Raw genomic sequence first — 41900 nt, 5'->3', positions numbered from 1 at the left:
TCATGCGGCCGACCCTAGCCCGCGCGCGGGCCGTGCCGCCGTCGACAGTGTGTGGGGCATCGGGCCTGGTGAGGGGACGCCCCGGCCCGGGGCCGGGGCCGGGGCCGGGGCCGGGCGGAGGAGGTGACGGAGTATCCGCTCACCACGGTCGCGGGACGGTGGCGGGCGTCGCCCCCGCCGGGATCACCACCGGTCCGGGCCGCGCGCTGCGGTTGGCGGAGCACGGCGCCGGGCGGATCGGGCGGATGGCGGCCGACGGCAGGGTCACCGACTTCCCGGACTCCGGCCCGGAGTCCGGTCCGGACACCGGTCCGGCGGAGATCACCCCGGGGTCGGACGAGGCCCTGTGGTTCACCGGGCCGGGCGGCGGCAAGGCGGGCCGGATCACCCCTTCCGGCCGGATCACCGAGTTCCCGCCGCCCGGCGGTGCCGCCTTCCCCGCCGGCAGCACCGCCGGGCCGCGGGCGGCATGTGGTGCACCGCGCCCGGCACCCGCTCCGTGGACCGGATTCACTGCGCGGCGCAGGTCACCCGGTTCCCGCTGCCGGAACCGGACAGTGCGCCGAGCGGCATCACGGGCGGGCCCGACGGCCTGGTCCGCTACGGCGACCAGGCGGGCCGGACCGGCAGCATCGGCGCCACCGGCACGGTCACCGTCCTCCCGGTGCCGGACGGTACCGGGAAGGTGCCCCTGCGGCTGACTGCCTGCCCCGACCGTGCGGTGTGGTTCACGGAAATGCTCGGCAACGCCGGCGGCCGGGTCCGCGTGCCGGTCCGGTGCCCCCCCGCCCCTTGTTATGACAGCCGTCATAACGCAGGCTGGTGCCCGACAGCACGGCAGGCCGACGCGGTGGGAGGAAGCAGTGGCGGATGGAATGGCGCGGGCACTGTGGGAACGGTACGAACCGGTGCACGACCTCGTGTACTTCGCCCCGGAGGCGCACCGGGCGGCGGACGGGCTCGGCCTGCGCGGCTACTGGATGGGCTACTTCGCCCTGCGCGCCGCCCCCCTGGGCGCGGCGCCCCCGTCCGTGGTGACGAGCAGTTTCTACGTCTTCCATCCCTCCCGGGTGGCCCGGGCGCTGCCGGACGCCTGGGGGTACGCGGCCCCGGCGGACGTGCTGGCGGCCCGGGAAGAGGCGATGAACGCGGCGATGCCCCGCCTGTTCGGGGCGGACACCGTCGGCTCGGCGGACTTCGCCGAGGCCGCGGACCTGGCATGGGAGGCCGCGGCGGCGGCGGACACCACGGGCCGGGTGCTGGCCGCCGCCAACCAGGCGCTGGAGCGCCCGGAACGGCCCGCCGCCCGCCTGTGGCAGGCCCTGACGACCTTGCGCGAGCACCGGGGCGACTCGCATGTCGCGGTGCTGGTGAGCCTGGGGCTCGGACCGGTCGAGGCCATGGTGCTCAAGGCGGCGGCCGGCGAGTCCGACGGGTCGTTCCTGCGTACGACACGCAAGTGGGAGGAGTCCGAATGGGACGCGGCCGTGGCACGGCTGCGCGCGTCCGGCCGGCTCGCGGCGGACGGCACGCTCACGCCGGCGGGAGCCGCGGTACGCGCGGAGACGGAGGCGCGCACCGACGCGGCGGCGGAGGGGCCGTGGTCCGCGCTGGGCGCCGAGCGCGCCGGGCACCTGGCCCGCCTGCTGGAACCGCTGACGGCAGCCGTCCTCGGCTCGGGCCTGCTGCCCCCCGGCAATCCGGTGGGGCTGCCCCCCACGTCACACCCCGTCGCCGGCTGAGCCCGCGCGGACACGTCCGGTGCCGTAAGGGGGCGAACCGAGCGTCCGGTGCTTACAAGGGGCGGCGAGTTGCCGGCAAACGCACGGGGCCCGCCGCACGGAAGTGAGCCCCGGTGGGGCCGGCACCGCCGAGCGGACCCCCCGGGGGCGCACGGAGCGGAGCCCGCCAGGCCAGGGCCCACGGCGCCACCAACCGACAGCGCCACCCCCGCCTCACGCCCCCGTCCACCGGGCGGGAACCGGAACCCGCCAACAACTGCCCGCGCCCCGGTGCGGCCGACGCTACCGAGCGGACACCCCCCGGGGCGCACGGAGCGGAGCCCGCCAGGCCAGGGCCCACGGCGCCACCAACCGACAGCACCACCCCCGCCTCACGCCCCCGTCCACCGGGCGGGAACCGGCGCCCGCCAAGCCGGTGCCTACGACGGCACCAACCGGCAGCCCCGCCCCCGTCACCCCGCCTCGCGTTCCCGCCGGAGCGGGAACCGGGCCGGGCGGGGGCGAGGCTGAAGTGGTCTGCGCGTGTGCCCCGTTGGGGTCGTACGCTGGGGTCGTGGTCGACCGAGACGAGGGGCCGGGGCAGGTGGCGGCCCGGCTCACCGGGCGCCCGGCCGGCCGGGTGCGCACGACGCCGGGGTCACCGGCCGAGGTGCTGCTGGACGGCGGGACACCGGTGATGGTCAAACGCGGCGACGGCCCGGGGGCCGTGCGCGCCGAGGTGGCGGGACTGCGCTGGCTGGCCGCGGCGGACGCGGTCCGGGTGCCGGCCGTGCTCGGGCACGACGAGCACTGGATGGTGACCGAGCGGGTGGCGACCGGCAGCCCCAGCCCGGAGGCGGCGCTCCGTTTCGGCCGGGCCCTCGCCGCCCTGCACGCGGCCGGCGCGCCCCACCTCGGGGCGCCTCCGCCCGGCGGCCCCGACGACGCCTACATCGGGGCCGCGCCCCTGCGCAACGCGCCGGGCACCGACTGGCCCCGCTGGTACGCGGAACACCGCGTGCTGCCGTATGTGCGCGGCGCGGTCGACCGGGGCACGCTCAGCCCCGCCGAGGCGGCCCTGTTCGAGCGGGTCTGTGAGCGGCTGCCGGAACTGGCGGGTCCCCCGGAGCCGCCGGCCCGGCTGCACGGCGACCTGTGGAACGGCAACGTGCTGTGGGGCGCGGACGGCGAGGTCCGGCTCATCGACCCGGCCGCGCACGGCGGACACCGGGAGACCGACCTGGCGATGCTCCGGCTGTTCGGCTGCCCCCAGCTCGACCGCATCCTCGCCGGCTACCAGGAGGCGGCCCCGCCGGCGGACGGCTGGCGGCAGCGGGTGGGCCTGCACCAGCTCTTCCCGCTCCTGGTGCACGTCCTGCTGTTCGGCCGGTCGTACGCGGAGCGGGCCCTGGAGGTCGCACGGGAGGCGCTCACGCGCTGACCCGGGCCCCCGTCCGCCCGGTCACGGCCGGCCTCCCCCGCCCGGATGCCGGGTACCCGTACGCCAAGGGGTCACGGGCGCGGCGGGCCGCGGGCGGGCCGCGGCCACCCGGTCGCGTCGACGGAACGGCGCGGTGTCGTCTTCTTGCTCAGGCACGGTCCCGGGCCGCTTCCGGCGCGTGATCACGGACCGTAAGGAAACCAATCACCCGTTCGACTCGTATAAGGACGTGACAGCCTAATCAGGGAGAGACCATGCAACCGTTCACGCTCAACTACGCGCGGCCCGCAGTGCAGTTGGACGTCACCACACCGTACGCGTACGACTCCGGACTGCAATTGAACGTCCTCCCGGACGGGCGCGCGGCTGCCACCGATCACGCCACGTTGAGAGCGCTCGGCACCACGACCTCGACCGCCGGTTCCAAGACGCACTTCGACGACTGAACCGCGGGCGTCGAGAGATGACCGTGCTCATCCTGACCAGTGAAGAGGACGTGACAGCGGACATGGTGGTCCTCCGGCTGGGCGAGGCGGGCGTGCCCGTCGTCCGGCTCGACCCCGCCGATCTGACCAACGGGGTGGCGCTGTCGGGCGAGTTCGTCCACGGCGCCTGCCGGGGGCATCTGTCCGTCGGCGGGCGGCTGGTCGGCATCGGCGGTCTGCGCTCCGTGTGGGTGCGCAGACCGGGGATTCCCGCGGCCCGCGCCGCCCAGCCGTCGGCCTGGCTGACGGAGGAGTCGTCGCAGGCGCTGTACGGCATGCTGCGCGCCAGTGACGCCCGCTGGATGAACCACCCGGACGCGGCCCGCCGGGCCCGCCACAAGCCCTGGCAGTTGCGCCTCGCCCAGGGCAGCGGCCTGCCGGTGCCGGCCACGCTGATCACGACGTTCCCGCAGGCGGCGCGGGCGTTCGCGGAACGCTTCCCGGACCTGGTGGTCAAACCGGTCTCGGGCGCGCATCCGCAGGAGCCGCCGCGGGCGGTGCCGACCAGCCGGGTCGCACCGGACGCCGACTTCACCGCGGTCGCCTTCGGACCGACGCTGCTGCAACGGCGGATCGCCAAGCGGGCCGACATCAGGCTCACCGCCGTCGGCGGCACGCTGCTGGCCGCGCGCAAGCCCACCGACCCGGACGCCGGTCCCGACGACGTGGACGTCCGCTTCGCCCCGTCGGTCTCCCCCTGGCTGCCCGCGGATGTGCCGCCGCGCGTCGCCGAGGGCGTGCTGCGCTACCTGCGGGACGCGGAACTGGCCTACGGCGCCTTCGACTTCGCGGAGGACGCGGACGGCATCTGGTGGTTCCTGGAGTGCAACCAGTCCGGCCAGTTCGGGTTCGTGGAGATGGACACCGGGCAGCCGATCGCCGCCACCATCGCCGCATGGCTCGCTCAGGAGACGGATCCGGACCGCGGGTGTGCGGAGGGCGACCGGAGTACGGCATCTTGAGTCCGCGGGGGACGGCTCGGAGAGAGGAACGCGACATGCGCATCGGACTGCTGGGAACGGGCCCGTGGGCACGGGCGGCCCACGCCCCCGCCCTGGCCGGGCACACCGGCCTGGAGTTCGCCGGGGTGTGGGGGCGCCGGCCGGAGGCGGCCACGGAGCTGGCGGAGCAGTACGACGTGCCCGCCTACGCCGACGTGGACGCGCTGCTGGCCGACGTGGACGCGGTGGCGGTGGCCCTGCCGCCGTCCGTGCAGGCCGGATTCGCGGTGCGGGCGGCAGCGGCGGGCCGGCATCTGCTGCTCGACAAGCCGCTGGCGCTGTCGGTCGCCGAGGCACGGGCCGTCGCGGACGCGGTGGAGCGGGCCGGGGTGGCGTCGGTGGTGTTCTTCACCGCGCGCTTCCAGAAGGAGCCGGAGGCCTGGATCGAGGAACAGGCGTCCGTGACAGGCTGGTTCACGGCGCGGGCGCAGTGGCTCGGGGCGGTGTTCACGTCCGACAGCCCGTTCGCGGCGTCGCCGTGGCGGCGGGAGAAGGGCGCGCTGTGGGACGTCGGCCCGCACGCCCTGTCGGTGCTGCTGCCGGTCCTGGGCGACGTACGGCAGGTCGTGGCGGCGGCACACGGTCCGGCGGACACCGTCCATCTGGTCCTCGACCACGCCACGGGCGCGTCGAGCACGCTCACCCTGAGCCTGACGGCCCCGCCGGCGGCGGCCGGGGCCGACGTGGAACTGCGGGGTGAGGCGGGGGTCACCGCCCTGCCGGGGAGTTCGGAGGGGGCGGTTCCCGCGCTGGCCCGGGCCGCCGACGCCCTGGTGCGGGCGGCCCGCACCGGCCGCCCGCACCCCTGCGACGCCGGTTTCGGCCTCCGCGTCACCGAGATCCTGGCGGCGGCGGAGACCCGCCTGTCGGAGACCCGCCCGTGGGAGGGCACCGACTAGGCGGTTCCCGGCCGTGCGGGAGGGAGACCGGCCGGCGCGCGGGGCACCGCCTCGTGGACGGGCCAGGGCGCGGCCACCGGGCGGCCGGCGGGGTCACCCGGCGCCGGTGGCGCCGGCGGCCCAGTAGTTGACGCGTTCCCGTACGACGGGGTAGCCGGCCGTGGTGAAGTGCGCGGCCATCGGGAGGTTGCCCTGGTCGGTGGCGGCGGCGATGAACTCGGCGCCCCGCGCGGCGAGGAAGTGGGTGCACTCGGCGAGCAGGTCGTAGGCGTAGCCGTGGCCGCGGTGTTCCGGCACCACTCCGATGAAGCCGACGCACGGCCCGGCGGAGTTGCCCGCCGGGATGTGGATGCCGACCGGATCGCCGCCGGAGGTACGGGCGACCTGCCACCAGGCGCGCGGGGACGGGAGCAGGCGCAGGCCGTCCAGTTCCTCCTGGGCGGCGCGGTCCGTGCCGCCCTTCCCGATGGCCCGGCGGGCGTGCGCGTCGAGGGTGGCGGAGTGGATGCGGCGCAGCAGGCCGTGGAAGACGGCGTCGTCGGGTTCGGGGGTGAACCGGAGCCGGCCGGGCCGCTCGGGCAGGCCCAGGTCCCGGGTCCAGCGGTAGAGGAAGCGGTCCACCAGCGGGGTGTATCCGGCCTGGCGCGCGGCGGTGGCACGGGTGCCGGCGGCGGCCCGCAGGCGCGGGTCGTCGCGCCAGCCGGCGGGCAGGTCGAGTTCCAGTTCGGGGGTCTGCCAGGGCGCGGTCCGCAGCAGTTCGGCGCCCGCCGCCTCCTCGCCCTCGGCGACGTCGAACCAGTTGATGACCAGCGGCTCGGGGTCCTCGGGGCGGCCCCACCAGGCGGCGCGGGCCACGGTGCGGCCGTCACGCAGCGCGACGCGCTGCCAGTCGGGGCGGTAGCGGGTGCTCCGGTGCTTCTCGGCCAGGGCGAGCGGGTCGGGCATGGCACGGAACAGGGCGGCACTGCTCGCGTCGAGCGTGCGGATGACCAGGTCGGTCAAGGGTTCCTCCGGGATGCGTGCGGGGTGCGGCGCTCCCGGTCGGATCAGGCGTGGCACGCCGGCGGCACGGGGAAGGGGGAGCGCTCGGTGGTGGTGACCTGCATCGTGCCCGCCTCCTTCGTCCGTCCGCCTCGGTCGTGGTGCCCCACAGGCTAGGCGGCCCGCGGGGCGGGCGTCCACGGGTTTTCGGCGCGGTCCGGTGCGCCCGGCGGTGGGCTGCGCCGGCGGTGGCGGCGTAGCGTGGGGATGTGGGAACGGTGCGCGGCTGGTCGTCGCACGGGGACCGGGAGGATCGCGGCTGGCTGCGTGGCGCGCCACCGCCGTGGTGGGTACGGGTGCTGCCCGTGCTCCTGCTCGCGGCGGTCACCGCCGCCACGCTGGTGACGCCCGCCGCGCGTGATGTCGGCTTCCTGCTGGGCGCCATCCCGCCGCTGGCCGTCCTGTCGTACGGCCCGGTGATGACCGGTGTGCTGGGCGTGGGCGTGATCGTCGTGCTGAACGTGCCGGCCACGCATCTGAACCGGCCCGGCAGCACCGACCTGCTCACCATCGTGTTCGTGGCCGCGCTGAGCGTGTTCGTGTCCTTCGTGCGCAGCCACCGCGACGCCCAGCTGGACACGGAACGGGCCATCGGGGAGGCGGTGCAGCGGGCCGTGCTGCCGCCGCTGCCGGAGCGGGTCGGGCGGGTCTGCTGCGCGGCCTTCTACCGGGCCGCGCAGAACGGCACGCTGGTGGGCGGGGACTTCTTCGACGTCCGGGAGGGGCCGTACGGGGTGCGCGCGGTGATGGGGGACGTGCGGGGGCACGGGCTGTCGGCGGTCGCGACGGTGGTGTCACTGCTGGGGGCGTTCCGGGAGGCGGCCCTGGACCAGCCGGACCTGGAGTCGGTGGCGGCCCGCATGGACCGCCGGCTGGCGGTGGACTCGGCGGACGTACGGCACGGGGAGCTGTTCGCGACGGCGCTGCTGCTGGAGTTCGCCGGGGGTACGGCCGCGGTGCGGCTGGTGGCGTGCGGTCATCCGGCGCCCGTCCTGCTGTGCGCGGGGCAGGCCCGGGAGGTGGCCGTCGCGCCCGGTCCGCCGCTGGGGATCCAACTGGTGGGCGTCGGCCCGCCGAAGGAGGTCACGGTGGCGCTCGGTCCGGGTGACCGGCTGTTCGTGGCCTCGGACGGGGTGTGGGAGGCGCGGGACGCCACCGGCACCTTCTATCCGCTGCCCGAGCGGCTGGCCGCGCTGGCCGGTACCCCGTCGGCCGAGCTGCCGGGAGCGGTGTGGGCGGATCTGGCCCGGCGGCGCTACGAGGTCCGCGACGACGTCACCATGCTGGTGCTGTCACCTGAACTACCCGCGGCGACCTGACCCGCTCGCGGGCGTTCCGGCCGCTCTCCTTCGGTGGTCAGCCGACGTCCCACAGGAAGCGGTGGGTGTGGATGCCGAAGTACGGGAAGGACCGGATCTCGCGGACGCCCTCGACGGGGCGCACCACGTCGTTGACGAAGTCCAGCAGTTCCTTCGGGCCGGGGGCGACCACCTCGGCGAAGAGGTCGAAGCCGCCCGAGGTGAGGACGGAGTAGACGACCTCGGGGCGTTCGGCCAGGGCGTCGGCGACGGTGCGGGGGTCGCCGTCGACGCCGATGCCGAGCAGGGCCATGGCCTGTCCGCCCATGGCCATCGGGTCGGTGACGCCGACCACCTGGACGGCCCTGGAGTCCAGCAGGCGTTGCAGGCGCTGCCGGGCCGCCGAGGCGGACAGCCCGACCCTGGGGCCGAGGTCGGCGTAGGCGATGCGGCCGTCGGTCTGGAGTTCCCGCAGGATGGCGCGGTCGATGTCATCCATGTCCTTCATCTCCCTCATGTCCCGGCTCTCTCTCCCGGCCTCGCTCAGCCGGCCAGTTCGGCGAGCGCGGCGGCGAAGACCTCGGTGTGGGTGTCGACGTCCCGCTCGGTGGTGTCGGGGCACATCAGGGCCATGTTGTGGAACGGGGTGAGCAGGATGCCCCGGTTGGCGAGGTAGAGGTGCAGGAAGTCCTCCAGTTCCGGGTCGGCGGCAGCCGCGGACCGGGTGCCGGTGCGCGGGGCCGGGGAGGTGAAGCGGTACTCGGTACGGGCTCCGAGGCGGCTGACCGACCAGGGCAGTCCGTGTGCCTGGACGGCGGCCCGGACACCCGTCTCGAAGCGCTCGGCGAGGGTGGCCATCCGGGCGAACGCCTCGTCCGTGAGCACGTGTTCCAGGGTGGCCCTGGTCGCCGCGACCGACAGGGCGTTACCGGCGAGGGTGCCGCCGACGCCGCCCATGTCGACGAGGTCCAGGTCGGCGCGGCCCAGCAGCCGGTCGGCGAGTTCGGCGGACAGGCCGTAGGCGCCGGCCGGGATGCCGCCGCCGATCGCCTTTCCGATCGTGAGCAGGTCGGGCTCCAGGTCCCAGGCGGCCGTGCAGCCGCCGGGTCCGGCGGAGAAGGTGTGCGTCTCGTCGTTGATGAGCAGGGTGTCGTACCGCCGGGTCAGTTCGCGGACGCCGGCGAGGTAGCCGGGTTCGGGCAGCACGATGCCGATGTTGGTGAGGGCGGGCTCCATGAGGACGGCGGCGACGTCGCCGTGGGCCAGCTCCCGTTCCAGCCCGGCGAGGTCGTTGAACTCGGTGACCCTGCTGGTCAGCGTCACGTCACAGGGCGCGCCGACGTTGCCGGGGCGGGCGGTGCCGGTGCCGTCCGGCCCGGTGACGATCAGCGACTCGTCCACGCTGCCGTGGTAGCAGTAACTGTTGACGAGGATCTTCGGGCGTCCGGTGACGGCACGGGCGAGCCGGATCGCCCAGCGGTTGGCGTCGGTCGCGGTGAGGGAGAAACTCCAGCGCGCCAGGCCGAACCGGCGGGTCAGTTCGGCGCCGGTCCACTCGGCGTCCTCGGTGGGCAGCATGGCGGTGGCTCCGCCGAGGTCGGCGTACCGCCGCTGGACCGCCTCGGTGACCGGGGCGGGTGAGTGGCCGGCCATCGCACCGGTGTCGCCGAGGCAGAAGTCGACGTACTCGTGCCCGTCGATGTCGGTGACCCGCGCGCCGCGCGCCCCGGCGAGATAGCGCGGGAAGGCGCCGGCGGTCTTGTTCATCCACGTCATCGGCACCCGGCCGAAGAGGTGGTCGGCGCGCGCGTAGGCCGCTCGCGAGCGGGGGTTGCGGCGTTCGGCCTCGGCGCTCTCGCGGGACAGGAGGGCGGGCAGACGCGTGCGGTCCATGGAGTACCTCACGAAGACGGCGACGGAATGCCGTGACCATACGACCGAAGTGGCGGCTCGTTCAACAGATCGCGATCGATCCGAGCGTGTTGACGAGTGAAACGTGCGTCCAGTCTCGGTCGGTCACCGCGCGGGTGACGCGTCCCCCCTCGTCCGGCTGACGAACCGGCAAGCGGAGTTCGAACGTCCCGGCTCAAACGCCACGGTTCGCCACCCCTTCCGCGCCGTAGAAGTATCTACAACCATGCATATGCCGGGTGGCCGTACGGACACACGCGGGGCCCGGTCACGGTTGCTCCCTGCGCTCAGGCAGGCGGGCGAGGAGACCCGGAGCAGCGCATGACGAACACGATGTGGACGCGGGGCGTGGAGTGGCTGGCCGCGGCGGCGGCCGATCCGCGCGGCTGCAAATGGGAGTGGGATCACGGCGAGGGCATCGCCCTGCTGGAGGCGGGCCGCTTCTGGGACATGCTGAGCGTCCCCGACCGGCTGGGACTGCTCACCCTGGACCTGCTGTGGCGGCCCGCGCTGCCGGTGCCGGGGCCGACCCTGGTGGACACCGCGGCCGGGCGGGTCGGCTTCCTCCTGCCGCCGGACCCGGCCGGGGGCTGGGTGGGCGCCGGACTGCGGTACGCGAGCAAGGGGACGTGGGTGGCCGTGCCGCCGCCGTACCGGCCCGCCCGCTATCTGGAGTGGCTGGTACCGCCCGACGGCACCGGCACCCTCCACGCGCCCGGTGCCCTGGAGGACGCGCTGCGACAGGCCAACGGCGCCCTGGCCGTCCTGTCGCCGCTGTGCGGACGGTAGCGGATCACCCCGGGCCGGGCCGGCGCCGGGAGGGGACGGCGGGGCCGGAGAGGGCCGTCCACAGCGCCTCGGGCTCGGCGGGGACGGTCCGCCCCTGCGCCCGCCACTCCGCGACGAGCCCGGCGTAGACGGGCTCCCGGCCGCTGTCCACCCGGCCCAGCAGGCGCATCCGGTCCACGCGGTCCCTCCGGTCCATCCAGTCCAAGCGGTTCATGCCGGGGCAACGCCCCCGGCCCGCCGCCGGTACGCTCGGCGCCGGCCGCTCACCGGGTCGGGTGAGGCCATCGCCCGAACGGCCCTGCCACCCCCCGGACAAGCGTTCCAGCCCGGCCCGGGCTCGTCGCGTGCGTGCGGGACGAGGGCCGGCCGACCGGCGTTCCCGCCCGTCCGCTCCGGTCCCGCGGCGTGCGCAGGGGGGCGGCGGGGTGCGCAGGGCGCGGGGGCCGGCCGACGCGCAGGGTGGGCCGGGCGCTCCTATGCTGGGGAGATCCGGGCTCGGACGTCTCGCTCAGGTCGCCTCTCACGCGTCTGTCACGTGGTTGGAGTCAGCCCATGTCGCCTTCGTCCGCACGCCTGCGCAGGGGGGCCACCGCCGCCGCGCTCGCGGGAACGCTGTTCGTACCGCTCGCCGCGGGGACGGCACCGGCCGCCGTACCGGCCGCACCCGCCTCGGACACGCCGAGTCCCTCGAGTTCGGATGTCCGCGCCCTCACCCCCGACGTGGCACGCCAGGTCGACGCGGCCGTACGGCGGGTGCGGCGCGAGACCGGCACCCCAGGCGTGAGCGTGGGCATCTGGACGCCGGGACAGCCCGGTTACGTCCGCTCGTTCGGCGTCGCCGACAAGTCGACCGGTCGCCGGATGACCCCGGACATGTACACGCGCATCGGCAGCGAGACGAAGACGTTCACCGTGACCGCCCTGCTCCAGCTCGTGGACCGGGGCGAGCTCGGCCTGGACGACCCCATCGGCAAGTACGTCGACGGGGTACCCAACGGTGACAAGATCACGTTGCGTCAGCTGGCCGGCATGCGCAGCGGGCTGTTCAACTACTCGGAGGACGACGCCTTCTTCAAGGCGCTCACCGGCGACCCCCGGCGCCCCTTCACACCCCAGCAGTTGCTGGCCTACTCCTTCAAGCACCCGGTGCTCTTCCAGCCCGGCGAGAAGTTCTACTACAGCAACACCAACCTGATCCTGCTCGGCCTGGTCGTGGAGCAGAAGAGCGGGCAGCGCCTCGGGGACTACATCCAGCGGCACATCCTCGATCCGGCCGGCATGAAGCACACGCTCTTCCCTGCCGGCAACGAGTTCCCCGCGCCGCACCCGCAGGGCTACACCGACCAGACGGCGGACGGGAAGACCGCGGACACCACCGACTGGAACCCGTCCTGGGGCTGGGCGGCCGGGGCGATGATCTCGACCCTGGACGATCTGCGCGTCTGGGCGCGCACCGTGGCCACCGGCCGACTGCCCGACGGGAAGCGGATGGTCAGCGCCGCCACGCAGAAACAACGCCTCGTCACCCCGGCGACCGCGATTCCGGGCGCCGGGTACGGGCTGGGCATCTTCGACGTGCAGGGGTGGATCGGCCACAACGGGTCCCTGCCCGGCTACGAATCGCTGACCATCTACCTCCCGTCGACGCGCACGACGCTGGTGATCGTCCTCAACACCGACATCAACCACGGCAAGGACGAACCCAGCACGCTGTTCGGTCAGGCGGTCACACAGATCGTCTCCCCCCGGCACGTGTTCAACCTGCCGGCCGAGCCGGCGGCCAGGTGAGACGCGCAGCCGCGCAGTGGCCAGGAGCGGGGCGGCACACCGGACATGGCTCCGCCGGCGGCCTGGGGGGGATCGGCCGCCGGCGGAGACGCCACGCCCGGGGCGGGGGGACGTCCCCGGGCGGTCCTCCCTCGTTTGCCCCGGCTCCCGGAAAGTACGCACACCAATTCCGGCCGATCGCGACAGTGTCGGGCGCGCCCCTTGCGCATGCCGGCTGCCGCGAGGGCCGCGCCGAGCACACACAGCAGACCCGTGACCACCGCGGCGGCGTGCGGGCCGTCCACGAACGCGCGGGTGCTGCCCTCGGTGACGGCCGAGCCGAGGCTCCCGGGCATGCCGTGGGAGAGGGGGGTGACGCCCGTCGCCGCCGCATCCTTCGCCCCGGCCGGCTTCCCGGCCAGCGCACGGGGCACGCCTGCGCCGGCCGGCTCGGTCTCCAGGGTGTCGCCGACGCGGGCGCTGATCACGGAGACCAGCACGGAGATGCCGGGGCGCCGCGGTCTGGAGGGTGGTGGCCTGGAGTCCGCCGGCCACACCGCCGTCCCGCAGGGGCGCGTCGGCGACGATCGCGTCGGAGGAGGCGGCACGGCTCCCGGCGGATGCCGACGGGGCACCGCCCCTGCGCGCCGGGCGTCCACCGACGGAATAAGCTCGTCGAATGGCGAAGTACTTCGACGTGCACCCCGACAATCCGCAGGCGCGCAGCATCGGCCAGGTCGCCGACGCGGTCCGCTCGGGGGCCCTCATCGCATATCCGACCGACTCCTGCTATGCGCTCGGCTGCCAACTCGGCAGCCGGGACGGCATGGACCGGATCCGCTCCATCCGCCGGCTGGACGACCGGCACCACTTCACGCTGATGTGCCGGGACTTCGCGCAGCTCGGCCAGTTCGTCCGGGTGGACAACGACGTGTTCCGGGCCGTGAAGGCGTCGACGCCCGGCAGCTACACGTTCATCCTGCCGGCCACCCGCGAGGTGCCGCGCAAGCTGCTGCACCCGAAGAAGAAGACCGTGGGTGTGCGCATCCCCGACCACGTGGTCACGCAGGCGCTGCTGGCGGAGCTGGACGAGCCGATGCTGTCCAGCACCTTGCTGCTGCCGGACGAGGAGGAGCCGCTGACCCAGGGCTGGGAGATCAAGGACCGGCTCGACCACGTGGTGGACGCGGTGGTCGACTCCGGAGAGTGCGGTACCGAGCCCACGACGGTGGTCGACTTCTCGGGCGGGGAGGCGGAGATCGTCCGCCGGGGAGCCGGCGACCCGAGCCGCTTCGAGTGAACGCGCGGGAGGCCGCGTACCGCGGCCGTTGCCCCGCCTGCCACCACCGAAGCGATAGGCGACGGAGGAGCCGCGCCCGCCCAGGTAGCGACCGCCGAGCCGCACCCGCCCCGGTAGCCGACCACTGGGCCGCGCCCGCCCGGTAGCCGGGCCGCGGCCCGGGCCGCGGCCGGGCGCCGCTCTCGCGGCACGGCTCGGCGATCTTGCGTGGCAGCATGGGATCCGTCGCGGCGCCGGGCAGGGAACCGCCCGCGTCCGTCCCCGAGGGAAGGGCTTCTCACCATGACCGATGTCCGGGCGACCAGCGTCGACATCACCACCGAGGACGGTGTCGCCGATGCCTGCCTCGTCCAGCCGGCCGACGGGCGCCCCCGCCCGGCCGTGCTCCTCTACCAGGACGCCTACGGGCTGCGCCCGCACCTGCGGTCGATGGCCGAACGGCTCGCCGCCGCCGGCTACACGGTGCTGGTGCCGAACGTGTTCTACCGCCTCGGCCGGGCCCCGGTGCTGGACCTGCCCGCGTTCATCGACCCGGCCGCCGACCCCACCCTCTGGGAGCGGCTCGGCCCGATGCTGGCCGGCCTGACGCCCGACCTGGTCAAGCGGGACGCGGACGCCTATCTGCGGTGGCTGGCCGGCAGTCCGGCGGCGGCCGACGGCCCCGTCGCGCTGACCGGCTACTGCATGGGCGCCCGGCTCGCCCTGTGGACCGCGGGCGCCCACCCGGACCGGGTCGCGGCGGTCGCCGGCTTCCACGGTGGCCGCCTGGCCACCGACGACCCGGGCAGCCCGCACCTGGAGGCGCCGGGCATCACCGCGGAGCTGTACTTCGGGCACGCCGACGACGACCCGTCGCTGCCCCCGGAGCAGGTGACGCGCTTCGAGGAGGCCCTGACGGCCGCCGGGGTACGGCACACCTGCGAGGTCTACGCCGGCGCGCACCACGGCTTCACCCAGGCCGACACCCCCGCCTACGACCGGGAGGCCGACGAACGGCACTGGGCGGCCCTGCTCGGCCTGCTGGCGCGCACCTTCTGACGCCGGGTCCGGCGCCCGCGGACCGGCGGGCGCCGCACCGATTCGGTCCGGAACATTGACATGAACGTGTCGTGGCATGAACCTGAGAGCGCTCTCAGAACAGGTACGGACCAGACCGTACGACCCCGACCCCACACGGAGGTGGAGAGTGCCTCACAGGCTCACCCGTCCCGCCCTGCCGCTGGCCGCCGCCGCGGCGCTGATCGGCGGAGCGCTCACGCTCGGCGCACCGGTCCGCGCCGACGCCGCCGTCCCGGACACCATCCCGCTGAAGATCACCAACAACTCGGGCCGTTCCGACCAGGTCTACGTCTACGACCTCGGCACCCAGCTGTCCTCCGGGCGGCAGGGCTGGGCCGACGCGAACGGCACGTTCCACGCCTGGCCGGCGGGCGGCAATCCGCCGACCCCCGCACCGGACGCGGCCATACCCGGCCCGGCCGCCGGGCAGTCCACGACGATCCGGGTCCCGAAGTTCTCCGGCCGGATCTACTTCTCGTACGGCCAGAAGCTCGACTTCCGCCTCACCACCGGCGGGTTGGTGCAGCCGGCCGTGCAGAACCCCACCGACCCCAACAGGAACATCCTGTTCAACTGGTCGGAGTACACGCTCAACGACTCCGGACTGTGGCTCAACAGCACCCAGGTGGACATGTTCTCGGCGCCGTACGCGGTCGGGGTGCAGCGGGCCGACGGCAGCGTGAGCACCACCGGGCACCTGAAGTCCGGTGGCTGGGCCGGCTTCTTCAACGCGCTGCGCGGACAGCCGGGCGGCTGGGCCAACCTGATCCAGACGCGCTCCGACGGCACCGTGCTGCGCGCGCTGTCCCCCCTGTACGGCGTGGAGACCGGCGCCCTGCCGGCGAACGTGATGGACGACTACGTCAACCGGGTCTGGCAGAAGTACACGACGTCGACCCTGACGGTGACACCGTTCGCGAACGACCCGAACACCAAGTACTACGGCCGGGTCTCGGGCGGCGTCATGAACTTCACCAACTCCGCCGGCGCGGTGGTCACCAGCTTCCAGAAGCCGGACGCCTCCAGCATCTTCGGCTGCCACAAGCTGCTGGACGCACCGAACGACAACGTGCGCGGCCCCATCTCCCGTACGCTGTGCGCCGGTTTCAACCGGTCGACCCTGCTGGTGAACCCCGACCAGCCGGACACGACGACGGCGAACTTCTACCAGGACACGGTGACCAACCACTACGCGCGCAAGATCCACGCGCAGATGGCCGACGGCAAGGCCTATGCCTTCGCCTTCGACGACGTCGGCAACCAGGAGTCACTGGTGCACGACGGCAGCCCGCAGCAGGCGTATCTCACGCTGGACCCGCTGAGCTGACATGACGGCGGTCCCACACCCGGGGAGCGGGTGCGGGACCGCGGTCAGGTGCGGGATCAGCCGGTCGTCAGGGCCGTGTCGTCCACGACGAAGCTGGTCTGGAGGGAGGCGTCCTCCACGCCGTTGAACTTCAGCGTGACGGTCGAGCCCGCCAGCGAGGACAGGTCGAAGGACTTCTGGCTGTAGCCGGAGGCCGCGTTGGCGTTCGAGTAGGTCGCGAGGGTCTTCGAACCGGCGGTCACCGTCAGCTTGTCGTACGCGGTGGTGCCGGTCTCCGCGGTGTCGATGTGCAGGTAGAAGGTCAGGGTCGCCTTGCAGCCCGCGGGGATCGTGACCGACTGGGACAGCGAGTCGGTGTGCGTGGAGCCGTAGCCGTTCAGCCAGGCCTTGTAGGAGCCGCCGTGGGCCGCCTCACCGCTGTCGGTGGTGATGACGCCGCTGGTCGAGGTCCAGCCGGTGCTGCCGGACTCGAAACCGGGGTTGCTCAGCAGCTGGGCCGAGCCGCAGCCGCCGCCGGTCGAGCTGACCGTCCAGCCGAAGGTGGTGGTGCCGGTCGCGCCGGTGGAGTCGGTCACCGTGACGGTGGTGCTGTACGTCCCCGCCGTGGTGGGAGTGCCGGAGATCAGACCGGTCGAGCTGTTGACCGACAGGCCGGCCGGCAGGCCGGAGGCGCTGTAGGACAGCGCGCCGCTGTTGGTGCTGCTCGCCTGGATCTGGAGGCTGACGGCCGTGCCGACGGTGGTCGACTGGCTGCCCGGGTTGGTGACCGTCACCCCGCTGCTCGGCGGGTTGATGTGGCTGCCGACGTTGATGCCGGCGAAGGCGTTGCCCACCCCCGCGTACTGCGTGGAGTTGGTGCCGTACAGCGCGGCGGCGGCGTTCAGGGCGGCGGTGCGGGCGGCGGCGTAGTCGGTGCTGGACGTCATGTACGTCGTCAGCGCCTTGTACCAGATCTTCAGGGCGGCGTCGCGGCCGATGCCGGTGACGGCGACCCCGTCGGAGGTCGGGCTGTTGTAGGTCACGCCGTTGATGACCTTGGTGCCGCTGCCCTCGGACAGCAGGTAGAACATGTGGTTCGCCGGGCCCGAGGAGTAGTGCACGTCCAGGTTGCCGACGCCGGAGTACCAGCTGTCGGCCGAGCCGCCGTCCTTGCTGGGCTTGTCCATGTAGCGCAGCGGCGAGCCGTTGCCGTTGATGTCGATCTTCTCGCCGATGAGGTAGTCACCGGGGTCGGACGTGTTGTTCGCGTAGAACTCCACACCCGTGCCGAAGATGTCCGAGGTGGCCTCGTTCAGGCCGCCCGACTCACCGCTGTACTCCAGGCCGGCGGTGTTCGAGGTGACGCCGTGGCTCATCTCGTGGCCGGCGACGTCCAGCGAGGTCAGCGGGTCGTTGTTGCCCGTGCCGTCGCCGTAGGTCATGCAGAAGCAGCTGTCGTCCCAGAACGCGTTGACGTACGCGTTGCCGTAGTGGACGCGGGAGTACGCGCCGACGCCGTCGTTGCGGATGCCGCTGCGGCCGAACGTGTTCTTGTAGAAGTCCCAGGTCTCCTGCGCGCCGTAGTGCGCGTCGGCGCCCGCGGTGGCGGCGTTGGAGTTGGTCCCGTCACCCCAGGTGTCGCTGGTCTGCGAGAACAGCGTTCCGGTGCCCGAGGTGCCGTGGTTCAGGTTGTACGTCTTGTGACCCCCGCGGGTCCCGTCGGTCAACGTGTAGTTCGAGCCCGACTGGGTCGTCGTCAGCGTCACCTGACCGCTGTACCGGGTCTTGCCGACGCCGGTGTCGACGGCCTGGAACCGGTGCAGCTCCTTGCCGGTGTTGGCGTCGGTGATGACGTGCAGCCGGCTGGGTGTGCCGTCGTCCTGGAAGCCGCCGATCACCGTCTCCCAGGCGAGCTTCGGGGTGCCGGTGCCCGCCCAGATCACCTTGCGGGCGCTGTCGGCGGCGGGCTTCTTGGCGTCCAGGGCCTTCGCGGCCTTCAGCGCCTTGGTCTCCGCGGCGGCCTTGGTGTAGGTCGCGGTGGTGGAGCGCACCCGTATCGTGCGCTTGTTGTTGAAGGTGGTGCTCACGGTTCCCGCGGCCTTCGAGGCGGGCGGGGTGTGCACGACGAGGTCGCCGCCGAGGACGGGGAGTCCGGCGTACGTGCGCTCGTACCGCGTGTGCACGGTGCCGTCGTTGTCCTTGACGACGTCCCGGACGACCAGCTTCTCCTGGGCGCCGAGCCCGAGGGTGCGGGCGACGGTGCCGGTGCTCTGCCGGGCGCTCTTGATCAGCGCCTGGTGCTGGGCCGGGCTGAGGCCGGCTGCCAGGCCGCCGCCGCGCACGGGGCTGGGGTGGGGAGCGGCCGGTGCGGCGGTGGCCGGTACGGCCTGGAGACCGACGGCGAGGAAGGCGGCGGTGGAGACCAGGGCGGCTCCGACCGTGGCCCGCTTGTGGGGAAGGGCTCTGTGGGGTCTCACTCGTACTCCTACTGCTGCGGCCGCCGGTGAGCGGCCGATGACAGACCGGGCGGACGGGTCTGCCGCCCGGGCGAGCTGAGCTGTGCGGGACCGTGATCCGTGTACGGGTGGGGTGGATCAGCGTTCGGAGGGAGAATGACAGCCCTGACCGGACCATGTCACCCAACGGCGGGTCAATCGAGGGTTTTCCCCCTGTCCGCCCGCCACCGCCTCGCAGCCGGAGCCCGGACACCCCGCACCGGCCGGCGCCCCCTCCCGGCGGAGGAGAGGGCGCCGGCCGGTGCGTGCGCGGCAGTTACGGCTTGCGGGCCAGTCCGCCGTGTTCGGCGACGACCTCCGGCGTGGGCGCGCCGGGCTCCGGGCGCCACTGCGTCACCGGCACGACGCCGGGCTCGATCAGTTCCAGGCCGTCGAAGTACGCGGTGATCTCGTCGACGGTGCGCAGGTTGTACGGGACGGCACCGCTGTCGTTGTAGGCGTCCTGCGCCTCCTCGAAGACCGGGTCGATGCCGCGTGAGCCGTCGTTGACGGCGAGGTAACTGCCCGGCGGCAGGGCGTCCATGAGCCGGGTCACGATGGAGCGGGCCCGGTCGTGGTCGGCGACGTGTCCCAGGATGTTGCTGAGGATGAGCGCGGTGGGCCGGCCGAGGTCCAGCGTCCGGGCGGCGGCCTCGAGGATGCGGTCCGGGTCCGTCACGTCGGCGTCGATGTAGGCCGTCGCGCCCTCGCGGGAGGAGTACAGCAGCGCGCGGGCGTGGGCGAGGACCATCGGATCGTTGTCGACGTAGACGATCCGCGCCTCGGGGGCGAGGCCCTGCGCGACCTCGTGGGTGTTCTGGGCGGTCGGCAGACCGGTGCCGACGTCCAGGAACTGCCGGATGCCCGCCTCGGACACCAGATACGTGATGGTACGGCGCAGGAAGGCACGGCTGCTGCGGGCGATGGTGACGATGCCCGGGAAGACGGCCGTGTACGCGTCGCCGGCCTCCTCGTCGACGGGATAGTTGTCCTTGCCGCCGAGCCAGTAGTTCCAGATGCGGGCCGAGTGCGGCACCGACGTGTCGATCTTCTGGCGCATCGATTCTTCGGGCGTCGTCACAGGGTCGGTCATGGGTCGAGTCCGTCTTTCAGCCGAGGCGTGGATCATTCACGGCACAACTTACGTGCTCCTGCTGGTTCCTGACCCGCCGGTCCGGGTTTCCGGGGACGCTGGTTGTTACCGTGCACCGCGTGTCCGACTCCTCACGCGATACCGCACAGGGCGCCGGCTGGGGCGCCGCCGAACGCGGCGCGTACCGGCGGCTGATGCCGGCCCGTACCGAGAAGCTGTCGTGGCTGGACCCCCGGATCCTGTGGGCCGCCCGCAACGGCGTGCTGGCGTCCTGGTTCGGTGACCCCACGGGCCGTACCCGCAGCCGCTGGGTGGCCCGGCGGGCGGCGGCGGGCGCGCCCGCCGACAAACTCATCCGGCGGGACGTACCGGACCGGTTCTCGTTCATGGTGATCGGGGACACCGGGGAGGGCGGCGACTCGCAGTACGCGGTGGTGCCGGGCTTCCTGAAGGTGGCGCGGGACACGGAGTTCGCCGTCATCGCCAGCGACATCGTCTATCCCGTCGGCAGCGCCGACGACTACGGCCGCAAGTTCTTCCGGCCGTACCAGGACTATCCCGCGCCGGTCTACGCGATACCGGGGAACCACGACTGGTACGAGGACCTCGGCGCCTTCATGCGCGTCTTCTGCGCCGAGCCCCGGCCGCTCCCCCCGGAGCCCCGGCCCGGCCCGCTGACCCGCGCCTGGTGGCGTTCGCTGCTGTGGCACCGGGCACGCCCCGCCGACGAGCAGCGGCTCGCCGAGGCGCGGCGGTTGCGGTCGGCGCCGGAGCAACAGGCCGTACAGCCGGGGCCGTACTGGGCGATCGACGCGGGGCCGGTGCGGATCGTCGGCATCGACACCGGGCTGCTGGGCACCATCGACGCCGAACAGGGCGCCTGGCTGCGGGAGATGTCCCTCGGGCCCCGGCCGAAGATTCTCCTGACCGGGTCGCCGCTGTACGTCGACGGTGAGCACCACCCGTGCCCCATCGACGGCGGTGGCACGGTGGACGGCATCGTCCGGGACCCGGAGCACCACTACGTGGCGGCGATCGGCGGTGACATCCACAACTACCAGCGGTACCCGGTCGAGGTGGACGGCCGCACCGTCCAGTACGTGGTCGCGGGCGGCGGCGGGGCGTTCATGCACGCCACGCACACCATCCCGCGGGTGTCGGTCGGCGGTGTCACCGAGCGCGACTTCCGCTGCTATCCGCTGCGCGGCGACTCGCTGGCCTTCTACAGCCGGCTGTACGGCCGCCGGCTGCGGCTGCCCCGCCTCTTCGGGCTGACGGCGGCCGAGGCGACGGCCGTGATCGCCGAACGGCTGGGCATCGAGCCGGGCCGTACGCCGGAACCCGGCGTACGGATCACCCGCCGCACCCGGCTGGTCGCCAGCCTGCTCGGCGCCGGCCGCCGGCCGGAGCGGACCGCCCGGTTCCGGCTGCCGGTGCGGAAGATCTACACCCAGCTGTTCTCGCCGTCCTCCACCACCCACAGCCCCCCGTTCTTCAAGTGCTTCCTGCGGCTGGACGTCGGTCCCGGGGCGGTCCGGCTGCGCTGTTTCGCCGCGACCGGCAACCGCCGCCAGGAACTCGACCCGCCCGTCGAGGACGAGGTCGTGATCCCGCTCCCCGGCCCGCCGAACTGATCACACGGTTGTCACACTCGCCTGCCAGAATCGGTGCCGTACCGACGTACGACCGCTGGAGGAGCCCGTGCCGTCCACCCCTCGCCCCCTGCGCAGGCTGGGCTTCCTCACCATCGGCCTGTTCGACGCGGCGGACCCCGGCCGCGGCCACGAGTCCACCCTGGAGATCATCGAACTGGGCGAGCGGCTCGGCTTCGACAGCGCCTGGGTCCGCCACCGGCATCTCCAGTACGGCATCTCGTCCCCGGTCGCCGTCCTCGCCGCCGCTTCCCAGCGCACCCGCCGCATCGAACTCGGCACGGCGGTGACACCGCTCGGCTGGGAGAACCCGCTGCGGCTCGCCGAGGACCTGGCGACCGTCGACGTGCTGTCCGGCGGCCGGCTCAACCCGGGGGTCAGCGTGGGCCCGCCCCAGCACTTCGACGAGGTCAGGGACGCCCTCTATCCGGACACCGCCGACGCGGAGGACTTCGGGCACGAGCGCGTACGCCGGCTGTTGGACCTGGTGCGCGGCGAGCCCGCCACCGGTTTCCGCGGGGAGGAGGGCTTCGAGGTGTTCTCCCGCGTGGTCCAGCCGCACTCCCCCGGCCTCGGGCGGCGGCTGTGGTACGGCGCCAGCAGCCTCGGGTCGGCCCGCTGGGCGGGCGAGCACGCCATGAACCTGCTGACGAGCAGCGTCGTCAAGGCCGAGGACGGCGCGGGCGGGACACCGGACTTCGCCGCGACACAGCTGTCCCACATCCGGGAGTTCCGGGCCCATCACCCCGACGGGGACGCGGCCCGCGTCTCCCAGGGGCTGGTGGTGATCCCGACCGACTCCGCGAGCCCCGGGCAGCGCGCCCGGTACGCCGAGTACGCGGCCCGGCGGCTGCCCCGTACGGCCTCCCCGCAGGGCCCGGCACGGCTGCTGTTCGCGCCGGACCTGGTCGGCACCTCGGCGGAGCTGGCCGAACGGCTGCACGCCCACGCCGCGTTCCGCGAGGTCGACGAGGTGGCGTTCGCGCTGCCGTTCACCTTCGGGCACGAGGACTATGTGCAGATCCTGACGGACATGGCGACGAAGCTGGGTCCGGCGCTGGGGTGGCGGCCCGCCCGCTGACTCACCACTGCCCCACCGCCGGGCCGGTGACCGGCTCCGACGGCCGGCCGTCCACGCCCACCGGCACCTCTCCGGCGAGCATCACCCGGTGCATGATCCGGGGGGCGCCGAGGTGGGCGTTGTCACTCGGGGCAAGGTGGATCGTGGCCCGGTTGTCCCAGAAGGCGACGCTGCCGGGCTCCCAGCGGAAGCGGACGGTGTACTCGGGGCGCACCGCCTGCTCCAGCAGCATCTCCAGCAGCGCGGCGCTCTCCGGCCGGGAGACGCCGGCGATCTGCTCCACGTAGTAGCCGTTGACGAACAGCACCCGCTCCCCCGTCTCCGGATGCATCCGCACGAGCGGGTGCACGGAGGCGACCTGGTGGTCCAGGAGGTGCCGGACGTACGCGTCGTCGCCCGGCCGGGGCTGGTAGCCGACGCCGAGCCGGTGCTCGGCGCGCAGCCCGTCCACGAAGGCGCGGACCGGCGCGGACAGCCCGGCGTAGGCGGCGGCCAGATTGGCCCAGGTGGTGTCGCCGCCGTAGGGCGGTACGGTCTCGGCGCGCAGGACGGTCGCGGCCGGCGGGTCGATCCGGGCGCCGTGGTCGCAGTGCCAGCCGCGCAGCAGGGTGTGCCGGCGGCGCCGCAGCCACTCCTCGTGCTCCATGCCGAAGCGTCCGCCCAGTTCCAGCCGGTCCGCCGTGGTCTCCACCTCGGGGAAGCCGGCCGGTGAGGCACCGCCCCGCCGGGCGGGGACGACGGGTTCGCCGAAGCGGCGGGCGAAGGCGACATGGCCGGCGTGGTCCAGGTGCTGGTCCCGGAAGAACACCACCTTCCAGCGCAGCAGGGCCTGCCGGACCAGGGTCACCACGGCGTCGTCGAGCGGCCCGGTGAGGTCGGCACCGGTGATCTCGGCACCGATGTGCCCGGCCACCGGCCGGACCTCCACCCCGGAAACCGTGAGGTCCGAACCGGGGGCCGTCACCCCGGCACGGGCACCCGCCGCGGTCCCGTGTGCGGGCGGCTGTCCCTGCGCGTCCGCGTCCCGCTCCGGCTGCCCCGCTGTGACCCTGTGCGTCGTCATGCGCGCTCCGATGCTCGTCCGGTACCGGCTCCGCTCAGATCCTGACACCGAGGCCCCCGCACCGCGAACTCCCCCCGCGTCACGCTCCCGCCGGACGGCACCGCCGGCTGAACCGGCCGGGGTACCCCGGCGCGTGAGGCGGACACGCGGAAGGAGCCGCAGGTGGCAGCGGAGGACCGGCTGCGGACGTACCGCGGCGGACGTGACTTCGAGCGGACCCGCGAGCCGTCGGACCGGCCGGCCCCCGCCGGCGACGCCGGGCCCCGGTCCGTGATGCGGATCCACGACGCCCGCCGGATGCACTTGGACCGCAGGCTCCGGGTCGGCGGCGTCCTGAAGTCCTGGTCCGGTCCCGAGGGCCCGTCGGACGACCCCGGGGACGAGCGGCTCGCGGTGCCCACGGAGGACCAGCCGCTGGCGTACAAGGACTTCGAGGGCGTCATCCCGAAGGGTGAGTACGGCGGCGGGACGGTGATCGTATGGGACCGGGGGACGTACGAGCCGCTGACCCACGACCGCCGGGGCCACCCGGTCGACTCGGCGGGGTCCCTGGAGCGCGGGCGCGCCACCTTCCGGCCGCGCGGCGCCGAGCTGCACGGCGAGTACGCCCTGACCCGCTTCCGCAGCGGCACGGACGGTCAGGAGGCGTGGCTGCTGGTCCGCGAGGGGCCGGCCCGCCCGGACGCGCACGGCATGCCGGATCCCCGGCGGGCCCGCGCGGCGCGCACGGGACGGACGCCGGCCCAGGTCGCGGCGGCCGACGGCGAGCGGTGACGGCCGGGCTGCCGGCAGGCCCGGTCAGCCGGTGACGGTGGGTCCGTCGTGCCCGGTGCGCCGGTCCACGCGGTGGACGTCGGGGACGCAGAGGTTGAGGACGGCCGCCGCGGCGATCATGCCGGCGCAGGCAAGGAGCACGCCCCTGGTGTCCCAGGCGTGCGCGGCGAGGGCGGTGACGAGGTAGCCCAGGGGGACGGCGAGGCGCTCGCCGACCCCGTTGAAGGCGCTCATGCGCCCCTGCTCGCCCGGTGGCACATGGCGCTGGAAGGCGGTGGTCCAGGCGACGATCGCGATGTCGAGCCCGGTTCCGGCGAGCGCGGCGGCCGGCAGGACGAGGGCCAGTGGTGCGCCCGCGCCCATGGCGGCGAGCGGGAGGGCGAGGGCGCCGCTCGCCGCGACCGCCACAGTGAGCTGCCGGGCCGGTGTCCAGCGCAGGCAGACCAGGGTGCCGGCCAGCAGCCCGCAGGCGAAGGCCGCCTGGACGAGACCCCAGTCGCGGGCTCCGCCGTAGTCCCGGGCGGCGACGAGGGGACCGAGGAGCTGGAAACCGGCGAGCCAGGCCGCGACGAGGACGGTGCCGGCGGCCGTGTAGGTCCACAGCCAGGTGCGCGACCGGAAACCGGACCAGCCCGCGCGCAGGTCGGCCAGGACGCCGCCGCGGGGGGTCGCGGGAGCGCCCAGGCGCAGACCGAGGAGCAGGCAGGCCGCGACGGCGTACGTGACCGCGTCCCAGGCCAGGGCCCAGGCCGCGCCCGTGGCCGCCACGACGAGACCGCCGGCGACCGGGCCCAGCACCCTGACCGCGTTGCCCGGCAGCCGGAGCAGCGCGTTGGCGCGCTGGAGGTGTTCCGGGGCCACGATCTGGGCGACGGCGCCCTGGGCGGCGGGGACGGTGAAGGACGCCGCGGTGCCGGAGAGGAAGCCGCACGCGGCGATCGACGTCGTCGTCGCCTGTCCGGTGGCCACGGTGACGGCCAGCGCGGCCTGGGCGCCCGCCGCGAGCAGATTGCCGAGGAAGAGGATGCGGCTGCGGGACAGGCGGTCCGCGAAGAGGCCGCCCGCGAGGAGGAAGACGATGGTCGGGACGGTGTTCATGGCGAGCACCAGCCCGAGGGAGCCCGCTCCGCCGCCCTGCTCGATGACGGAGTAGGCCAGGGCGAGCGGGGCCATCGCGGTCCCGGTGGCGGAGACGAGCTGGGCCGTGGCGAACCGCCGAAAGGGCGCGGTCCGCCACGGCGTGCCGGGCATCGTCGGTGCGTCGGCGGCGGTCTTCATGGTCTCCCTCGGGCGGAGGGGTGGCCGGGGCGGCGGACCGGTGCCCGAGCGACGGCTGCGGCCCCAACCGGCTTACCGGGAGCTTACGTTCGCGGCCGCAACGGCCTCCCGCCCCGCGCACCAAGAGGCTTCCCGTGCGTACCGCGCGGCGCGGTGTCCGACGGCACCGCGCACGCCCTGTCGCCGGACCGGGTGTCGCCGCCCGGCCGACCAGTCCACCGGAGCGGCGCGCTACCGCCCGGCCCGGGGCCGTACGTCCCGAAGGAGGCGCGGGGAACCGCGCGACCGGCCCCCGCGCACCCGCGCCCGGACGGCGGCCGTCGGGTCACCGTGCCCGGCGCCCCTGCGTGGGAGCCGTCTCAGCCCTTGCGGGCGCGCAGGGCCGCGAGGGCCCGGTCGGCGTGGGTGTTCATGCGCAGTTCGCTGCGGACGACGTCCAGGACGGTACGGTCCGTGTCGATGACGAAGGTGACGCGCTTGGTCGGGGCCGGCGAGAAGCCGCGCCGGACGCCGAACCGCTCACGGACCGTGCCGTCGGTGTCGGAGAGCAGCGGCATGCCGAGGCGGTGCCGGCCGGTGAACTCCCGCTGCTTGTCCACGCCGTCCCCGCTGATGCCGACGGGACGGGCGCCGGCCGCGGCGAACTCGGCGGCGAGGTCGCGGAAGTGGCAGGCCTCGGCGGTGCAGCCGGCGGTGAGGGCGGCGGGATAGAAGAAGAGGACGACCGGTCCGCCGGCCAGCAGCTCGCTGAGCCGGCGGACGGTCCCGGTCTCGTCGGGCAGGGCGAAGTCCTCGGCCCTGTCCCCGGCCGCCAGGGGACGCTGGCTCACCGCTGCCCCTGCCCGGTGTGTCCGTTCCCGTCCGCCGCGCCGCGGGCCACCTTGCGGGCCCACAGCACCAGGGGCGCCTGGAGCGGAAGCCGGGCGAGGGCGGCGGTCCGCTGGGGGGCGGGCCGGTCGCGCGAGTCGACGGCCAGCTGGACGTTGGCCGGGAACACGCCGACGAAGAAGGCCGCTGCCGCCCTGGCCGCCGCGGCGCGCGTCCTGGGTGCCGCGATGCCGGCCGCCAGGGCCAGCTCGACGGCGCCGCTGCCGTACGTCCACATCCGGGGCGAGCCCGGCAGCCGGCGGGGGATCGTGGCGTCGAACCGCCGTGGGGCGGCGAAGTGGGCGACCCCGGACACCGCCAGGAGGCCGGCGAGCAGCAGGGGTGAGCGTTCGGACCGGGACACGGTTTCTCCTCTGGTGGCCTGCCGCCGGATATTACTGGACGGTAGGCGTGGACGCTCAGGACGGCCCCGCCCTCGTCACGTCCGTGCAGCGAGCCCTCCGCCTGCTGCAAGCGCGGTCGGGGCATCGATCGGGAGGTCGTCGACTGCGGCCACGTGCCCCCGCTGCTATATCCGCGCCCGGCGAGGTCCGCGCGGTGGAGCCGGCCCCGCCCGCTCCGTCCCTCGGACTGCGCGCCCTCTCGGACCGGGCGCCCAGGTCTCCAGCGGCCGCCCCTGGCGGTGGGGGACCAGTTGCTGCTCCACACCTACGGGGTCACCGAGGCGCGCGATCGCGCCCGCGCGTTCCATCCACCGGCCGAAGGCGTGGCCCGGCACATGTCCGAGGAGCCGGCACGCACGCTCAGCGCGCTCCACGACGAACTGCTCGCGCGTGTGGGCGGGCGGCTGTACGACGCCGCGGCCGTGCTCCTGCTCCGCGGACGAACCGCGGACGAACCGCGGACCAACCGGCCGCCGTACGGCCGGGACAGCGGCGGCGGCATCTCGGGCCGCGACCGGCTCTGTACCGCCCGGATCGCGGCGGAACCCAGGGCGGCGACCGTCTCCGTACCGTCCGGGTGGCAGTGGCATCTTCGGGCCGCGACGGTCTCCGTACTGCGGGATCGCGGCGGAACCTAGGGCGGCGACGGTCTCCGTACTGTCCGGATGGCAGGGGCATCTCGGGCCGTGACGGTTTCCGTACCGCCCAGGCAGTGGCGGCGTCCCGGACCGCGACCGGCTCCGTACCGCCCAGGCAGTGGCGGCATCTCGGACCGCGACCGGCTCCGTACCGCCCGACTCGTGGCGGCGTCTCGGACCGCGACCGGCTGTAAACCGCCCGGATCGTGGCGGCGTCCCGGACCGCGACCGGCTCCGTACCGCCCGGATCGTGGCGGCGTCCCGGACCGCGGCGCTCTCCGTACCGGCGCGTTCACGGGCGGCGGCGGTCTCAGGCCACGACGAGTTCGGCCCAGCGGGTGATCCCGGCGCGGTGGACCCGTATGCCGTGCCGGGTCGCCAGGGCGTGGACGATGGCCTCGCCCCGGCCGTGCTCGTCCGGGTCGGTCCCGGGGAGGGAGCAGCCCGCCGGCAGCGCGGGCCCCGCGTCGGTGACCTCGACCCGCACGGTGCGGCCGGCGTCGCCCCAGAGCCAGGACAGCCGCAGTTCGGCCGGCGGCCGGGCGTGGATGACCGCGTTGGTGGCGAGCTCGGACACCACGAGCAGCGTGTCCTCGACGATGTCCGGGCAGACGCTCCACTCGGCGAGGATCGCCGCCACCCGCCGGCGTACGGCCGAGACCGCGCCGGCGACGGGCGGCAGCGGACACACGTGTTCGCATGCCGCCCGAAGCAGCGTGTTGAGCTGTGCCGCCATGTTTCCTCCGGTGGTGTGCTGCCGGTCCGGCGCCGTCCGGCGCGTTCCGTGCTCCAAAGCACGCTATGGAGACAAATCGGGCCCGTCAATGAACGGCGGTCGGCATTACCGAACGTCCCCGCTGCCCGGCGTCCCGGCGCCCGCGCGGCGAAGCGCCCGTGGCGGTAATAGGCTCGCCTCATGGCCGGCCCAGTCCAGTCGATCGAACGGGCGGCGGCGATCCTGCGCCTGCTCGCCGGTGGGCCCCGCCGACTCGGACTCGGCGAGGTGGCGGCCTCGCTCGGCCTGGCGAAGGGCACCGCGCACGGCATCCTGCGCACACTCCAGCACGTGGACTTCGTGGAGCAGGACGCGGCGACCGGGAAGTACCAGCTGGGAGCCGCCCTGCTGCACCTGGGCACCAGCTACCTGGACGTCAACGAGCTGCGCTCGCGCTCCCTCAACTGGGCCGACGCCCTGGCCGCCCGCAGCGGCGAGGCGGTGCGCCTGGGGACGCCCCTGGAGGGCAGGGTCCTCGTCGTCCACCACGTGTTCCGGCCGGACGACACCTTCCAGACCCTCGACGTGGGCTCGCTGCTGCCCCTGCACGCCTCCTCACTCGGCAAGGTGCTGCTGGCCTACGGGGCCGCCGCCGTCGAGCCGTGCCGGGAACCGGGACTGGAGGCCTACACCCGGCACACCCTCGTGGACCCCGAACAGCTGGCCCGGGCGCTGGCCGCGGTCAGGGAGGCGGGCTGGGCCGCCGAGATCCAGGAGATGAGCATGGGCGAGGCCGGGCTCGCCGCGCCGATCCGGGGGCACGGCGGGCTCGTCGTCGGCGCCGTCGGGCTCTCCGGGCCGGTCGAGCGGATCTGCGACGGCCAGGGCCACCCCCGCCCGGGCCTGGTCACCCTGATCCGCGAAGCCGCGCGGGCGATCTCCAGGGACCTGGGAGCCGCCCGCTGGTAGCCCAGGACAGCCGCCCCTCGATCCGTCGGAAGGCAGACCCGATCATGGCTGAACGGTACGTGATGTCCATCGATCAGGGCACGAACTCGACCCGGTGCATCCTGTTCGACCACCGCGGGCGGCTGGTCTCGGTCGCGCAGCGGGAGCACCAGCAGCACTTCCCCCGGCCGGGCTGGGTGGAGCACGACGCCGTGGAGATATGGCAGAACCTGCGCCGCGTCGTGCCCGAGGCTCTGTCCGACGCCGGTGTCGAGGCGGGCCAGGTCGCGGCGCTCGGCGTGGCCAACCAGCGCGAGACGACGGTGCTCTGGGACCGGCGGACCGGTGCCCCGCTGTGCCGGGCGATCGTCTGGCAGGACACCCGCACGGGGCCGCTCGTCGAGGACCTCAGGAAGCATCCCGGGGAGGCGTTCTTCCTGGACCGCTGCGGCGTGCCGCCCTCGACGTACTTCTCGGCGCTGCGGATCCGCTGGCTGTTCGACCACGTCAAGGGCGTCGAGCAGCGCGCCCGGGACGGCGAGGTGCTGTTCGGGACGATGGAGAGCTGGCTGATCTGGAACCTCACCGGAGGCGCGGGCAGCGGGCTGCACCTCACGGACGTGACCAATGCCAGCCGCACGATGCTGATGAACATCCGCACCCTCGCCTGGGACGAGGAACTGCTGGACTTCTTCGGGGTGCCCCGCCCGATGCTGCCCGAGATCAGGTCGTCGGTGGAGGCGTACGGCGAGGCCCGCTCGGTGCTGCCGGGCATCCGCATCACGGCCGCCCTCGGCGACCAGCAGGCCGCCCTGTTCGGCCAGACGTGCTTCTCCCCGGGCGAGGCCAAGTGCACCTACGGAACGGGCGGCTTCCTGCTGCTCAACACCGGCGGCGACCCCGTGCGCTCCCGGCACGGACTGCTCACCACCGTCGCCTACCGGATCGGGGCCCAGCCGCCGGCGTACGCCCTGGAGGGGTCGATAGCCGTCACCGGCGCACTCGTGCAGTGGTTCCGTGACCGACTGGGCCTGATCAGCAGCGCCGCGGAGATCGAGACCCTCGCGCGCACGGTCGATGACAACGGCGGCTGCTACATCGTCCCCGCCTTCTCAGGCCTCTTCGCGCCCCGCTGGCGCAGCGACGCGCGCGGGGTCGTCGTCGGGCTCACCTCGTACATCACCAAGGGGCATCTGGCGCGCGCCGTCCTGGAGGCCACCGGATGGCAGACACGGGAGGTCGTCGACGCCATGAACGCCGACTCCGCTCTCCCCCTGCGGGAGCTGAAGGTGGACGGGGGCATGACCGCGGACAACCTGCTGATGCAGTTCGTCGCCGACGTGCTCGACGTGCCCGTGGTACGGCCCATGGTCGCCGAGACGGTGTCCCTCGGAGCCGCCTACGCGGCCGGGCTCGCCGCCGGCTACTGGTCCGACCTGGAGGTGCTGCGCCGCAACTGGCACCGCGCCGCCCAGTGGCTGCCCGGCATGGACCCCGGGCGCCGCGAGCGGGAGTACGACAACTGGCGGCGGGCCGTCGAACGGTCCCTGGACTGGGTCAGACCGCCGCACTCCTCCTGACCCCGGGGGCGGATCCGGGTTTCGGCCCCGGCCGGCACGCGGGGCCGGGCCCCCTCCCGGCCCCCCCACCGACGAGCGCCGCACCGTTGTTTGCGCGGGCTGCCGGACGGACCCCGAAGTACGTGCACCGGGTGGTCGGGCCGGAGAGGGTGCGCCGTCGTGCCTGCCACACCCACACGCACGCCCACGCCCGCACCGAACGAGAGGCCGTCGACCAGGTGACACACCGCGTCGCCCGCCGGCGACACGATCTCCACCCAGTGGGCGCTCAGCCGAATCGGCCGTTCGGCACGGTGTACTGACTGATGTGCGCATTCGCAGGAGAGCACCCGGTGAAGGCCGCCGCACGGGCCTGTACCGCACTCGGCTGGACGACACGTGGCAGGCGGCGGGCAGGCGCCTGGGCGCAAGCGCGGTGGGACGTTTGTGGGGACGCCTCAGCGCGGCGGACTTCTTCGGCCATTCGTTCCAGCTGGCGTCGCTCGCGTTCCTTTGCTTCTTCCCCTTCCTGATCCTTGTCACCGGTGCGTTCGGCCAGGACGCGGCGAAGGTCATGGCGGGATGGCTCGGACTGGACGAGCAGGCGGCCCAGGCCGTGGCCGGCCTGTTCACATCCGATTCCGGTTCGGTCACCCTCACGTTGGTGAGCGCTTCGCTGATGGTCGCCGGGGCGGTCGCCGTGGCCGGCACCTTGCAGGGCTGGTACCAGTTCCTCTTCGGCGTGCCACCACGCTGGTGGCGGGACCTCGCGGCGCAGCTCGCGTGGCTGGCGGCGCTGGTCGCCTACAGCGCGGCCCGGGCCGGGATCGGCGCGGTGCCCGGATCGCGGCTGAGCATCCTGTCCGGATTCGTCCTGGCGGTGTTCTTCTGGTGGGGGACCATGCGACTGCTGCTCACCGGAGCCGTCGCATGGCGCTTCCTCCTGCCCGCGGCTTTGGCCACTGGTACCGCCTGGACCGGCCTCGGGTGGTTCTCCTCCCGCTACTTCTCCGCAACCATCGTGGCCAACAATCAGAAGTACGGCCCTGTGGGTGTCGCCATGGTCATCCTTTCCTGGCTGGTGGCCGTGGGCGTGGTCATCCACCTCGGTGCCGTCGTCGGACATGAGCTCGCCAGGCGTCGCGCCACTCGCTCACAGCGCTGACATAGGGAACACCTCGACCGGGCCGGCGTGCCGCACCCACCGGCTCAGACGTGACCTGGCACCGGCCTCCGGCTCCGCCTCCACCCCGACATCGAACGGTCCACGGACTCCGAGCTCATGTTCTGCCTCGTCCGGGCACCACGCCGGCCAAGGAGACAGAACCCGGCCGGTCGGCCCGGGGCACCCGCCCCGGGCGGGTCCCCGCGGTGGGGCCCGTTCAGGGGAACCGGGGGTGAAAGGCGCGTGGGGGCGCCGGGGCCGGTCGAGACCTTCTGCCGTGACCGCCGTGACCCTGCCGCTCATCCCGCCGATGCTCGCCACCCCCGGCGGCCTGCCCTCCGCCGCCCAGGACGAGCGGTGGGCGTACGAGACCAAACAGGACGGCCAGCGGGTGATGGTCTACCTGCCCGGCGACGGCAGCGTGCTGCTGCGTGCCCGCTCCGGGGAGGACATCACCGCGGCCTACCCCGAACTCCGGCCGCTCGGCGCCGCCCTGGGTGCCGCGCCCGCCGTGCTGGACGGTGAGGTACTGGCCCTGGACGAGCGGGGGCGGGCCGACTTCCAGCTGCTGCAGAGCCGGATGGGCCTCGCGCACGCCCCCGCGCGGGCGGCGCGCCGGGCCGCCCAGGTGCCGGTGCACCTGGTGCTGTTCGACCTGCCGTACCTGGCGGAGCCCCTGGTGCGGCTGCCGTACGTCCGGCGGCGGGCCCGGCTGGAGGAGCTGGGCCTGGCCGGGCCCCACTGGTCGACGCCGGGTGCGGTGACCGGGCACGGCGCCGAGGCACTGCGGGCCACCCGGGAGCACGGTCTGGAGGGGCTGGTGTGCAAGCGGCTCGACTCGGTGTACGAACCCGGGGTCCGCTCCCGTGCCTGGATCAAGATCCGGAACATGCGCGCCGAGGACGTGATCGTCGGCGGCTGGCTGCCGGGCAGGGGGCGGCTGGCCGGGCTGCCCGGAGCGGTGCTGGCCGGCCAGCGCGCGGGCGGCCGGCTGCGGTACGTCGGCGGGGTCGGCACCGGCTGGAGCGAGGCGGAACGGGCGGAACTCGCGGAGCTGCTGCGGGACGCGGCCAGCGAGCGGTGTCCCTTCGACCCGGTGCCGCGCGTCCCCCACGCCCGCTGGGTGCTGCCCCGGCTGGTGGGCGAGGTCAGCTACAGCACACGGACCCGCGACGGGATGCTGCGTCAGCCGTCCTGGCTGCGGCTGCGCCCGGACCTCACCCCGCGGGAGTCGGCGGCGGACCTGCCGGACGGCTTCGGCCGGTGACGGACGTCCGACGGGACGTCATCTCCGCTGCACCGGCGACCTCTTGGCAGCGCGGCGTGCGGCCGGGATGCTGAACTCCCGTGTGCCCGACAGATGTTGGAGGAAGTCCGTGTCCTCGATCACCTCGCGCGTCCGGCGCGGCAGATGGTTCGCCGTCCTGGCCGGCGCCGCCGCCCTGGTCGTCGCCTCCCCCGCCGCCGCCTTCGCCGCCCCGCCCCTGGCGCTGCCGCAGAACGCCGGGGCCGCCGAACTGACGTACCAGCCCGCCTTCGACTACGACACGGACGGCTGCTACCCGACGCCCGCGATAGGCCCCGACGGCACGGTCAACCCGGGGCTGAAGCCGACCGGCGCCCTCAACGGCAGCTGCCACGACGCCTCCGACCTCGGCAACACCAACAGCTACTCCCGCTCCACGTGCAACAACGGCTGGTGCGCGTACCTCTACGGCCTGTACTTCGAGAAGGACCAGGCGCTGCCCGGCAGCGGCATCGGCGGGCACCGCAACGACTGGGAGCACGTCGTGGTGTGGGTGCGGGACGGGCGGGTCCAGTACGTGTCGACGTCCAACCACGGCTCGTTCACCGTGCACCCGGCCTCCGAGGTCCGCTTCGAGGGCACGCACCCGAAGGTCGTCTACCACAAGGACGGCATCGGCACCCACTGCTTCCGGCTCGCCAACACCAACGACGAACCGCCGGAGAACCACCGGCACACGTGGCAGTACCCGCCCCTGGTCGGCTGGGACGGCTATCCGGCGGGCCTGCGCGACGAGTTGAGCGCCTACGACTTCGGCAGCGCCCACTTCGGCCTGAAGGACGGGGCCTTCGCCTCCCACCTCGCGTCGGCGGAGCCGTCCGGGATCCCGTTCGACCCCGGCGCCTGAACCGCTCCGCCGTCACGGCGGTCTATCGTGTCCCCATGTCTGTGCCGGAACTCATCCGTATCGTCTCCCGCGACTCCCCCATGGCCCTGGCCCAGGTGGAGCGGGTCCGCGCCGAGCTGGCCGCTCCGTACCCGGGGGTGCGGACCGAGGTCGTACCGGTGCGCACGACCGGTGACAAGTGGCTGGGCGATCTGTCCCAGGTCGAGGGCAAGGGCGCGTTCACCAAGGAGGTGGACGCCGCCCTGCTGGCCGGAGAGGCGGATCTCGCGGTGCACTGCGTCAAGGACGTGCCCGCCGACCGGCCGCTGCCCGCCGGGACGGTGTTCGCCGCGTTCCTGAAGCGGGACGACATCCGGGACGCGCTGGTGCACCCCGGCGGTATGACCCTGGACGAGCTGCCGGCCGGCACCCGGATCGGCACCTCCTCGGTGCGCCGGGTCGCCCAGCTCGCCGCCACCCACCCGCGGCTTCAGTGCGTGCCGTTCCGCGGCAACGCCAACCGCCGGCTCGAGAAACTGGCCGCCGGCGAGGCGGACGCGCTGCTGCTGGCGGTGTCCGGCCTGGAGCGCATCGGCCGGACGGACGTGATCAGCGAGGTGCTGTCGCCGGAGACGATGATGCCGCCGATCGGCGCGGGCATCCTCGCCCTCCAGTGCCGGCAGGACGACACCGAGCTGATCGACGCGGTCAGCGGGCTCGGCGACCCGGCCACCCATCGGGAGGCGACGGCCGAGCGGATGTTCCTGCATGTGCTCCAGGGTCACTGCAACAGCCCGATCGCCGGATACGCGCGTATGGACCACGGCGGGGAACTCTCCCTGCGGGCCTGCGTGTTCACCCCGGACGGCAAGACCCGGCTGAACGCCCACGAGTGGGCCGGCCGGCTCGATCCGGCCACGCTCGGCACCTCGGTCGCGGTGGCGCTGCTCCGGCAGGGCGCGCGGGAGATCATCGACGGCATCCCGCACTGAGCCCGGCCGGGCCGGGCGGCCCGTCTCAGGCGGTGCCCGGCTCCGCCTGGTCCTTCAGGAAGGCGCTGACCTGGTGGGCCAGACCGCACGGTCCGGCACCGGCGGGCGTGGCCGCCGTGGTCCCCTCCACGACACCGATCCCGCCCGCCCACAGCCGGCGGTCGCCCCACTCGTCCTCCACCCGCAGCTGCACCTGTACGTCCACGTGCGTGAGGGCGGGCTCGGGTGCGGCGGCGTAGAGCACGGCGGTGGCCCGGCGCAGCGGGTAGACGTCGAAGCCCTCGATGAACTGCGAGTTGCGCCAGTCGATGAAGGCGCCCTCGCCGTCCGGGCCGACACGGACGTCGATCTGACCGTCCTCCAGATGGATGCCGTAGTGCCGTGTGCCGCGGTTCTCGACGGTCACCCGGACGCTGAAGTACGTCAGCCCGGCGGCGGCGTCGTCGCGTCCGCGCGGCGGCTCGGACGGCTCCAGGCGGTGGACGCGGACCCGCAGACCGGCATGCTCCTCGTACTCCTGCCAGTCCCCGACCACGTTCGGCTCGTACACGGTGCCCCTCTCGACCCTCGAGAGCTGCTGTCTATCTGTGCGCTCAGCGCACTGTCAAATGAGCAGAATGCGCTGTGGCCAGGGGATTCACCGGCGTTGATCGCTGATCAAGCGCTGCCCAGGAAGAATCCGTCCGCGGCCCCCCACCGCCGGGTACGCGCGCGTGCCGCACATCACGTCCGGCGGCGGGATCGGCGGCCCGCGCCGGAGCCCGGTGAGCCTGCGGGGGCAGTCGACGATATTCTGGTGAATTGACCGGTATGTATACATTTGATTTGAGATGCGCGAGAACGGGAAAACGGACATCAGTGCTTCGGACAGGAGGCACGTCCGTGGGAGCCGGCCCGGCCGCACGCCCCGGCGTCCCTCCCTGGTCCGAGCGCACCTCCCACGGTGTCTGTCCATCCAGCACCTGCCGAAAGAGGTGCGCGCCATGCGTGTCACTGGCAGCACGAAGCCCCACCCCCATGACGACGCCCCGGACACGGGCAGCTCCTTCGAGCGGCTGGCGGGGCTGCCCGACGGCCCCGAGCGTCAGGCGCTCAGGGACGAACTGGTCCGTCTGTGGCTGCCGATGGCCGAGCGGATCGCCGTGCGCTTCCGCGGCCGCGGGGAGGCCCTGGAGGACCTCTACCAGGTGGCCGCGCTGGGCCTGGTCAAGGCCGTCGACCACTACGATCCCGCGCGTGGCCGCGCCTTCGAGGCGTACGCCGTCCCCACCATCACCGGCGAGATCAAGCGGCACTTCCGTGACCACATGTGGACCCTGCACGTGCCGCGCCGGGTGCAGGACCTGCGCAACCGGGTCCGCTCGGCGATCAAGGAGCTGGCGCAGACCACGTCCGGCCGGGCGCCGACCGTCGCCGAGATCGCCGCGCACACGCGGCTGACCGAGGACGAAGTGCTTACGGGCATGGAGGCACTGGAGTGCTTCTCCGCGCTGTCCCTGGACGCCGAGGTCGCCGGCACCGACGGGTACGCCCTCGGCGACTCCCTGGGCGCGCCCGACCCGGGATACGATCTCGTCGTGGACCGCGCAGCGGTCAAGCCGTGCCTCGCGGCCCTGCCCGAGCGTGAGCGCACCATCCTCTACCTGCGGTTCTTCGGCGGCATGACGCAGAGCCGGATCGCCCAGCAGCTCGGGATCTCGCAGATGCACGTCTCGCGGCTGCTCAGCGGCTGCTTCGACCGGCTGCGCGAGGAACTCCTCGCGGAGACCCGCGCCCGCTGACCGCGCGCCGCCGGTTACGCCCCCTCCGCTCCCGGGATCGGTGTCTCAGCGCCCGGGATCTGTGCGGGGCCGTACCGGTCCAGGGCGTCCTCCAGCTCGGCGCGGACGTGCGGGGGGAGGTCACCGCGGCGGCCCCAGACGAGGATCATCTCCGCGATGTTGCGCAGCTTGATGTTGGTGTGCTGGGAGACGTCCTTCAGCACCTGCCAGCCCTGGTCCGGCGTGACCCGGCCGAGGGCGACCACCATTCCGATCGCCTGGTCGACGACGGCATGCGAGACCATCGCCTCCTTCAGCTGGTCGACCTCCGCCTGAAGCGCGGCGACGCGGTCCGGCTCGCTCTCCTCCATGCCTCCATCCTGCGCAGAGGCCTGTACCCCTGCCACCCGGGGTACTCGGCATGCACTCCACCCCTTCCCGGTCGGACACTGGTGCCAGACCGGTGGCCGCCCGGCCCCGAGAGCAGGACGCGACTGCCATGAACCACGAGACCCCCGCCGGCGTACCGCGCAGGAGAGACGTCGTCTCCACGGACTCCGTCTTCGGCGCTCCGTGCTGGGTGAGCCTGACCAGCCGCGATGTCCAGGCCACCCAGGACTTCTACACGGCCGTGCTGGGCTGGCGCTGGCGCGGCGCCGACCTCGGCGAGCACTTCCGGATCGCCCTGGCGGACGGCGTGCCGGTGGCCGGGATCGCCGCCGTGGCGTCCATGTGGCAGATGGCGGTCGCCTGGACGCCGTACTTCGCGGTGCCGGACGCGGACGTGGCCGCGTCCCGGGCCCGGGAGCGCGGCGGTACGGTGGCGGTCGGGCCGCTGTCCTTCCCGCCCGGCCGGGCGGCGCTGCTCGCCGACCGGGACGGGGCCACCTTCGGCATCTGGCAGGGCGAACTGGTCTCCAACTGGGAGACGTGGCGGCAGGCCGCGCCGGCCTTCGTGCGGCTGCACACCCGGGACGCCTTCGACGCCGCGATCTTCTACGGCGAGATCCTGGACTGGGCGTCCGGGCTGCCGGGCTGCTGCGAGGTCGAGTACGAGGGCGGTGAGGTGGTGCTGCGCAGCCGGGGTGACGTGGTGGCGCGCATCGACTCGGGTGCGGTGGGGGCCGCCCCGGACCCCTCGGTGCGGCCCCACTGGCAGATCAACTTCGCGGTGACCGACGTGGCCGGCTGTGCCCGCGCGGCGGAGAAGCACGGTGGCAGTGTGCTGCGCGAGGACGAGACCGAGGCGATCCTGCGCGACGCGGACGGCGCGCAGTTCACCGTGACGTCGCGGCGCGGCCACTGAACGCCGCCGGCCGCGTCAGCCGCCGGCGCGCGAGGGGCGGGACAGCAGGACCAGGCTGCGGGACTCCACGCGGAGCTTCGTGCCGGCCTTGCGTTCGCGTTCGTCGGGGACGCCCTCGGGGTCGGCGGTGTCGACCAGGGTGGTCCAGCGCTCGCCGTAGGAGGCGTCGGGCAGCCGGAAGTGGACCGGCTCCCAGTAGCCGTTGACGAGCAGCAGGAAGGAGTCGTCGGTCATGCGGCGCCCGTAGGCGTCGCGTTCGGCGATGGCGTCGCCGTTGAGGAACACGCCGACCGAGTGCGCGTCGTCGCGCTGCCAGTCCCGGTCGGTCATCTCACGGGCGTCGGGCCGCAGCCACATCAGGTCGGGCAGCGGCTGCTCGGCGTTGGTCACGGTGTCGCCGCGGAAGAAGCGGCGGCGGCGCAGCACCGGGTGCCCGGCGCGCAGGGCGATCAGGTGCCGGGTGAAGTCGGCGAGGCCGCGCTGCTCGTCGGTGAGGTCCCAGTCCACCCAGGAGATCTCGTTGTCCTGGCAGTAGGCGTTGTTGTTGCCGCGCTGGGTGCGGCCGAGTTCGTCGCCGTGGCAGAGCATCGGGATGCCCTGCGAGAGCAGCAGGGTGGCCAGCAGGTTGCGCTGCTGGCGGGCGCGGAGTTCCAGGACGGCGGGGTCGTCGGTGTCGCCTTCCACCCCGCAGTTCCAGGACCGGTTGTGGCTCTCGCCGTCGCGGTTGTCCTCGCCGTTGTCCTCGTTGTGCTTGTCGTTGTACGACACGAGGTCGCGCAGGGTGAACCCGTCGTGCGCGGTGACGAAGTTGACGCTCGCGCGGGGCCGGCGCCGGCTGTGCTGGTAGAGGTCGGAGGAGCCGGTGAGCCGGGAGGCGAACTCGCCGAGCGCGCCGGGCTCGGCCCGCCAGAAGTCCCGTACGGCGTCGCGGTACTTGCCGTTCCACTCCGACCACAGCGGCGGGAAGTTGCCGACCTGGTAGCCGCCCTCGCCGACGTCCCAGGGTTCGGCGATGAGCTTGACGCGGCTGATCACCGGATCCTGCTGGATCAGGTCGAAGAACGCCGAGAGCCGGTCCACCTCGTGGAACTGGCGGGCCAGCGTGGCCGCGAGGTCGAAGCGGAAGCCGTCGACGTGCATCTCGGTGACCCAGTACCGCAGCGAGTCCATGATCAGCTGGAGCACGTAGGGATGCCGCATCAGCAGGCTGTTTCCGGTCCCGGTGGTGTCGTAGTAATGCGCCCAGTCACCGTCGACCAGGCGGTAGTAGGAGGCGTTGTCGATGCCCCGGAAGGACAGCGTGGGCCCCATCTCGTTGCCCTCGGCGGTGTGGTTGTAGACCACGTCGAGGATGACTTCGAGGCCGGCCGCGTGCAGTGCCTTCACCATGGCCTTGAACTCGTTGACCTGCTGGCCGCGGCTGCCGAAGGCGGCGTAGGCGTTGTGCGGGGCGAAGAAGCCGATGGTGTTGTAGCCCCAGTAGTTGACCAGGCCGCGGTCCTGGAGGACGCCGTCCTGCACGAACTGGTGCACCGGCATCAGCTCCACCGCGGTGACGCCGAGCGAGGTCAGGTGCTCGGTCACGGCAGGGTGCGCGAGACCGGCGTAGGTGCCGCGCAGCCGGTCGGGGACGTCGGGGTGGGTGCGGGTGAGGCCGCGGACGTGGGCCTCGTAGATGACCGAGTCCGCGTACGGCGTCCTGGGCGGGCGGTCGTCGCCCCAGTCGAAGAACGGGTCCGTGACCACGCCCAGCATGGAGTGGCCGGCGCTGTCGGACGGGTCGGGGCCGTCCGGGGCGCGCTCGTAGAGAGAGGGGTGGTTGTCGATCTGGCCGTCGACGGCGCGGGCGTACGGGTCGAGCAGCAGCTTCGCCGGGTTGCACCGGTTGCCGAACGCCGGCTGCCAGGGGCCGTGCACCCGGAAGCCGTAGCGCCGGCCGGGGGCGACGCCGGGCAGGTAGGCGTGCCAGACGAAGCCGTCGACCTCGTACAGCGGGACGGCGGTCGCGCGGCCGTCGTCGTCGAAGAGGATCAGCTCGACACGCTCGGCGACCTCGCTGAAGAGGGCGAAGTTGGTGCCCTGTCCGTCGAACGAGGCACCCAGCGGGTAGGGGTGCCCGCTCCAGACGGGCACCCCTTCGCGGACCTTGCGGGCGGTCACCGGCTGCCCTCCAGAACGTGGTCGCCGGCGGACGCGGCGAGCGCGGGCACGCGCTGGGTGCGCGGCACGTTCAGGCCGGTGCGCAGGGTGGGCGCGGGGGCGGTGGGCACCAGCGGGACGCGCTGGCCGGCGCGGGCCCGCTGCGAGAACCAGATGATCTTCGCTCCGGTGTCCGAGGCGCAGCAGCCCCAGCCGTCGCTCATGGCGGCGATGTCGGCCAGGCAGGCCCGCAGGTCCTGGTCGGGGCGCAGATCGGGGTCGTCGCCGCCGAACGCCGTGATGAGATGCTGGCCGTTCCACCACATCTCGATGGAGGTGTGCTTGTCCGTGGCGTGCGCGTCGATCGCCCGCAGCAGCATCTCCGCGCCGCGGCAGACGGGGTCCACGATGTTGTCGAGGTCCCAGTGACGGAGGTGGGCGGCCAGGATGCGGCTGACCTGTCCCACCCGTTCCGGGCTGACTTCCACGTCGAGGTGGTAGTAGCAGGGCACTGCGGTCTTCATCGTCGCTTGCTCCTCACCGGCGAAGCTCTCGCTCCCTTTACCCCGTCCGGGAGGGATCCCGGACACGAAGCGTGAGCGTTCATCGCTTCTGAGTCATCTCCACCGTGAGGCTGCTACGCCATTCGTGCAACACGAGCACCGGGCACCCGAAATGGTTGAAGGACCAACAAGACGCTGGGTCGTGGTGCGTGCACCATGAGTGAAAGCCTCGATCGCCGTAACGGTGCCGTACCTCCCCGTGTGCGGACACCACCCGACCGTCGGGAACGCGCCCAGTCGAGAGCGTGGAAGGTGAACAGGGCCATGCTGCTACCGGCCAAGGCCGAAGTGGCCCGGCAGTTGCGGCGGTACCGGGCGTGGGAGCGCGTGATGCTCGCCTCGCCGTACGACCGCACGGTCCGGGCCACCTTCGAGGACTCGGGGTACACGCTGTGCGTTCTGATGGGCAAACGCTGTGCCCGCGAGGCCGCGGACGCCGCCGAACGCTATCTGCGCACCAACCTGGTCACCTACCTGCGCGAGCAGGGCGGTCGGCCGCAGCCGCGCCGGGCGGCCAGAAGAGCGACGCCACCGGAGCGGCGTTCCACGGCGCCAAGCCCCTGACCTGGCACCGTACAAGGCGTTCCCCTCGGGACCGGCACGCGCCGGCCCGACTTCGGATCGCGGAGCCGGGCCGGGTGCCCGGCTTCGCGCACGGCGGAGGTGAGATACATGCGCAGGACCCCGGCCATCGGCCGTGTACCGGTACGTGACGTCCGGCCGGCCGTGGACTGCGGCAGGCGCCCGGCGAAAGCGGTGACCGGGGAGACCTTCCAGGTGACGGCCACCGTGTTCCGCGAGGGGCACGACGCCGTCGGCGCCAACGTCGTCCTGCGCGATCCGAAGGGCCGCAAGGGCCCGTGGACACCGATGCGGGAACTCGCCCCGGGCAGCGACCGCTGGGGCGCCGACATCACCCCCGACGCGACGGGACGCTGGACCTTCCGCGTGGAGGCCTGGAGCCATCCGCTGGCGACCTGGCGGCACATCGCGTCCGTCAAGGTGCCCGCCGGCATCGACACCGGCCTGGTGCTGGAGCAGGGCGCCGAGCTGTACGAGCGGGCGGCGGCCGGAGTGCCCAAGGGCCCCGAGCGGGATCTGGTGCTGGCCGCCGCGCGCGCCCTCGGCGACGACTCCCGTTCCGTCCACCACCGTCTGAAGCAGGCGCTGTCGCCGGAGGTGGAGGCGTTGCTGGGCCGGTATCCGCTGCGGGAGCTGGTCACGGCCTCGGAGGCGATGCCGTTGCTGGTGGAGCGGG

The 41900-nt window shown here is 73.6% G+C and carries 40 protein-coding genes; 25 read left to right on the top strand and 15 right to left on the bottom strand.

Annotated features, from left to right (window positions below; genetic code table 11):
* Positions 1 to 863: 863 nt before the first annotated feature.
* The 5 genes from ABZ117_RS32770 (at position 864) to ABZ117_RS32750 (ending at position 5547) form a co-directional block, all read left to right on the top strand.
* On the top strand, positions 864 to 1742 hold the full coding sequence (locus ABZ117_RS32770) for a hypothetical protein (protein WP_356826169.1): 879 nt from the start codon (positions 864 to 866) through the stop codon (positions 1740 to 1742).
* Positions 1743 to 2325: 583 nt separating this feature from the next.
* The gene (locus ABZ117_RS32765; protein WP_356826177.1) at positions 2326 to 3162 is read left to right on the top strand and encodes a fructosamine kinase family protein; all 837 of its coding nucleotides are present in this window, start codon (positions 2326 to 2328) and stop codon (positions 3160 to 3162) included.
* Positions 3163 to 3416: 254 nt separating this feature from the next.
* Positions 3417 to 3608, top strand: a complete 192-nt coding sequence (gene tgmA, locus ABZ117_RS32760; RefSeq protein WP_071376133.1) for a putative ATP-grasp-modified RiPP — start codon at positions 3417 to 3419, stop codon at positions 3606 to 3608.
* Between the two features lie 17 nt (positions 3609 to 3625).
* On the top strand, positions 3626 to 4609 hold the full coding sequence (tgmB, locus tag ABZ117_RS32755; RefSeq protein ID WP_356826167.1) for an ATP-grasp ribosomal peptide maturase: 984 nt from the start codon (positions 3626 to 3628) through the stop codon (positions 4607 to 4609).
* Positions 4610 to 4644: 35 nt separating this feature from the next.
* Complete coding sequence (locus tag ABZ117_RS32750; RefSeq protein WP_356826165.1) at positions 4645 to 5547, top strand: Gfo/Idh/MocA family oxidoreductase; 903 nt, start codon at positions 4645 to 4647, stop codon at positions 5545 to 5547.
* A 93-nt stretch (positions 5548 to 5640) separates the two neighbouring features.
* Here the strand turns inward: ABZ117_RS32750 and ABZ117_RS32745 are convergent, their stop codons facing one another.
* Positions 5641 to 6549: a GNAT family N-acetyltransferase gene (locus ABZ117_RS32745; RefSeq protein ID WP_356826163.1), complete on the bottom strand. Its 909-nt coding sequence runs from the start codon at positions 6547 to 6549 to the stop codon at positions 5641 to 5643.
* A 248-nt stretch (positions 6550 to 6797) separates the two neighbouring features.
* On the opposite strand from ABZ117_RS32745, the gene ABZ117_RS32740 reads away from it, so the two are divergent.
* Entirely contained in the window at positions 6798 to 7907 is a 1110-nt protein-coding gene (locus ABZ117_RS32740; RefSeq protein WP_356826161.1) for a PP2C family protein-serine/threonine phosphatase, read from the top strand.
* A 37-nt stretch (positions 7908 to 7944) separates the two neighbouring features.
* Here the strand turns inward: ABZ117_RS32740 and ABZ117_RS32735 are convergent, their stop codons facing one another.
* Complete coding sequence (locus ABZ117_RS32735; RefSeq protein WP_356826175.1) at positions 7945 to 8385, bottom strand: Lrp/AsnC family transcriptional regulator; 441 nt, start codon at positions 8383 to 8385, stop codon at positions 7945 to 7947.
* 44 nt (positions 8386 to 8429) lie between these two features.
* Positions 8430 to 9779, bottom strand: a complete 1350-nt coding sequence (locus ABZ117_RS32730; protein WP_356826159.1) for a transaminase — start codon at positions 9777 to 9779, stop codon at positions 8430 to 8432.
* Between the two features lie 339 nt (positions 9780 to 10118).
* Between ABZ117_RS32730 and ABZ117_RS32725 the strand changes: the two genes are divergently transcribed.
* Positions 10119 to 10586 (top strand): hypothetical protein, encoded by a 468-nt coding sequence (locus tag ABZ117_RS32725; RefSeq protein ID WP_356826157.1) that lies wholly within the window; start codon positions 10119 to 10121, stop codon positions 10584 to 10586.
* A 4-nt stretch (positions 10587 to 10590) separates the two neighbouring features.
* Here ABZ117_RS32725 and ABZ117_RS32720 read toward each other — a convergent pair whose 3' ends face one another.
* Positions 10591 to 10800 carry a hypothetical protein gene (locus ABZ117_RS32720; protein ID WP_356826155.1) on the bottom strand — a complete coding sequence of 70 codons (210 nt, stop codon included), beginning with the start codon at positions 10798 to 10800 and terminating at the stop codon, positions 10591 to 10593.
* A 338-nt stretch (positions 10801 to 11138) separates the two neighbouring features.
* On the opposite strand from ABZ117_RS32720, the gene ABZ117_RS32715 reads away from it, so the two are divergent.
* From ABZ117_RS32715 to ABZ117_RS32700, 4 genes are all read left to right on the top strand, one after another.
* Positions 11139 to 12374 (top strand): serine hydrolase domain-containing protein, encoded by a 1236-nt coding sequence (locus ABZ117_RS32715; RefSeq protein WP_356826153.1) that lies wholly within the window; start codon positions 11139 to 11141, stop codon positions 12372 to 12374.
* Between the two features lie 658 nt (positions 12375 to 13032).
* On the top strand, positions 13033 to 13653 hold the full coding sequence (locus tag ABZ117_RS32710) for an L-threonylcarbamoyladenylate synthase (RefSeq protein WP_356826151.1): 621 nt from the start codon (positions 13033 to 13035) through the stop codon (positions 13651 to 13653).
* A gap of 282 nt (positions 13654 to 13935) precedes the next feature.
* Entirely contained in the window at positions 13936 to 14691 is a 756-nt protein-coding gene (locus ABZ117_RS32705; protein WP_356826149.1) for a dienelactone hydrolase family protein, read from the top strand.
* Between the two features lie 199 nt (positions 14692 to 14890).
* Entirely contained in the window at positions 14891 to 16039 is a 1149-nt protein-coding gene (locus ABZ117_RS32700; RefSeq protein WP_356826173.1) for a glycoside hydrolase family 64 protein, read from the top strand.
* 56 nt (positions 16040 to 16095) lie between these two features.
* Here ABZ117_RS32700 and ABZ117_RS32695 read toward each other — a convergent pair whose 3' ends face one another.
* Positions 16096 to 18495, bottom strand: coding sequence for a M4 family metallopeptidase (locus tag ABZ117_RS32695; protein WP_356826147.1), 2400 nt, complete (start codon positions 18493 to 18495; stop codon positions 16096 to 16098).
* Between the two features lie 295 nt (positions 18496 to 18790).
* Positions 18791 to 19606, bottom strand: coding sequence for an SAM-dependent methyltransferase (locus ABZ117_RS32690; protein ID WP_356826145.1), 816 nt, complete (start codon positions 19604 to 19606; stop codon positions 18791 to 18793).
* 119 nt (positions 19607 to 19725) lie between these two features.
* Here ABZ117_RS32690 and ABZ117_RS32685 point away from each other — a divergent pair, with 119 nt between their 5' ends.
* Positions 19726 to 21240 (top strand): metallophosphoesterase, encoded by a 1515-nt coding sequence (locus ABZ117_RS32685; protein WP_356826143.1) that lies wholly within the window; start codon positions 19726 to 19728, stop codon positions 21238 to 21240.
* A 67-nt stretch (positions 21241 to 21307) separates the two neighbouring features.
* Entirely contained in the window at positions 21308 to 22339 is a 1032-nt protein-coding gene (locus ABZ117_RS32680) for an LLM class flavin-dependent oxidoreductase (protein ID WP_356826141.1), read from the top strand.
* Position 22340: 1 nt separating this feature from the next.
* On the opposite strand, the gene ABZ117_RS32675 is transcribed toward ABZ117_RS32680, so the two are convergent.
* Positions 22341 to 23402 (bottom strand): TauD/TfdA family dioxygenase, encoded by a 1062-nt coding sequence (locus tag ABZ117_RS32675; protein ID WP_356826139.1) that lies wholly within the window; start codon positions 23400 to 23402, stop codon positions 22341 to 22343.
* 162 nt (positions 23403 to 23564) lie between these two features.
* Here ABZ117_RS32675 and ABZ117_RS32670 point away from each other — a divergent pair, with 162 nt between their 5' ends.
* The gene (locus ABZ117_RS32670) at positions 23565 to 24176 is read left to right on the top strand and encodes a DNA polymerase ligase N-terminal domain-containing protein (protein WP_356826137.1); all 612 of its coding nucleotides are present in this window, start codon (positions 23565 to 23567) and stop codon (positions 24174 to 24176) included.
* Positions 24177 to 24200: 24 nt separating this feature from the next.
* Here the strand turns inward: ABZ117_RS32670 and ABZ117_RS32665 are convergent, their stop codons facing one another.
* From ABZ117_RS32665 to ABZ117_RS32655, 3 genes are all read right to left on the bottom strand, one after another.
* Complete coding sequence (locus tag ABZ117_RS32665) at positions 24201 to 25454, bottom strand: MFS transporter (RefSeq protein WP_356826135.1); 1254 nt, start codon at positions 25452 to 25454, stop codon at positions 24201 to 24203.
* Between the two features lie 359 nt (positions 25455 to 25813).
* Entirely contained in the window at positions 25814 to 26284 is a 471-nt protein-coding gene (locus ABZ117_RS32660) for a peroxiredoxin (protein ID WP_356826133.1), read from the bottom strand.
* Positions 26281 to 26685 (bottom strand): hypothetical protein, encoded by a 405-nt coding sequence (locus ABZ117_RS32655; protein WP_356826131.1) that lies wholly within the window; start codon positions 26683 to 26685, stop codon positions 26281 to 26283. Before ABZ117_RS32655 ends, ABZ117_RS32660 begins: the two co-directional genes overlap by 4 nt.
* A gap of 153 nt (positions 26686 to 26838) precedes the next feature.
* Between ABZ117_RS32655 and ABZ117_RS32650 the strand changes: the two genes are divergently transcribed.
* Positions 26839 to 27363, top strand: a complete 525-nt coding sequence (locus ABZ117_RS32650) for a SpoIIE family protein phosphatase (protein WP_356826129.1) — start codon at positions 26839 to 26841, stop codon at positions 27361 to 27363.
* A gap of 310 nt (positions 27364 to 27673) precedes the next feature.
* Here ABZ117_RS32650 and ABZ117_RS32645 read toward each other — a convergent pair whose 3' ends face one another.
* Complete coding sequence (locus ABZ117_RS32645; protein ID WP_356826126.1) at positions 27674 to 28099, bottom strand: ATP-binding protein; 426 nt, start codon at positions 28097 to 28099, stop codon at positions 27674 to 27676.
* A gap of 180 nt (positions 28100 to 28279) precedes the next feature.
* Between ABZ117_RS32645 and ABZ117_RS32640 the strand changes: the two genes are divergently transcribed.
* From ABZ117_RS32640 to hemC, 6 genes are all read left to right on the top strand, one after another.
* Positions 28280 to 29047 (top strand): IclR family transcriptional regulator, encoded by a 768-nt coding sequence (locus tag ABZ117_RS32640; RefSeq protein WP_356826124.1) that lies wholly within the window; start codon positions 28280 to 28282, stop codon positions 29045 to 29047.
* Positions 29048 to 29091: 44 nt separating this feature from the next.
* Positions 29092 to 30606, top strand: coding sequence for a glycerol kinase GlpK (glpK, locus tag ABZ117_RS32635; RefSeq protein ID WP_356826122.1), 1515 nt, complete (start codon positions 29092 to 29094; stop codon positions 30604 to 30606).
* Positions 30607 to 30913: 307 nt separating this feature from the next.
* Complete coding sequence (locus ABZ117_RS32630) at positions 30914 to 31750, top strand: YhjD/YihY/BrkB family envelope integrity protein (protein ID WP_356826120.1); 837 nt, start codon at positions 30914 to 30916, stop codon at positions 31748 to 31750.
* Between the two features lie 286 nt (positions 31751 to 32036).
* On the top strand, positions 32037 to 33017 hold the full coding sequence (locus ABZ117_RS32625) for an ATP-dependent DNA ligase (RefSeq protein WP_356826171.1): 981 nt from the start codon (positions 32037 to 32039) through the stop codon (positions 33015 to 33017).
* A gap of 109 nt (positions 33018 to 33126) precedes the next feature.
* Positions 33127 to 33903: an NPP1 family protein gene (locus ABZ117_RS32620; RefSeq protein WP_356826118.1), complete on the top strand. Its 777-nt coding sequence runs from the start codon at positions 33127 to 33129 to the stop codon at positions 33901 to 33903.
* 35 nt (positions 33904 to 33938) lie between these two features.
* Entirely contained in the window at positions 33939 to 34874 is a 936-nt protein-coding gene (gene hemC / locus ABZ117_RS32615; RefSeq protein ID WP_356826116.1) for a hydroxymethylbilane synthase, read from the top strand.
* Positions 34875 to 34899: 25 nt separating this feature from the next.
* Here the strand turns inward: hemC and ABZ117_RS32610 are convergent, their stop codons facing one another.
* Positions 34900 to 35424: a hypothetical protein gene (locus tag ABZ117_RS32610; protein WP_356826114.1), complete on the bottom strand. Its 525-nt coding sequence runs from the start codon at positions 35422 to 35424 to the stop codon at positions 34900 to 34902.
* A 433-nt stretch (positions 35425 to 35857) separates the two neighbouring features.
* Here ABZ117_RS32610 and ABZ117_RS32605 point away from each other — a divergent pair, with 433 nt between their 5' ends.
* On the top strand, positions 35858 to 36655 hold the full coding sequence (locus tag ABZ117_RS32605) for an RNA polymerase sigma factor SigF (protein WP_356826112.1): 798 nt from the start codon (positions 35858 to 35860) through the stop codon (positions 36653 to 36655).
* Between the two features lie 14 nt (positions 36656 to 36669).
* On the opposite strand, the gene ABZ117_RS32600 is transcribed toward ABZ117_RS32605, so the two are convergent.
* Positions 36670 to 37005 (bottom strand): ANTAR domain-containing protein, encoded by a 336-nt coding sequence (locus tag ABZ117_RS32600; RefSeq protein ID WP_356826110.1) that lies wholly within the window; start codon positions 37003 to 37005, stop codon positions 36670 to 36672.
* A gap of 128 nt (positions 37006 to 37133) precedes the next feature.
* Here ABZ117_RS32600 and ABZ117_RS32595 point away from each other — a divergent pair, with 128 nt between their 5' ends.
* Positions 37134 to 37940 (top strand): VOC family protein, encoded by an 807-nt coding sequence (locus ABZ117_RS32595; RefSeq protein WP_356826108.1) that lies wholly within the window; start codon positions 37134 to 37136, stop codon positions 37938 to 37940.
* Positions 37941 to 37955: 15 nt separating this feature from the next.
* Here ABZ117_RS32595 and glgX read toward each other — a convergent pair whose 3' ends face one another.
* Positions 37956 to 40100, bottom strand: coding sequence for a glycogen debranching protein GlgX (glgX, locus tag ABZ117_RS32590; protein ID WP_356826106.1), 2145 nt, complete (start codon positions 40098 to 40100; stop codon positions 37956 to 37958).
* Positions 40097 to 40603, bottom strand: a complete 507-nt coding sequence (locus ABZ117_RS32585; protein WP_356826104.1) for a pep a2 — start codon at positions 40601 to 40603, stop codon at positions 40097 to 40099. The genes glgX and ABZ117_RS32585 overlap by 4 nt, the downstream gene beginning before the upstream one ends.
* Positions 40604 to 40906: 303 nt before the next feature.
* Here ABZ117_RS32585 and ABZ117_RS32580 point away from each other — a divergent pair, with 303 nt between their 5' ends.
* Positions 40907 to 41206 (top strand): DUF5133 domain-containing protein, encoded by a 300-nt coding sequence (locus ABZ117_RS32580; RefSeq protein ID WP_356826102.1) that lies wholly within the window; start codon positions 40907 to 40909, stop codon positions 41204 to 41206.
* A gap of 108 nt (positions 41207 to 41314) precedes the next feature.
* Positions 41315 to 41900: maltotransferase domain-containing protein (locus tag ABZ117_RS32575; protein WP_356826100.1), on the top strand; the 586-nt coding region annotated here is incomplete at its 3' end.

The organism is Streptomyces sp. NPDC006309 (assembly GCF_040613095.1).
Lineage (GTDB): Bacteria > Actinomycetota > Actinomycetes > Streptomycetales > Streptomycetaceae > Streptomyces.
This window is presented reverse-complemented; position numbering and strand designations above follow the sequence as displayed.

Coding starts and splice junctions, on each gene's coding strand:
- glpK (WP_356826122.1), top strand. CDS start 29,092: ATGGCTGAACGGTACGTGATGTCCATCGATCAGGGCACGAACTCGACC.
- ABZ117_RS32600 (WP_356826110.1), bottom strand. CDS start 37,005: ATGGAGGAGAGCGAGCCGGACCGCGTCGCCGCGCTTCAGGCGGAGGTC.
- tgmB (WP_356826167.1), top strand. CDS start 3,626: ATGACCGTGCTCATCCTGACCAGTGAAGAGGACGTGACAGCGGACATG.
- ABZ117_RS32705 (WP_356826149.1), top strand. CDS start 13,936: ATGACCGATGTCCGGGCGACCAGCGTCGACATCACCACCGAGGACGGT.
- ABZ117_RS32595 (WP_356826108.1), top strand. CDS start 37,134: ATGAACCACGAGACCCCCGCCGGCGTACCGCGCAGGAGAGACGTCGTC.
- ABZ117_RS32725 (WP_356826157.1), top strand. CDS start 10,119: ATGACGAACACGATGTGGACGCGGGGCGTGGAGTGGCTGGCCGCGGCG.
- ABZ117_RS32720 (WP_356826155.1), bottom strand. CDS start 10,800: ATGAACCGCTTGGACTGGATGGACCGGAGGGACCGCGTGGACCGGATG.
- ABZ117_RS32690 (WP_356826145.1), bottom strand. CDS start 19,606: ATGACCGACCCTGTGACGACGCCCGAAGAATCGATGCGCCAGAAGATC.
- ABZ117_RS32715 (WP_356826153.1), top strand. CDS start 11,139: ATGTCGCCTTCGTCCGCACGCCTGCGCAGGGGGGCCACCGCCGCCGCG.
- ABZ117_RS32645 (WP_356826126.1), bottom strand. CDS start 28,099: ATGGCGGCACAGCTCAACACGCTGCTTCGGGCGGCATGCGAACACGTG.
- ABZ117_RS32580 (WP_356826102.1), top strand. CDS start 40,907: ATGCTGCTACCGGCCAAGGCCGAAGTGGCCCGGCAGTTGCGGCGGTAC.
- ABZ117_RS32675 (WP_356826139.1), bottom strand. CDS start 23,402: ATGACGACGCACAGGGTCACAGCGGGGCAGCCGGAGCGGGACGCGGAC.
- ABZ117_RS32585 (WP_356826104.1), bottom strand. CDS start 40,603: ATGAAGACCGCAGTGCCCTGCTACTACCACCTCGACGTGGAAGTCAGC.
- tgmA (WP_071376133.1), top strand. CDS start 3,417: ATGCAACCGTTCACGCTCAACTACGCGCGGCCCGCAGTGCAGTTGGAC.
- ABZ117_RS32735 (WP_356826175.1), bottom strand. CDS start 8,385: ATGGATGACATCGACCGCGCCATCCTGCGGGAACTCCAGACCGACGGC.
- ABZ117_RS32665 (WP_356826135.1), bottom strand. CDS start 25,454: ATGAAGACCGCCGCCGACGCACCGACGATGCCCGGCACGCCGTGGCGG.
- hemC (WP_356826116.1), top strand. CDS start 33,939: ATGTCTGTGCCGGAACTCATCCGTATCGTCTCCCGCGACTCCCCCATG.
- ABZ117_RS32605 (WP_356826112.1), top strand. CDS start 35,858: ATGCGTGTCACTGGCAGCACGAAGCCCCACCCCCATGACGACGCCCCG.
- ABZ117_RS32730 (WP_356826159.1), bottom strand. CDS start 9,779: ATGGACCGCACGCGTCTGCCCGCCCTCCTGTCCCGCGAGAGCGCCGAG.
- ABZ117_RS32640 (WP_356826124.1), top strand. CDS start 28,280: ATGGCCGGCCCAGTCCAGTCGATCGAACGGGCGGCGGCGATCCTGCGC.
- ABZ117_RS32710 (WP_356826151.1), top strand. CDS start 13,033: ATGGCGAAGTACTTCGACGTGCACCCCGACAATCCGCAGGCGCGCAGC.
- ABZ117_RS32750 (WP_356826165.1), top strand. CDS start 4,645: ATGCGCATCGGACTGCTGGGAACGGGCCCGTGGGCACGGGCGGCCCAC.